This is a genomic window from Collinsella aerofaciens, assembly GCF_028209625.1.
Classification (GTDB): domain Bacteria; phylum Actinomycetota; class Coriobacteriia; order Coriobacteriales; family Coriobacteriaceae; genus Collinsella; species Collinsella aerofaciens_AM.
Genome location: NZ_JAQLDU010000009.1, coordinates 57,672 through 109,880, shown reverse-complemented (window position 1 = coordinate 109,880; position 52,209 = coordinate 57,672). Strand labels below are relative to the sequence as shown.

Here is a 52,209-nt window from a genome sequence, read left to right as displayed (position 1 = left end):
CGGAGGAATTCCGGAATCAGTCCCTATGTGCGGCGTAGGCCGCTTATTAGCCCGTCCAAGAATTGGGGCGCAGTTCATAGCTCATCGATGGCGGGATTCTCTATACTGAGTCACATATGACGGTATCGCACCAAAGGAGAACACCGTGACCACGTCGCAGATATCCCTGCTCGCGCTCATCTTGGTTGGGGGCATCGGCATCCTGCTTATCGGAGTGAGCGCGCTCATGAAGGCCGCCGCCCGCAAGAAAGCCAAGGCCTGTACCGCCGTGACCATGGGGACGGTCATCGACCATCGCTTTATGGGTGAAGGCAGAATGAATCCCGTTTTGGAATACACCGTCGACGGCACGCAATACCGCGCGAAAAAACAATTCCGTGGCATAAAGACCAAAAGCTTGTCGGGACTCCCCATCCGCACGCAAGCCACCGCCCACGAAGACGCCAAGGGCTGGCTGCACGTGCAGACAGGCCCCATCGCCCGCCTAGGCACCCTCGCGGAGCAGCTTTGGCCCCTCGGTAGCCAAATGACCGTGTACTACAACCCCAGCAACCCAGACAAAAGCTATGTCGAACGCCCCATCGTGGGCAACTTTGCCACACTGATGTTTAACATCGCAGGCTTCTTGCTCATCGCGATGAGCATCTTGCTCTATGTTCTTATCCAGCGCTAGCTCAAACTGATGCGCCCCGCGCCCCATGCGCCGCAACGACCGTTACGACACCAAGGATCAGCCATGGCAACACTTTCCGAACAAGAACGTAAGCGCATCCAGCGATACTGCATCTGTCCCAAGGTTGCCGGCGCGGCGCTTGCCATGGCATTCGTGCTGCCCTTATTGATTATTCCTTTCGAAATGATCGACGACATCGTCTTCCATCACGAAGGCTTCCAAGAGACGGGCATGATGACCGCCTTGGTGCTCACCGCCATCGAGCTCGTCATATTCTGCTACTGTGCCCTCGCGCCGCGTTTTGGCATGCGCGGCAAGCAGTGGAAGGAAATGCAGAACCGGCTCGCCATCGAGCAGAGCGAGAAAGACCGCTCGGCACAAATCGCAGGCGTTGTTGGCACGCAGGCCGCCGCACGCCTGCTCAAGAACAGCGACAACGAGACCGCACGCAACCTGGGCGGCGCGGCAGAAGTCGCCGCTGCCGTAGGCGCCGTCGCCACCGCGGCAGACGTGCTTGCCGAAAGCTTCGCCAACGCAAGGGCCATGGCAGAGGCCTGTGGCGTGCCTGTCCCCCGTGCAAAGAAGTGGGTCGTCGCGCTTGTGGCGCTGCCCCTCGCGATCGTGTGCGGCGCCTATATCCCGCAGCTGGCGCAGGGAAACATCGAGATGCAGGAGAACGCCGCGGCCGCGGCCGAGCAAATTGCCATCGCCCGCAAGACGCTAGGACCCGCATGCGAGTACGTGTCCGCCGATGACCCTTACGAGCGATATCAAGATTACGGATATCACGTCCGCGGCTACCTTCACGACGGCGACTCCGATACCCAGAAGACCTATACGTACCTGGATTTCGACAACAAGGGAACGCTCAAGGAAGTGAGTTACATAGCAGAGATCGACCCCGACGCGAGCCTTGAGGACAACCTCGCCCGCATCGAGCTCGACTTGGACGAACTTTCCTCTGTCGTCCAAACCGTAGACGTCAAGACCGTGAGTCCCGAGCTCCTAGCACCGCAAAAGCTCCCCGAAGAGTTTAGGCAGGCTTTTTTGAACGGTTCGCTCTACGAGAGAATCTCCATCAGGACGAGTGACAACCCCATCAAAACGTACTATTCGTTTGACACGGATCCCGAGGATGAATTTGACGAGTACACCCATCCAAGCATCCGTATCACATTGATGGGCAAAACGAGCTAGCCACCCAATGTGACAAAGGGACTGTCCCTTTGTCACATTATTCGGAGCGTAGGGCTTCCACAGGGTCTTTCTTGGATGCGCTGCGAGCCGGCAGCAGGCCGGCAACGACCGTCAGCAGCACCGAAATTACAATGAGCATCAGCGCGTCTTGAACGGGCAGGCTCATCAGGTTGGGCACCTGCTTGGCCGCAAGCGCCCAGGCATTAACCGGAAAGCTCACGGCCACCACGACGACAATGGCAAAGACGCCGGCAATGAGGCCTTCGATAAAGGTCTCGGCATTAAATACGTTGGCCACGTTGCGCTTTGACGCGCCGATCGCGCGCAGGATGCCAATCTCCTTTTTGCGCTCCAGCACGCTGATGTAGGTGATGATGCCGATCATGATGGAGCTCACCACCAAACTGATACTCACGAATGCGATGAGCACCAAGCTGATAGTATTCACGATGTCGGTCACCGAGCCCATGATGATGCCCATGTAGTCGGTATACGAGATTGCCTGCTCATCGTGGCCAGCAGCTTTGACCTGCTTGTTGTACGCATCGATGTAATCGAGCACGCGCTCCTTGGCCTCAAAGTCGCGCGGGAAAATCTTGACCGAAATGGGGTCCGCCTCGTCCGCATAGCCCAACGTGGTCAGATTGTTGTCGTAGGTGAGCTTCGACGCCTTGGCATAGCTCATCATGAGCGAGCTCAGATCCTCGGCGTCCATGTTGAAGTGGATGGCACGAGCAAAGGCGCCCGCATCCACGCGCATGGCGCTCGCCAGGTTGGCAAAACTCGAAGACATCTGCGTCGCCATTTGGTCCATGAACCCTGCCGCACCCGCCTTGAGCTGGGTTGATACCGTCGTCGCAATCTGCTCGCTGACCGCCTTCATCACCTGATCCATAGACTGCTGCAAATACGGAGCCAGCTGCTTTTGCACATAGTCGCCCATCACCTGCTGCAGACGCTCGGCCAAGGCATCGCCGCCCAACGCCTTGAGCTGAGCCAGGCATTGCTGGGCTGCGGCATCATTCTCAAGATACGCCGAGAATGCGGCAGCAAGCTTTGACGCGTCCTTAAGATCTTCGGGCGACAGCGCCTTAAACTGATCAGACTGCAGAAAGCCCTCAAACAGCTGGTTGGCAAGCGTTCCTACCTGCTGCATCTGCTCGGGCGTGAGTTCCAGACCGTCAAAGATGCCCGAGAAATCTGGGGCCGGCGCTTTGGCCATGATGTCGCTGAAGTCGATGTCCTTCCCAACGCCCGAAAGGTCAAGGTCCAGCCCGGACAAGTCGATACCAGAAAGGTCTATACCGCCGGCCGCACCCGAGAGCGCCGACGTATCGAACGAGAACGCACTCTTCAGCGCCGCTTCGTCCACACCGAACATGCTGCCCAAATCCACGCCCTGTTTGGCCTCGCCTTGCAGTTCATCGAAAGACTTGCCCGTAAAGACATCCGTCTCGGGGTGGGCAAGCTGCTCCTGCACGATTTGCGAATCGGCAGCACGCTCCATAAGCTGGCGAGTCAGCGCATGCGTATAGGCAATGCCCGGGGACAATGCGCTCGCGTTTGCCGCCTCGTTGGGTCGCACCACGCCCACAATGCGCACGTCAATACCGTCGGCAACCTTGGCTTTCATAAAGTCGGCGTCGCCAGACATGTCAGTCCACATGCCGGTCTCTTCGTTTTTGCGATAGGCATCGGCCGGCGACAACACCTTAAACGTCGTGGACAGTGCATCGTCGTAGGTAAAGTCGCTGCCGGTCTTGGGCGTCTTGACCTTGCCGTCGGCCGTCATGGCACTGTTAACCAGGTCGTTGAGCTCATCGATATCCAGCGCGCCGATGCTGTAGAGCGTGTAGTCGCCCACCGTTCCGCGGCTCGAAAGCACCATCACGGCCTCGTTGGCGGACGTAGGCCAATGGCCGGCAACGACATCGTACTGGCTGTCGAGCAGGCTCTGGTCGTCAATCATCTCGTTAAAGACCGACGTTCCCATGGAATCCATGCTCACCGTTGCCGCCGAGCTCGCGCCTCCGCTCATGGCCTCGGTCATAGCGTTGGGAACAAGGCGAACGGGCTTCTCGTCGCCCTTACTCGAACGATAGACAACCGGCGTCACGCCGTAACCATACTGAATAGCGTTGACCTCTTTGTCGATACCGTTGCCGCCGTCGTCAAGCCATGCCTTAAAGCTCGTCATATCGTTAGATTTAACACTTGCGAACATGTCCTTTACGGCCGTGACCACAGGGATCTTATCGGTCCCCTGAGCCTTGCCGCCGGTAGCGCCATCGGACGAGTCCTCGCCCTTGGACGCCTCCTCATCCGTGCCCCCCTGTCCGCCCATCATAGACGACAGGTCGTAATCTTGTTTGGAAATCGTAAGCGGGTAGCTTGAGAGCGTGTCCTCCTCGACCTTTTTGATGTAGCCGTTTACGCCGTTGGAGAGCGCCAGAATCGCCGCGATGCCAATAATGCCAATCGAACCTGCAAAGGCAGTCATGGCCGTACGGCCCTTCTTGGTCATGAGGTTTCGGGCAGAAAGCCCCAGCGCCGTCATAAAGCTCATCGAGGTTTTGCGCGTGGGTTTTGCCTCGCGATGTGCGACCGTGGCCACATCAAAGGGGTCGGAATCGTCGGTGACCTTGCCGTCCGCCAGGCTGACGATGCGCGTGGCGTACTGGTACGCCAGCTCGGGATTGTGCGTGACCATGATGACCAGACGATCGCGCGCAACGTCCTTGAGCAAATCCATAACCTGCACGGACGTCGTTGAATCCAAGGCGCCGGTCGGCTCGTCAGCCAGCACAATCTCGGGGTCGTTGATCAAGGCGCGGGCAATGGCCACGCGCTGCATCTGCCCGCCCGAAAGCTGGTTCGGGCGTTTGTCAACGTGCTCGCCCAGACCAACCGTCTCGAGCGCCTTACGCGCACGCTGGCGGCGCTCGGCATGTCCCACGCCCGTGAGCGTAAGCGCCAGCTCCACGTTTTCCAAAATGCTCTGGTGCGGAATGAGGTTGTAGCTCTGAAACACAAAGCCAATGCGATTGTTTCTGTAGGCATCCCAATCGCGGTCGCTGAAATCCTTGGTCGAGATGCCATCGATCAGCAGGTCGCCGGAATCGAAATGGTCGAGTCCACCAATGACGTTGAGCATCGTAGTTTTACCCGAACCCGAGGGACCCAGGATGGCTACAAACTCGTTATCGCGAAAAGACAGGCTTACGCTGTCGAGCGCTACCTGCGTAAACGACTGCGTAACGTACCTTTTGCAAATAACTCTGAGATCCAGCATGGACGGCAACCTCTCTCGCGCGGGCGCGCTCGCCCGCTCCCCCGCCGTTCACGTTCGGCGCGTTTGTCCTACTCTATCCTCATTTTTGGCCGATACCAGTGAGGAATGTAACGAACCGCGCCAAAAAACGAACGGGACAGCACGCCGCATGGCGCACCATCCCGCATATAACATCCCCGATGCGACAAAGAGGCTGTCACTTTGTCACATTCCAATGCGCGCTACTTTTCGAGCCCGCACGGCATAACGTTAGCGCTGCCGCGGCGAGCCTCAGTCACGGCTGCAAAGAAGCGATAGCCGCCCGAGAAGTTAAAGCACTCAAAGCCATGCTGCGCCAAAATGCGGCAAGCAATGTAGCTGCGAATGCCGCTCTGGCAAATCACGTAGACCGGCTTGGCCCGGTCGAGCTCGCTCAGGCGATTGCGCAGATCATCGACGGGAATGTTTACGAAACCATCGATATGCCCGCGCTCATACTCCCCTTCCGTACGAACATCGAGCAGCTGCACGCTGCCATCGCGTGGCAAGTTGGGCTCATCCTCCCAATGCCACTGCGCCAGTATGCCGCGATTGAGGTTCTCGATCATAAAGCCCGCCATATTGACGGGATCCTTCGCCGATGAATACGGCGGCGCGTATGCTAGGTCCAAATCCTTAAGCCTATCGCCGCGCATGCCTGCCTGGATGGCAGTCGCCAGAACGTCGATACGCTTGTCCACACCATCGATGCCCACGATTTGCGCACCCAGCAGGCGCAATCCCTGCTTCTCGAAGACAACCTTCATGGTCATGGGCGTTGCACCCGGATAATAACCCGCATGCGAACCGGGCGACAGGACCACGCTGTCGCAGTCAATTCCCGCCGCGTGTGCCGCCTTTTCGGATAGTCCCGTGCTTGCCGCCGTCAAGTCGAATACCTTGATAACCGATGAGCCCAACGATCCGAGGTAGCAGCTGTCCATGCCGGCTATGACATCGGCGACGACACGCCCCTGCTTGTTGGCGGGGCCGGCGAGCGAAATGACCGCGTCCTCGCCGGTCACCTGATGCGTGACCTGCACGGCATCGCCCACGGCATACACGTCGGCAGCAGAGGTCTCCATGCGGTCGTTGACCACAATAGCCCCCTTGATGCCCAGTTCGAGCCCCGCCTCTTGCGCCAGATGGCTCTCAGGTGCCACGCCAATGGCAAGCAGCACCATATCGGCTCCGATAGGGTCATCGCCCGCAACATGGGTGACAACGCGGCCATCAACTTCCTCAAAACCTGTCACATCGGCCTTGAGGCGCAGATCGATACCGTGCTCACGCACCTCGGTATGCAAAAGGGTCGCCATGTCGTAATCCAGGTTGTTCATAAGCTGGACGGGACGCTGCAGAAGGGTCACCTGGAGCCCCAGCTCGCACAGATTCTCCGCCGTCTCGACGCCAATGAAGCCGCCGCCGATCACGACGGCACTGCTCGGTCGCCGCTCTCGAACATAGCTGTGAATACGCAGCGTGTCCTCAACGGTGCGTAGGCTAAAGATTTTATCCGAGTCGATGCCCGGCAACGCAGGGCGGATCGGCTTTGCACCCGGCGACAGGATGAGCTTGTCATACGTCTCGACAAATTCCTCGCCCGTCAGCATATTGCGAACCTCGACCGTATGCGAATCGGGATGGATGGCAAACACCTCGTGACTCGTCTTGACCGCAATGCGAAAGCGATCCCAAAAGCCCTTGGGAGACTGCAGCGTCAATGCGCTCTCTTCTTCTATCACGCCGCCAATGTAGTACGGAAGCCCACAATTGGCATACGATACAAAACCCGTGCGCTCAAAGATGACAATTTGGGCCTGCTCGTCGAGTCTGCGCAAACGTGCCGCCGCCGATGCGCCGCCCGCGACGCCTCCAACGATAACCACCTTCATAGCTAACGCACCACCTTTCCCGTGTAGCCGCTTATGCCGCCGATATTCTTGACACTGCCATACCCAGAACGCTTAAGAAAACTCACAGCTTGGTTGCTTCGCGCACCGCTCGGGCAATGCACGAAAAGCTGCGTGCCCTTTCGACGTATACCCATGATGCTACCCCGAAGCAGAAAAAAGAGTCGCTGTTTCCAGCGACTCCCCTTCAGTTGTCTGTCCCACGGACTTACTGTTCGCTCTTCGCGAGTGCCTGATCGATCAGTTTGTTGAGCGCCTCGCGCTGCTCAGCGGAGTTGATGCCGCCCATGATCGGCTCTCCCACAATGTTACCGTTCTGGTCGATCACGTAGGTGGTCGGGAACGAGTACAGGTTGGAGGTGAACTTTCCGGCCTCGCTGTCCGACTTAAACCAGATGTTCTTATACGTCACGCCCTTCTTGGAAAGCACGTCCTTGGCATCGGCCACCTCGTCTTTGTTGCCATCGAGCGTAAAGGAATTAACGCCCACGACCTGGCCGCCCTTCTCGGCAAGCTCCTTGTTGAGCTTCTCCAGATCGCCCAGCTCTCCCACGCACGGCTTGCAGGTGGTAAACCAGAAGTTCATGACGGTGACCTTGTTCTTGGAGAACAGCTCGTCGCTGTTTACATCGTTGCCGTCCAAGTCCTTGCCCTTAAAGCTGGGGAACTTCGTCTCCCCGCTCTCGCCGTTAGTCATGCCTGCGGTCGAGGCATCGACGCTCTCCCCCTCGCCGGGCGTGCTGCCGCATCCGGGGAACTCCTTCTCCAGCGCCATGAGCTTGTCCTCGATCTCCTTGACCTGCTGCGCGCCGGCCTTAAGCGTCTTAAGCTCGTCAGCCGCAAACTGATCCTTGGCGCCCTCGATGGTATCGAGCAAGAAGTCACCGTAGTTCTTGCCGTCCTCAATCATGGGAGTGTCTTTGTTGGCCGCAAGGAACACCTTTTCCCATAGGGCGTTATCGCTCGCAAAGATCTCGTTTTCCTTTTGCAGCAGCTGCTGGTACAGCTCGGCCGCCTCCTCGGCACTCGACGGCTTTTGCGCTATGAGCTCGGCAATCTGCGCATCGCCGCTCGTAGCACCCTTCGCGTCGCCCTTGGGGGCAGAGCACGCCGCGAGAGTCAGCGCCAGCACGGGCAGCATCAACAGAGCTGCAATTTTTGACAGTTTCATGGTTCCTCCGTTTATATCGAAACTTATATAGGTACCTATTTGTTTTCGCAGGCTTGCGTGGACTGCGCGGGTTTGTCGCCCGTCACACCCAGCCCATAGCGAAAGCTAATAGCATCGACGGGGCACGCGCCCACGCATTTGCCGCAACGAATGCACTCGGCATGGTCGGGCGTACGCGTAACGTCCACGTCCATTTGACACACCTTGGCGCACTTGCCGCACGAGACGCATTTGCACTGGTCAACCTGGATCCCCAGCAAAGACACCTTGTTCATGAGCGCATAAAATGCGCCGAGGGGGCAAATCCATTTGCAGAAGGGGCGATAGAACAGCACGCTCAGCACCGCAACCACAATGAGGATCGCGAGCTTCCAGGAAAAGAGCTTTCCCAGCGCGGAGCGGATTCCCACGTTCATGATGGACAGCGGAATCGCGCCCTCGAGCACACCTTGCGGGCAGATGTACTTGCAAAAGAACGGGTCGCCCATACCCACATCGTTAACCACCAAGACGGGCAGCAGCACCACGGCAAACAGCAGCACGGCATACTTGATGTACGTGAGCGGCTTGAGCTTTTTCGTGGAGAGCTTTTTGCTGGGAATCTTATGCAAAAGCTCTTGTAGCCATCCAAACGGGCACAAAAAGCCGCATACAAAACGTCCCAGCAGCACGCCGATCAGAATGAGCGTTCCGGTGACGTAATACGAGAAGCTAAACTTAGACGAGCCCACCACCGACTGAAACGACCCGATGGGGCACGCACCCGAGGCCGCTGGACACGAGTAGCAGTTGAGGCCCGGCACGCAGACGGCTTTGCCCGCTCCCTGGTAGATGCCGCCCTTGGCAAAGTTAGGCAGGTGAATATTGGTCGCAAGCGTCGCCGCCGCCTGAATCAATCCACGAAATCGCGCTAAAAGATGCGATGCAGTGTTTTTTCTTTTATCCAATTCCGATACACTCCAAGCACAGCCTGATTGCCTTGGCCAGCACGGCATCTGCCTCGCCGCGCATAATTCCAAAGCCAACCATGGCTACCCCAACGATCAGCAAAGCCACCTGCGCCACAGGCTTAATCGCTTTGAACAATCTGACCACTCCTTTCGTTTCGCGACCCATTGGACCATACCGACTATAAAATCCGTGTTAAGCGTGAATGATTATGCAAGGAGAACGTTATGCGCATCTTGGTCATCGAGGACGAGCGGGCGCTGTGCGATGCGATCGCACGCAGCCTGCGCAACTTGGCCTATAGCGTCGACTGCTGCTACGACGGGCAGCAGGCCCTCGATCTGCTCGATGTCGAGACCTTTGATCTTGTCGTGCTCGACCTCAATCTCCCCCATGTCGACGGCATGACCGTGCTCAGGCAACTCAGGACAGCTGATTGTGAGACCAAGGTGCTTGTGCTCTCGGCACGTGGCGAGGTCTCCGACAAGGTAGCGGGGCTCGATGCGGGCGCCAACGACTACCTCACCAAGCCGTTTCATCTTGACGAGCTTGCGGCAAGGATTCGCAGCCTTACCCTCAGACGCTTTACACAAAGCGACGTTGTTCTAACCTGTGGATCGCTGAGCTTTGACACCAAGGCGCGCCTCGCCACAGTGGGCGACGAGATCCTGTCCCTCACGCGCAAGGAGACCGGCATCTTGGAATACCTGATGCTTAACCAGGGGCGGCCGGTGAGCCAGGAGGAGCTCATCGACCACGTATGGGACAGCAGCGTCAACAGCTTTAGCAACGCGACCCGCGTGCACATCTCGTCGCTGCGCAAAAAGCTGCGCGGCGCGTTGGGGCACGACCCCATCCGCAACCGAATCGGCGAAGGCTACGTTATGGAGGATGGCAAATGAAGCGGTTGTCGCTGCAGTGGCGCATCACGTTGATGACGGCACTGCTGATATGTTCGACCTGCGTACTTATGAATTGCCTGGTTGGCTACTCCGGCATGCGCTACATGGACTCGATTGGTGCAGAAGCGTCGGCGCACAGCAAGGTGGAGGCGGCCTCGCCCAGCTCATTTGACCCGACAAACAAAGAGCTCGACGACGCGCTGACCATCGTCGTGAACGACGCCCAAGAATCGTTTGGCGCGACGAGCTGGTATATAACTGCGGCGGTGACGCTGCTCGGCGGCGTGCTGGCCTACTTTGTAAGCGGACATGCGCTGCGGCCGTTGCGCTTCTTTGCGACGCAAGTCGAGAGCGTGCGGCCCGACAACCTCGCCGACACAAAAATCAGCGAGGACGTGCCCTCTGAACTCAGGCGCTGCAGCGCGTCGTTTAACGACATGATTGCCCGCCTTGACGAGGGATTTTCCGCACAAAGACAGTTTACGGGCAATGCGGCGCACGAGCTGCGCACGCCACTTGCGCTCATGCAGGCCCAGGTCGAGCTGTTTTGCGCCGAGCACCCCGACGTCGACGCCGATACAGCGAGCCTGCTCGGGCTGCTGCAGGAGCAGACCGAGCGAATGACGCACATGACAAAGACCCTGCTCGAGATGAGCGAGCTGCGCAGTGTCCCTTGCAACGATGTGATTGACCTAGCGCCGATGATCGAAGAAGTGCTCACGGACCTGGCACCCCTTGCCGAGCAAAAAGACATCACGCTTACAAGTGAGGGCGACGCGCAAACGATCGGCAGCGACACGCTGATCTATCGGTTGCTGTTCAACTTGACCGAAAACGCCATACGCTATAGCGCGCCCAACTCGACCGTGCAAATCAACGCCTGCGCCGAAGGCGACCGCGTGCTGCTACGCGTGCGCGACCAGGGGCCGGGCATTCCCGAGCAATACCAGACGAGCATCTTTCAGCCCTTCTATCGCGTCGACAAATCGCGCAGCAGGGCATACGGCGGCGTGGGGCTGGGGCTTGCGCTGGTCTGGGAGATCGCCGCACTTCACGGCGGCTCCATCGAGGTCGAAAAGAGCTCGGAGCGCGGAACGACCATGCTCGTGACTCTTCCCACTCGCGCACTCGGCTCATTAAAATAACGAACGGGATGGCACGCCGCGTGGCGTACCATCCCGCACATAATATCGAGGATGTGACAAAGGGACTGTCCCTTTGTCACATCTGCTAGTTCTCGTCGCCTACCAGCTGAGTTAGCTTACTCCCACTCGACCGTGCCGACGGGCTTCGGCGTGAGGTCGTAGCACACTCGGCAGATGCCGGGAACCTCGGCGGTGACGCGAGCGGTAATACGCTTGAGCAGCGCCCAGTCGAGCTCGGGCACCTCGGCGGTCATGACGTCAACGGTGTTGATGCAGCGGATGATGCAGGGCCAGTCGTAGGCGCGCTTACCCTCGCGCACGCCGGTGGCGCGGAAGTCGGGCACGACGGCAAAATACTGCCAGATGGTCAGACCTGCCTTGTCGATCTCCTCGCGCACGATGGCGTCGGCTTCGCGCAGCGCCTCAAGACGGTCGCGGGTGATGGCGCCAAGGCAGCGGACGCCCAGGCCAGGACCGGGGAACGGCTGACGCTCAACCATGTTCTCGGGCAGGCCGAGCTCGCGGCCCACGACGCGCACCTCGTCCTTGTACAGCAGCTTGACGGGCTCGCAGAGCTCAAACTGCAGGTCATCGGGCAGGCCGCCCACGTTGTGGTGAGCCTTCACGCCATCCTGGGACTCCAGGATGTCGGGATAGATGGTGCCCTGGGCGAGGAAGCTAACCTCGTCGCCAACCTTGCGGGCCTCCTCCTCGAACACGCGAATGAACTCGGCGCCGATAATCTTACGCTTGGCCTCGGGCTCCTCGACGTCCACGAGCTTATCCAGGAAGCGATCAGTCGCGTCAACATAGACCAGGTTGGCGTCCATCTGGTTCTTGAAGACGTCGACGACCTGCTCGCTCTCGCCCTTGCGCATCAGGCCGTGGTTCACGTGCACGCAGATGAGTTGCTTGCCGATGGCCTTGATGAGCAAGGCCGCGACAACCGAGCTGTCAACGCCGCCCGAAAGGGCCAGCAGGACCTTCTTGTCGCCGATCTGCTCGCGGATTGCAGCGACCTGCTCTTCGATGAACGCCTGGGCAAGTTCGGGAGTGGTGATACGCACCATGTCGTCGGGACGCTTGTTGGGATCCATGCAGAGCTCCTTTTCGGTTCGATGGGAATGCGTTACACGTATGCAAACGCACCGTCACATGACCTCATTATATGCAGAACGAGATGCGTTTCCCATCGCTGCGACAGAGCTTTTTACAGGGGTGGTATTTTTTCCTAATGTCGAGGTCAGCTAGGCTTCGGTAGCCACCTTGGGAGCATCGCCAATAGACTCTTCCTTTATACGTTCGGCACAATCGTAGGCGATACCCACAAATTCAAGTCCCGAGCAACAGGAGTACAATTGCTGCTATTGTTGCCAGCTGTTGGGAGATGGAAGATGGACTGCGATGGCTACCCATGCGTTCCCATGCCGTTGATGTGCACTGCCTTTGTGCCGGGGCAGATGGACGCTGCGGTTGCAGGCATTTCCGACCCCGATTCGCGCGCCATTGCCACGGCAGAAGCGCTGTACTTTCGCGGACAGGCCACCCTTGCTGCCAAGACGGCGCGCCCCTATCTTGACGCCACCGATCCCGCACTGCGCTATTCCGCATGCTTTATCTGCGGATACGCCAGTCTGTCGCTCAACCGTATCGCCGACGCCCGCCGGTGCCTTGCGGGCATCCTCGATACGCCAACTGACGAGGAATCGCCCGCCGTCCACGCCACGCATATCCTGTTCGCCTCGGCCGCGAGCGTCCTGCTGCACTTGCCTTCCCCGTATTCTGCCGAAGAGTTTTATCCGCTTGCGGCGCATCTGCCCGAAGGCCTGCGCTTGTTCGCCAGCTACGTGATGGCGCATGCCCTGTACCTGCGCGGCGAATATGGCCGCAGTCTGGGCATGGCGGAAAACGCCCTAATTATGAAACAGGGAAGCTATCCCATCTCGGAACTGTTCCTGCACCTGGCAGCTTCCATGGCATACATGAGTCTCAAAGACGTCGACGCCGCAAAAGCGCATTTTGGCGCCGCTTGGGACATTGCGCGCCCCGACGGCCTCATCGAGCTCATCGGCGAGCACCACGGCCTTTTACAGGGGCTCATCGAGGCGTGCCTAAAAACGCAATACCCTGACGATTTCGCGCGCATCATCGAGATCACGTACCGCTTCAGCTACGGCTGGCGGCGCATCCACAACCCCGATTCGGGCGAGGACGTGGCCGACGATCTAACGACCACGGAATTCACCATGGCCATGCTCGCCTGTCGTGGGTGGACCAACGCCGAAATCGCACGCCATATGGGAGTATCGCCGGGCACCGTCAAAAACCGCCTATCCGGCGTATACGCAAAGCTTGGCATCGGCACACGCGCCGAGCTGGTCGCGCATATGTTGCGTTAGCGACCGGGCTGCCAAGCGCATCGAACGCGTTCCGGAACCCGGCGCTTCGCTCGATCAATTTGGACATTTTGGCCATCGAACGGCACTACCGCCACGAAGCGTCTTCTCGCAAAATTGGATTATTTCCACCGATATTTGCGGGATGGGAGCCCAAGATGCTTGATCGCCGTTCGTTACTTGTTGCTGGAGCGTCCTCGCTGGCGAGCATCATGTTGCCTCGCGTGCCGGGAAGCGAAAATGCCTTCCTGCTGCCGTTCGCGCCCACCGCGGCCTATGCCGACGAAGAAGATCCCTTCAAGGTGCTCGTTCTCTCGCGCACCATGTTTGGTGTAGTCGTGGTCGACGTCGCCAACAAGAATACGCCCATCGCAGGTGCCCAGGTCACGCTCACATCGCGCTATGCCGTAGGCAAGCAGCTCACCGCCACGACCGATGACGAAGGCACGGCCATCTTTGAGGTCGCCCCTCTTTCGGAAGGCTACGTGGACGAGGCAACGCTCCTTGACGCGTACGACTTTAACGGCGGCATCTCCATTAGCATGGCGGGCTACCGTGATGTCGAGATTCCCCTTGCGCGTATCCAGGGCGGCACCGCCATAACCACGCCCACGCGTCCGCTTTCCGACGGCGAGCCGTACTTCCGCCAGCTCACATTCGACGAATGGGACATCCAGTACGCTGAAGCCACGTTCATGGCATTGCCGAAGGACGACACGGCAAACGAGCAGCCCGATACGCACGCATTTACCGTGCAGGCTCATCTGCCGCAGGGCGGGCAGGCAACATTGCATATCAATAAAGTGATGCCCGCTGCGGGCAGCTCAACCGAAACCGTCACGCAGATTGGTCAGATCAAGGCCAGCGCATCGGGCGCGGATAATCTGGCGACGTTCACACTCGAAGACAAGTTTCTCGACGCGGCATCGGGCCTTCTGGAGGAAGGGTGCAAGCTGCGCTTTGTCCCCGACTATCAGGGCAAAACCTACACGCTCTCATCCCCCATGGCCGTTGTCACCGCGCCGGCCGCAAAGGCGGAATCGGGCTCGACCACTATCGTCCCCACTACCATGGACCAAGAGGTCACTCCGTTTGATTTCCCCGCGGCGTTTCCCGGCATCGGCGGCAATAAGTTCACGTGCTGGATACCCACATTTCCGATCCTCTTCGATTTCTCGTTTGCTGGATACGTGCTGTTTGGCGGAGGATACAAACCAGCCAGCTATATGAACGATTCGGGCAATCCGGATCCGGAGTACTGGAAGAAGTCACCGCGCGAGTCGGGCGCCAAGCAGGCAAACCGCTACCTCGACGAAATGGAGGGGAAGTGGAATCAGTACAAAAGTATGAGTGCCGGTTCGGGCACCGATCCAAGAAACACCAAGCTCCTTCGCCACCATTGCACGCCGCTGTTCACGATGGATATCGCCACACAGCTGTACGGCTCGCTCGCCTACGATTGGGTGGGCAAAACCTGGGGTAACAACAACGACCCCGCATACGGCAATATTAAGGCCCTCTTCCAGGTAAGAACTGACCTCAATTGGACCGAGCAGTTTACCCTAGGACCGGTGCCATTTTTCCTAAACGTCAACCCTTGGGTGCTGGCGAAGCTGGCGCTCGCTGTGGGTGCCCACACGCACGGCAGCGGCGCGGCGTTTTTCAAGAACATTTCGCTCGACTATTCAAACACGTCGGGCTCGTTCACCATCCAGATCGGGCTTGCCGTCACCTTTGGCGCCGGCGTTGCAGGCGTCGCTTCGTCTGCCGTGCGCGGCGCCGCATCCCTCACGCTGTTCATTGGGTACGAGAAGGCAGATGGACACCAGCTTCCGCGGCTGCGCGTAGGTGCAGACGTCGATGTCGATGTGATACTCCAGTTCGTAATGTTCAAGTGGACCACCAAGGCTTGGTCGGGGTCGTGGCCCACACTCATCGATTCGTGGAATATGTCGGTGAACAATGGCGACCAGTATGTGCTCCAACGCTCTGAGCTGGCATTGGGTGGAGATACGCCTTATACGCTGGATGCCTGCTTCGGCTCGGCCGGCAACGCCGAGGCAGGTGGTGTGCCGCAGTTTATCGCATCGGCCACCATCGTCACCAACGCCGAGCTGCTCGCACGCGCCGAGGTTAAGGCCACTGCCGTAAACGCCGCGCCTGTCGTGCGCGATTGGGATCAAGCGGTCACGCGCATTGAGCTCGAGACGAACGCGGAGAGCGACGACACGGGACAGGTCGAACATTTCGTCCACGCGCTGATGGAGAACGACGAAAATGCCGCGCCGATGTATGAGTACACCTACATCGGTCAGTCAACGAACGCCGTTGCGGACCCGAACGCCAATTCTGCCGGCGTGTCGGAGGACGAGCGTGGCGGCATAAAACCCTCGAGCGACAACGTGCTGTTTTCCGGCGTGCTCAGCGAAGCCCACATGAAGCTAACGATGATTGCCGGCGTAGAATGCCTGTTCCGTATCGCCTCGGTGCGCTACGGCGACAATGGCCGCTCGCGCCTGGTGGTGCACACAAAGGCAAACGGCACGTGGTCCGCTCCCACGCCCGTGGACTTTCCCCTTGGGTTTGGCGAGGGCGACGTGGAGCGCGACGGCATATTCGATTACGACTTCGACGTGGTGGAATATACGGACGGAAGAGGAAACCAGGACGCCTACGTGCTGCTGGTCTCGGGCGAGCGCCCCGCCGGCGACAACACCCTTTTCGATACGGCAAGCACAGCCGGCATACTGTCTGTTGTGCGCCTGCGCATAAGTAATGGCGAGATCCGCGTGGTGTCGCATACGTCATGGCGCAGCATCTCGCGCGGCCGCCTGCAAGAGGATGGCTACCATTGCCTGCAGTGCCCGCGCATCACGGTAGGCAAGACGCTGGTCGACGGACGCCTGTCGGGTGCCTACCTCCACCGCCGCGGAACCACCGCAGAGAAGGCGCTCGGCAGCGAGGCCGAGGTTGCGCTGGAATGCTTTACCCTGTGGTCGGATGATTTGGGCGACAGCCTGACGTTCCGCCAAGTTCTTCGCTTTCCGCAAGCACCGTCGAGTATCGAGCTGAGCGAGCCCGAGAATATCAACGGCAAAATGGTGGTGCCCGTTGCGTACGAGACCGCAGACGGTTGCGGCTGCGCATCGTACGCCGTGATCGGCCAGTCCATTGCGGGCTGGGGCGTTATGCCACCAGACGCCACGGTGCCCCATGCGGTGCCGTGGCCACAACATTCGGGCTTTTTGGCCACCGTCAACGAGCAGCTGCAGCATATTACTTGGACGCGAGGCGCATCGGCATTTGCAACGCAGCCCGTGGGTGCCGCAGGCTGTGGCCCGGCATCGTTTAGCGTAAGCAACAACGGCAGGTGCGCGCTCTATGTAGAGAACACCGATGGCAAGGTGGGGCAAACCTACGACGAAGAAGGCAACCCGGTAGCAGTAATGGGCAAGCACTTCCGCATCTTCGCCAGCACCTTGGCAGGCGATCTGTTCACGGAGCCGTTCGTGATGTGCGAGCTGGACCATCCCGTCGATCAGATAACGACATTTTTGACGTCGGGAGGCATGCTCTCCGCGCTCGCCACGCACATTGTGAGCGCGGAGAAGAGCGAGGCAGAGCTGCACGGCATCGAAGTGCCTCTGGTGGCGTGTGCCACTCCGACGGGCGCGGTCGCTACCTCGGGCGCGGTGGTGCCCGGAGCGGCAGGCGAATCCTTCATGGTCACGGTGCGAAACGACGGCAACACTTTGCTGACTGCCGGCACAATCGATCTGTACCGAGAGGGCTCCAGCCAGCCGTTCTCCAGCGCATCCATCGGATTCGGAGCGAACGCACGCATGGCTTCGATCTACGATCCAGAGCTTGCCGAAGACGCTTCGGCCAACGACATGGCACACGTAAAGTACGCGCTCGAGACGCTGGGCGCACGTTTTGCAACGCACCCGCTGGTAGCCGACAACGGCAACGCCGTGCTGGCACCGGGTTGCACGGCACAGTTCCGCATGAGCTTCGCCATCCCCGAGAGCTGGAGCGACGAAGTGGGCAAACGCGTCACGCTGTATGCGAAGGCGCGTAATCTGGTGGCGCTCGATCCCGTAACGCTCGAGGAGATCCGACCGGGCGCAAACTCGGCACTGAGTGCCGTTCTGCACGAGCTTCATGTGCCCGACGCGGCATGCGAACGCTCAGAAGTTCAGGTCGGCGTATGCGACAGCGCGGATACGACAGGACTTCACGACGCCCCGATGACGGTAGACGGCGATGGTGGCTCGAGTGGAGGTGGTTCCGACGGAAGCAGCTCCGGTGGCGGCAGTGGCTCTGGCAGCGGCAAGGATCACGGCAATAACAAGCGCTCCAGAAAAGCGGGCGCGCTCGCCGGCACGGGCGACAGCAACGTCCCCCTAACCGCAGCCGCAGCAGCACTCGCCGCAGCTGGTGCCGGCCTTGTCGCCTACAGCGTCCGCCGCACGGCGCTCGAAAAAGACACCGCCAATGAGGTCAATTCGGATAGGCCTCGCTAGCTCCTAGTTACTTTTGTGTGAGACGCCGACTCGGCTCATCGAACATTAAAATGGGCTGGTTCTGGATACCCAGAGCCGGCCCATTACACATTAGATGTGGCCAGCGGAATCGAGCTCGGCTTTCTCGCCCCGCATTCCACCGAGGACAGTGGGGCACTATCGTTTAAGGGCTTCCTTATTGCTCGATGGTCTTCTTGACAACTGCGGGGACGCCTGCCGCCACCACATTATCCGGAAGGTCTTCCGTCACGACGCTGCCCGCGGCAATAACGCAACCGCTGCCGATGGTAACTCCCTGCAGCACTGACACGTTCGCGCCAAACCAGCAGTTATCGCCGACAACGATGGGCAGAGCCTTCTCGAGACCCAAGTTGCGGTCCTTTGCCTTTAGGGGGTGCGAAGCGGTGTAGAAGCCGCAAAACGGCCCGATAAACACGTTGCCACCAAAGGTGATAGAGCCGCCGTCCATAAAGTAGCAGCCATGGTTTACAAAGCAGCCCTCACCAAAGCTCGTCTTGCTCCCGTAGTCAAAGTAGGCAGGCGAAAGGACCGTCAGCCCTTGCGGAAGATCGGTATCGAGCAAGGATTTCAAAGCGTCAAGCTGCGCGTCGCTTCCGGGTTTTGCCATATTAAAGTCATAGCAGAGCGCCTCCGCCTTTGCGCGTTGCGCCAGGAGCTCCTCGTCAAAGTTGGCATCATGCCACTCCCCGCGCTCCATCTTCTCTTTCTCAGTCATTGCGCCCCCTCAAACAACATGCAGTCTTGATGCGGCAATTCTACCAGCCGATAAGCCACGGTTTTAACACGAGCACCACGCCGCGCAGGGAATGACCGCAGAAGCTAAAGGTCACCGACTCCGAACGCGCGTTCGATGGAATTCGTGTTAGTTGGAATCGTCCGAGGCCTGGGCTATGCTACCTTGACTATCTATATGACTACAACGCAGCAAAGGAGCATCGAGAGAGCGAGCATGGCAAAAAACACCGCAAACTATGGTAACGACAGTATTCGTCAGCTCAAGGACGAGGAGCGCGTACGCCTGCGCCCCGCCGTTATCTTTGGCTCGGACGGACTCGACGGCTGCGCGCATGCCGCCTTCGAGATCCTGTCCAACGCCGTTGACGAGGCGCGCCAGGGCTACGGCAAGCTCATCACCCTTACCGCCTTTCGCGATGGTTCCATTCAGGTAGAGGACAACGGCCGCGGCTGCCCGCTCGACTGGAACCCCTCCGAGAAGCGCTTTAACTGGGAGCTCGTCTTTTGCGAGCTCTACGCAGGTGGCAAATACAACAACAACCAGGGCGGCGACTACGACTTCTCGCTCGGTACCAATGGCCTGGGCTCGTGCGCGACCCAGTACGCATCCGAGTACATGGACGTCACGGTTTGGCGCGACGGCAACAAGTACTCCCTGCACTTTAAGAAAGGCAAGGTCGTTGGCGCCAAAAAGAAAGCGCTTGAGATCGAGCCCAGCGACGAGGACCGCACCGGCACCACCATCAAGTGGCGCCCCGATCTTGAGGTCTTTACCTCGATCAGCATTCCCCACGACTGGTATCGCGAGACCATGCGCCGCCAGGCCGTGGTCAACGCCAACGTGACCTTCCGCCTGCGCATTGAGGGCGACGATGGCGAGTTTTCCGAAGAGGATTTTTGCTATCCCAAGGGCATCGAGGACTACGTGCTCGAGAAGGTCGGTACCGACTACCTTACCGAGCCCTTCTTTATCGAGGCTGACCGTCGCGGTCGCGACCGCGAGGACCTGCCCGATTACAACGTCAAGATCACCGCGTGCATGTGCTTCTCGCGCACCTTCATGATGCAGGAGTACTACCACAACTCGTCATGGCTCGAGAACGGCGGTTCGCCCGAAAAGGCCGCCCGTAGTGCTCTGACCAGCGCCATCGATGCCTACATCAAGCAACAGGGCAAGTACAACAAAAACGAGAGCGGCATTAAGTGGCAGGACGTCCAGGACTGTCTGGTGCTGGTGACCAACTGCTTCTCCACCCAGACGTCCTACGAAAACCAGACTAAGAAGGCCATCAATAACCGCTTTATCCAGCAGGCGATGACGGCATTCTTTAAGGAGCGCCTCTCGACCTATCTGATCGAGAACAAAGACGCCGCCAACAAGATCATGGAGCAGGTGCTCATCAACAAGCGCTCGCGCGAGAACGCCGAGAAGACGCGCCAGAGCATCAAGACCAATCTGCAGCAGAAGACCGACATGGCCAACCGCGTGCAGAAGTTCATCGACTGCCGCTCCAAGGACAAGAGCCGTCGCGAGATCTACATCGTAGAGGGCGACTCGGCAGCAGGCGCCATCCGCACCTCGCGCGATGCCGAGTTCCAGGGTGTTATGCCCGTCCGAGGCAAGATCCTCAACTGTCTGAAAGAGGACTACCCGCGCATCTTTAAGTCCGACATCATCATGGACCTCATGCGCGTGCTGGGCTGCGGTGTGGAGATCAAGGACAAGCGCATCAAGAACCTTGGCGCCTTTGACCTGGACAACCTCAACTGGAACAAGGTCATCATCTGTACGGACGCCGACGTCGACGGTTATCACATCCGCACGCTTGTGCTAACCATGCTCTATCGCCTGGTGCCCACGCTTATCGACGAGGGCTACGTGTATATCGCCGAGTCGCCGCTCTACGAGATCAACTGCAAAGAGAAGACCTACTTTGCCTACACCGAGCTCGAGAAGAACGGCATCCTCAAGGAGATTGGCGACCAGAAGTGCTCGATCAACCGCTCCAAGGGTCTTGGTGAGAACGATCCGGACATGATGTGGCTCACCACCATGAACCCCGAGACGCGCCGCCTGATCAAGGTAGAACCCGAGGACGTCACCAAGATGGAGACCATGTTCAACCTGTTGCTGGGCAACGACGAGACGGGCCGCAAGCGTCACATCTCCGAGCACGGCAAGGAATACCTGGACCAGCTGGACCTGCAGTAGCAGCAAATCGATAACGACGGCCCATAAGAAGTTCAAGAGGAAATCGTGGCAAAGAAGAAGACGAAGAACCAGCCCAAGAAAAAGCAGGTCAACGCCGAGAACGTCATCGGCCTGCACTCCGAGGTCACCGACCAGCCGATTACGCAGACGCTCGAGGTCAACTACATGCCCTACGCTATGAGCGTCAACGTCTCGCGTGCATTCCCCGAGATCGACGGCTTTAAGCCCTCGCACCGCAAGCTGCTCTACACCATGTACAAGATGGGTCTGCTCAAGGGCGAGCGCCAGAAGAGCGCCAACATCGTGGGCCAGACCATGAAGCTCAACCCGCACGGCGATGCCGCGATCTACGAGACGATGGTGCGCCTGGCCACCGGCAACGAGGCGCTGCTCGCCCCCTTCGTGGAGTCGAAGGGTAACTTTGGCAAGTACTATTCGGGCGACCTGAGCTACGCCGCCTCGCGTTATACCGAAGCCAAGCTCTCCCCCATCAGCGCCGAGATCTTCAAAGACATCGACAAGGACCCGGTCGACTTCGTCGACAGCTACGACGGTGCCATGAAGGAGCCGCGCCTGCTGCCCACCACGTTCCCCAACATCCTCGTCTCGGCCAACAAGGGCATCGGCGTCGCCATGGCGTCTGACATCTGCGGCTTTAACCTCAACGAGGTCTGCACCGCCACCATGCACTACCTGCAGGATCCCGACTGCGACCTGCTCGAGTACATGCCCATGCCCGATTTCTCCACCGGCGGCGAGATCATCTACCGCCGCGAGGAGATGGAAAAGATTATCGAGACCGGCCTTGGCAGCTTCCAAATCCGCTCCCGCTGGCGCTGGATTCCCGAAGAGCGCATCATCGAGGTCTACGAGATCCCCTACACCACCAAGACCGATGTCATCATCGAACGCATCGTCAAGCTCTCCAAGGAGGGCAAGGTCAAGGAGATCGCCGACATCCGCGACGAGACCGACCTTTCGGGTCTGCGCATCGCCATCGACCTTAAGCGCGGCGTCGACCCCGACAAGCTCATGGCCAAGCTCTATCGCTCGACCACGCTGCAGGATTCGTTCTCGTGCAACTTCAACGTGCTCGTCGACGGCTATCCCCGTGTTATGGGCGTGCGCCAGATTCTGCACGAGTGGGTCAAGTGGCGTATTGCGTCCACGCGTCGCCGCATTAACTTTGACCTGGGCAAAAAGTCCGAGCGCCTGCACCTGCTGCACGGCCTTGAGGCAATTCTGCTCGACATCGACAAGGCCATCGCCATCATCCGCGGCACTAAGCTCGAGGCAGAGGTTGTACCCAACCTTATGAAGGGTTTCGACATCGACGAGACCCAGGCCGAGTTTGTCGCCGAGCTTAAGCTCCGCAACATCAACGAGGAGTACATCCTCAACCGCACCAAGGACATCGCCAAGCTCGAGGGCGAGATTGCCGAGCTTGAGGAGATCCTCTCCAGCGAGGAGAACATCAAGAAGGTCATCAGCGACGAGCTAGCAGCGGTCAACAAGAAGTACGTGATGCCGCGCCGCACGGGCAGGATCGAGCCCCATGAGGTTATCGAGGTAAGCTTGGAGCCCGAGGTCGAGGAGTACCCGGTCACCATCATGCTCTCGCGCGATGGCTACCTAAAGAAGATGACGGACCGCGTGCTCAAGAAGGCGACCACGCTCAAGTACAAGGACGGCGACAAACCCTTTATCGAGTTCCCGTCCTCCAACACCCACGAGCTGCTGGTCTTTACCAACAAGAGCCAGGTGTACAAGTGCAAGGTCGCGGCGTTTGAGGACACCAAGTCGGCCCAGCTGGGCTCGTACCTTCCGACCGATCTTGAGATGGAACCCGACGAGAGCGTCATCTGGGTCATCGACCCCGAGGACTACAAGGCCGACGTGCTGTTCGTCTTTGAGAACGGCCGCGTGGTGCGTGTCGCGCTTTCTGGATACGCTACCAAGACCAACCGCAAGCGCCTTAAGAACGCCATCTACGGCGGCAGCAAGCTGCTGTATGCGCAGGTGCTCAAGGAGGACCGCGACCTCGCGCTGGTCTCGAGCGACTACCGCCTGATGAACTTCAACACGTCGCTGCTCAAGACCAAGACGACCACCAACACGCAGGGCGTCCAGGCCTTTACGGCCAAGAAGGGCCGCTCGGTCACCACCGTCGGCACGACCGAGGAAATCCTTGGCGCCGGCGTCTCGGCCGAGAAGTTCACCGCGCAGAGCCTGCCCTCCGCCGGCGCCCTCATGAAGGAAAATGACATGCCGAGTTTGTTTGACTAAAACAACGGCGACTAAACCGTCATGGTTTTACAAAGCAGCGGGGCCCGGAGCGCAGTAAACGCTGCGCCCCGGGCCCCATGCATTACACCAGCATCATCCCTATAGACAAAATGCCGCATAAAGCGGAACAGACATAAGCCCATCATTCATTCCAAAGGGCTTAGTCGATAGCCTGATAAGGCGCACGCCCGGATGGGTCTTTTTAAGTGAGGACAGACTTCGAGATCTTGTGTTCTCCCCCGCCTTGACTTCAATCGCAGACAAGCATCCCTGCTTCTCTACTACAAAGTCGATTTCCGCACGATTATCTCGCGCCCAATAATGCAGTGGATAACCCATGGCTGAAAGCTGTTGGGCAACGTAGTTTTCGGTAAGTGCACCCATGAATGTGCCGCCGATACCGGCAAGAATATCGGCGCGTTGAGCACCGGCCTTGGAGACCAGCAGCCCTGTATCCGCCTGATAGATTTTAAAAGCAGAAGGGTTAACGAAGGCCTCTAAGGGGCTTTCGATCTGCCCGACTAGGCTGCAGCGCGCCACCGTACCCGACAATACAAGCCAATCGAGAGCATCTCCAAAGAGAGACGCATTGCCCCCCGCTCGCACTACCTTGTATTGAAATTTACGATTCTCTTTGGCAAGCTGCTGTGGAATGGAATCGAAGCACGCACGCGTCTTTGCACTCAAGCGTTCATCAGCATATTTATTGGTGTCGGCGGAATATCCGTCGAGAATAATCCGATGCTTTTCGGCCACATCAATGATTGACTGATCATCGATGTACGTTTGGACCGCCTCGGGCATTCCGCCAACAACAAGATACTGTCGATAGAGCCCAAGCGCCTTTTCATGAAGGCTTGGCGCAAGAGGACCCATTATCTCGAATGATGAGCGTATCTCGTCGACCAGCTGATCGTGCCCCATCGCCCAGAGAAACTCCTCGAAATCGAGTGGAGCCATCTCAATCAAGTCGGTCTTTCCGACGGGGAACGAATACGACTGATGGTTAATGGCAACCCCAAGAAGCGACCCGGCAGCCGCAACGTAATACTCGGGAGCATCTTCGCAAAAGTATTTAAGGGAAGTGAGCGCTTCCTCGCATGCCTGGATCTCGTCAATGAACAGTAAGGTTTTGCCAGGCACGATACGCTGTCCCGTACGAGCCTCGATCGCACGTACGATCGAATGAGGGTCAAGACCGCCCGAAAAATCCGCTCGCGCCGACCGGTCGTTCTCAAGATTAACGTAGACAACCGATTCGAAAAGATCCTGGGCGTACGTTCTGAGCAAATAGGTCTTGCCACACTGGCGCACGCCTTTGACCAGCAAAGGTTTTCTATCAGCTCTGTCTCGCCATTCCCTAAGGAGCTCGTCTGCCTTGCGACGCATACGTAACCTTCCCTCATGAACTTCTATTTGACAATATTTTAACGCGGATTAATTTGTTTTCAGTTATTTTTCTGCGTTTAAAAATTGTTCTATACGGCACTTGAGGGAATTCGCCCCTATCTCTCGGTAAGGACAGCAAGCATTTCCACCAACGCTGATTGCCATGCGTTCTTCTTGTCCTTAGGCAAGCTTGCGAGCGAGCTCTCGCACCTCTTTCAACTTGGGCGAGGATGCCATGCTGTCGCGCTCGGTCATACCGCTGATGGTGACAATGCCCTGGTCCTCCCACTTGCAGTACGCGCAGGTTGACTTGTACATAGCGATCGCCGCATCATAGACACCCTCGCTGTGGCTATCGAGTAAAAGGGCCGTCTTGGTGAACGGGAATCCCGTGGCACCGAAGGCGTACAGGCGGTCGATGGCGGTCTTTTCCTGCGCAGTGATATCAAACCAGTAGATAGGCGAAGCGAAGACAACCATGTCGGTGTCTTTCAGCGACTCAATCACGTTGGCCATGTCATCCTTCTGCACGCAGACGCCCTCATGGGCGAAGCAGTACTGGCATCCCAAGCAGCCGGCGATCTTCTTGCTGGCAACGCGGATGACCTCGACCGTATGGCCGCCCTCACGCGCGGTCTCGGCAAACGCCTCGACCATGGTATCGGTATTAGCGCCCTTACGCGGGCTGCCGCTCAATACAACGATATTCATAGGATTCCCTCTCCCTCATGCTGCAGGCGCGCAGCATGCTTTCTTGTAACCAAAACGAATGGTGTTAATCAATCGCCAGCAGGCCATATCTCTTGTTCAAGTTCCCTAAAGAAGCTCAAGACGATTGCGATTGCCTTATACAACATCGAAAACCAAAGAGGGGCCATAGCAACGTCGCCTGCCTGAAATGGCACGCTGTCAAGATCAACTACGGGGATCGTGACGAGCCGATACCGCCCGCATGCCCCCTTCGGAATAGGCGCTGAGCAGCTCCTGAGCGTGGGCAAACTCGGGCCCTCGCCTCCAACCGAGCAGGCGGTTGACCGCGAGATTTCCCTGGACGTTGTGGACGAAGAGCAGATAGGCGTCCTCGCGCGAAAGCCCAGTCTCCTCCATGATCGAGGGAACCATCTGCTCGGCGCCGCGCTCGACGACGCGCTGTGCCACCCGAGCGTACGCGTCGTCATCCGAGTAGAGCAGATAATAGTCATCGTTTGCCGGCGGACGCTGGCAGAGGGCACCCGCCTCCGTTCCCTCGAGCGGCGGCACCGCCGCCAAGGCCTCGTCGATAAGCGCGTCGAGCAGGGCGAACTTGTCCTCGTAGTGCAGATAGAACGTGCCACGGTTAATATCGGCACGGCGGCAGATATCCGCTACCGTCATCTTCGCGAAGCCGACCTCGGCCAGCAGCGCGAAGAACGCCTCCCGTATGACCGAGAGTGTATAGCGTCGGCGACGATCGATCTTCCCCGCTTCCATTACCCCTCCAATTGCAACGCTCGACAATGCCCGGCAAACGCTCGTTTATCGACAGCAGGCCGAAGCTGTTCATTGCTCTTAAGCAAATCGACATGGATACTTTTTATAGACACGTGTTTATAATAGCTGAAAGAAGGTATCCAGTGACCCTGTACGAGCAGCTCGTTATCGAGCTCACCAACCGATCGTTTTCCCTTCATGCCGCCTACCGCAGCGGCAGCACGCCCTATGAGCTGAGTGACCGCGAGCCCGAGCCCTACGACCAGCAAATCGAGGACTTCGCCCGTATGATCGAAGAAGCCGATTGCGTGCTGGTGGGCGGGGCCTCCGGGCTCTCCGCGGCGGGCGGCGGCGACTTCTATTACGAGGACAACGCAACCTATCGCAGGCATTTCGGCAAATTCGCCGAGCGCTACGGTTTCAAGGGCGCTTTCGAGGGGTCGTTCTACCGCTGGCCCACCGCCGAGGCGCGCTGGGGATACCTCGCCACCTTCCTCGACACCACGCTCAACGCCCCGCTGCGCAAGCCCTACAGGAACCTCGACGCCATTCTCGCCGAGAAGGATTTCTTCGTGCTCACCACCAACCAGGACACGCAGTTTGTGAAGCTCTATCCCTGGGAGAAAGTGGCAGAGATCCAAGGCGACCACCGCTTCTTTCAGTGCTCCCACTGTTGCACCGACGAGGTGTGGAACGCGGTCGAGCCGGTCTCCCACATGGTAGAGGCCATGGGAGACGGTCTGGAGGTTCCGACAGAGCTCGTGCCGCGCTGCCCGCACTGCGGGGCAGAGGCGTTCCCCTGGGTTCGCGGCTACGGCAACTTCCTGCAGGGCGAACTCTACGAGGAGCAGTACCGCAAGGTGTCCGACTGGCTCGACGCGCACGCACGGCAGAGGATCCTCTTCCTCGAGCTGGGTGTGGGCCGCATGACGCCCGCGTTTATCCAGGAGCCGTTCTGGGCCCTCACGGCGCAGTTACCGCAGGCCAGCTACATCGCCGTAAACAACAAGACGCAGTTTCTCCCCCGCGCGATCGAGGATCGGGGGCTCGCCGTTCGCGCCGACATCGCCGACGTGCTTGCCGACGTGCGCAAGACGCTGGGGAGGTAGCGCATGGAGACGGCGAAAGCAGTTCGCATAGGCAGGGCGCTAGCCGAAGCGGATCTTGTCATCATCGGCGCTAGCAACGGACTCGACATGGCGGAGGGGCTCAACCTTTTCTGCGCCGATGCTCATTTCCAAGAGGCGTACGGGGACCTCGCCCAGGCAGACGGCATCGGCTGCATACTGCAGGGGCTCGCTTCCCCGGATGCCAGCGTGCGACGCCGATGGGCCGAGCGGTTCCATCAAAAGGAGTATCTCGAATATGAGCCCGGCTCGCTCATGAACGGGCTGCGGCGTCTTACGGAGCACGCCGACACCTTCGTGGTCACATGCAACATCGATGGGCACTTCGCGCGCGCCGGGTTCGACGAGGAGCGCGTGCTCGAGACTGAGGGGAGCACGCGCACGTCGGTTGACGAGCGGCGCCTCGCCCATCCAGACACCCTCGCCATGACCCAGCTCGACGAGCTCGCGCGTCTTGTGCAAGCCCATCGCAACGGCAGGGTCGCCATCCTCGAACTTGGCGTGGGACTGCACAACGGCGTCATAAAGCGCATGCTCGCCCAGATCGCGAACGCCTGCGAGCACGCCACCTACATCGTGTTCAACTACGGCCAGGCCATGGCGCCCGACGCTTCGTGCGAGACGATTCTCGTTGACGGCGATATGGCCCCGGCTTTCGAGGAGATCGCCCGATGCCACCCCTAGAAAGAGAAGCGCGTAGGCTTCGAAGCCTTATCGACGATGCCGACGCCATCATCGTCGGCATCGGCTCGGGCATGTCGAGCGCCGCCGGGTTCAATCATTACAACCGCGCGGGCATGGCGCGCGCAGGAATGGCGGACTGGCAGCAAGCCTTTGGCTTCAAGAGCCTTTTCGACGGCTTCTACCACCTCTACCCCAGCCTCGAGCAGCAATGGGCATACTATGCGCGATACATCGACTTCATGCTGCGCGAGCTGGCCTCGCAGCCCTATCTCGACCTACGGTCCCTCATCGGCCATAAGGACTACTTCATCCTGAGCACCAATGTGGACACCCAAGTCGAGAAGACGTTTCCCACCGAGAGGATCTGCAACTATCAGGGAAGCTTCGCGCACCTTCAGTGCAAGCAGCCATGCTGCGACGAGCTCTTCGACGCGAGCCCCTACGTCGAGCGCATGCTCGCGGGCATGGCGGGGTTCGAGGTCCTCAGCGAGGATATCCCCCGATGCCCGCATTGCGGCTGGCAGCTTGTGCCGTGGGTGCGCGATGACACGTTTCTGCAGGGTGCGGCCTGGCGCGAGAGCCTCGGACGATACGAGCGCTTCGTGCGCGAGCGCAGCGATCGCCGCGTGCTGTTGCTGGAGCTCGGCGTGGGCGAGATGACCCCCGGCATCATCACGCTCCCGTTCTGGAGCATGACCGCGAAGCTGCCGGATGCGCACCTTTTGAGCGTAAACATCTCGGGCGGCTCGGCTCCGCTGCAGCTTGGAAGCAAGGCAGGGGCGATCCAGGCCGATTTGGGCGCCCTGCTCTCGGCGGCGCGGACGGCGAAGGTATTTAAGCCTCCTTGTTAGTCTCTTTGAGATATTCCCCATCGCCCACGGGCTCTAACCACTCGTTGGAGGCCTCCTCGCCCGGAACCTCCAGCGCGAGATGGGAGAACCAGCTCTCGGGCGCGGCTCCGTGCCAATGTTTCACACCCGGGGCGATGTTGACCACATCGCCAGGGCGCAGCTCCTGTGCCGGTTTACCCCATTCCTGGTAGAACCCTCGACCAGCCACGCAGATGAGAATCTGTCCGCCGCCGTTTTTGGCGTGGTGCACGTGCCAGTTGTTGCGGCAGCCGGGCTCGAACGTCACGTTGTAGACGCCAACCTGCTCGGTTGATAGAGGCGCGAGATAGCTTTGCCCGATAAAGTACTTCGCGAATGCGTCGTTAGGGGCACCGATGGGAAAGGCCATCTCGTTTTGGTGCTCGGCTTTTGCATCAGCGGCATCGTCATCCGCCCAGACCTCCTTTGCCATGCGGAAGGCCGCCCATGCCTTGGGCCACCCCGCGTAAAACGCGGCGTGGGTAAGGATTTCCGCTATCTCCGCCCTGGTTACACCGTTATTCTTTGCGGACATCAGATGGTATTGGAACGAGGAATCCGTCAGTCCCTGTGCCATCAGGGCCACCACCGTCACCACGCTGCGGTCTCGAAGGGAAAGCCCGTCTTCTCGACTCCACACCTCGCCGAACAGCACGTCATCATTGAGCTGTGCGAATTTGGGGGCAAAGTCCCCCAGGGCATCCCTGCCTGCCGTCTGTTTAATTGCCATAATTTACTTCCTCCTGTCGATGGTATTAGGTGCAAATCTGCTTTCGCGCGCCAATCGGCCCAGCTAGATTCGCATACCCATTCGTCGCGCCTGCTCCAGTGCGGAATGCCCGGCGATTACGGACACCTCTTGCACCTCCGATTTGCATTGACGAGAATAAAGGTAGTACCTAAACCTGACTTTAGGTCAAGGAATGAATTCGACATTGTTTCGGAGGAGCCATGTACACAATCGGACAGGTGGCGGAAATGTTCGGTTTGCCCGCTTCAACGCTGCGATATTACGACAAGCAGGGATTGTTCCCGGGATTGGAGCGGGCGTCCGGCATTCGCCGATTTGGCGACAAGGAACTCGAGGCGCTTCGAGTCATCGAATGCCTAAAGAAGGCGGGGATGGAGATCAGGGATATCCGGCTGTTCATGGAATGGTGCGCAGAGGGCCCATCAACATACCCCCAGCGAAAGGCTATGTTCGAGGAGCGGAAGGCCCACATGGAATCGGAGATCGCGAACATGAACCGTGCGCTCGATATGCTGAAGTTCAAATGCTGGTACTACGAGCAGCTGAATCAAGGCGACAACGAGGCTGAGCTGAAGGCACTGATTCCAGACGGTTTGCCGGCAGAGATTAAAGAGGCCTACGAGAACGCGCACGCTCGATAGTGGCGCCCGATGCTCAAGGGGCTTCGGCGAGGAGTCTTGTTCGGGGTAGGAGTGCAAAAAGAAAGCCTCCGAACCAAAAGGTCCGAAGGCGGTCATTCCTGCAATTTCGCAAACTGTCCGAGTAGCGGAAAGAACGGCGGCTATCACGCTATTCGTCCTCTTCGGGGATGTCGATGCGCTCGAGCTTGAAGATTACCGGGCGCGTACCATCGTTGCAGCAGCAGATCATCTCGTTCTCCCGCTCCATCCATCCCCGCATAATCGATCCGCCCTGCAGGCCCGTGTAGATGTAGCGCGAGACGGCATCCCACGCCTCGGAGCAGTGAGGGCGCCTTGGGCCGCCGGCGACGGTGTCGGGGTCGGCGTCGGTTCTCGTCAGCGTGCCGAGGCCGCCTTGCCAGAAATGGTCCTTGTCGCCGTCGCGCTCGAACAGGAACTCGTCGCCCACGTTGTAGCACGGGCACGCTCCCGCCTGCTTGTCCGCGCAGTAGCGCTCCTGCAGCTCGGGGAACAGTTTCTTATCGATTACCGTCATTTTCACCTGGTGCTTCACGGTGGCTCCGCCTTTCTCTTAAATTGTGAAGTAGTATGCTTGATGCCGGTCGAAGATACGAGTACACATCTTAAAGATAGGTACATTACTGAAGTAGAGCGTAAAGGAGACCACATGGCAGGGGCAAAAGAGGGGGTTGTGTTCGCGCGCAACGGCATCGAGAACACTGGCTTTGCGTACGCGTTCTCCCTGATAGAAGGCAAGTACAAGCTGCCAGTTCTGTTCTGCCTGTACCTGGACGGCACGACGCGCTACAACGAGCTCAAACGCAAGCTTGCGCCTGCTACTTACAAGTCGCTCACCTCTGCGCTGAGGGGTCTGGTCGCCGATGGTCTTGTCAAGCGCGTTGAGTACCCCCAGGTACCACCGAAGGTGGAGTACAGCTTGACCGAGCGCGGCCTGTCGCTCATGCCAGTGCTTGATGAGCTCTGTCTTTGGGGCGAGGCCCATCGCGATGACCGGGTTCCTCCGTCGGACTGGTAGACGAAAGGGACGATGAGGCACAAGTCTTTATGTGCGCGCCCCTGAAAAACAATGAAGCCGATAAGGCGATGCACCTTCCAGCCCGCAATTGCGGGAGCCTGGACCGCGCGACGTCGCCCGTTTCGCTAAATCAACTTTATGGGATGGCGGATCACGGTCTTGAGCTTCTCCGGCGCGCACTTGCGCGGGTCGGAGAGGTAAATTTCGTGGTGCAGACGGGCTTCGGAGAAGTCGGGGGCGTAGCCCTGTTCCGCTGCAAATGTGCGCATGGCGTCTACGGTCGCCGGCTCGCCGTCATAAGGCCCGGTATGCACGCACTGAACGCAAAGGCCCTCGTCGACCCTCAGCAGCTCGACCGCCGAGAAGTCCAACTTCTTTTTGGCGGCAGCTTCCGAGACGGCCCAGTCGAAGTCCTCGCGAGTGACGAAATCGGGCAGGCGGATGCATGAGATGAAGTTGAAGTCGTCCTTCCGCGCATAATCGATCTCGCCATCGGTGCGGTCTTGCCACCAGAAGCCCTCGAGCGGAGGCACGACGAAGTCGAAATAGTCTTCGATCTCTCGCGGGCCCTTCTTCGACATCTTGATGGTATAGGCGACGCCGTAGAGCAGCGGCAACGCGTTCTGGTACTCGCCGCCTTCGGCATTGGGATTGCCCTTGCCCCGCACGGCGATGTAGCTCATAGGTGGAACGGTTACAACGCTCGGCTTGCCGGACGGCCTGTGGAGCTCTCTGAACTCCTTCTTGAAATCGTATGCCATCGCAACAGCCCTCCCTGAGCTTGGGTTTCCGCCGATATCGGCTCAAATACAGCAACGGGCTCATCTTTGGAAGAAACCTCCCGTTGGCAGGCATTGTAACATAGAATCGAACGCCTGTTCTATTCCCATGCGATGGCCTCTGCCGACTTGGACGTGATGTCGTAGCACACCGAAGACGCTGATGGTGATGGCTATGCACGGGTACGGGCGCGCCGCCGCACTTCACAGCTTGTTTCTCACGTATTTGGGGTGCACACGCGGCGTTCAGAAATGCGGAGCGACTCCGCATGGCTCGAGACTGAGCCGAGGCACCCTACTTCTCGCCCTCCAGCAGCCCCACGATACGGTCGATGTCGACGGCGAAGCGGGGCCTTCCCTCGCGCTCGCAGCGGTCGAGGTACGCCTGGCACTCGGAGACAATGCGCTTGGTGTTGCCGTCGATGATGCGCTGGAGCGTCTCGTAGTAGGCCGAGCCCTCGGTCCTGAAGCGGCGCTGGTAGGACTTGGTTATGGGGAACATCTTGATGTAGTGGATGCCGTGGCGACAGCCGGGGCTCGTCGTGGGGCGGGGTGGCAACGCAAAGTACTGGTCTTTGGGCACGTTGGGGGCGATGTTGGAATGCAGCGGCACGGCGAAGTCCCTGCGCTTCCCGCGGAAACGCAGCCTCACCACCACGATGCAGGGGAGATTGTGCTTAAGCATGAGCTCGCGGTCGCCCTCGACGAGGTCAAAGAAGTCCTGGGAGATGGATACGACCTTCACCGGTTGCGCCTCTTCATACGAAGTGGGGCCCGCATCGCTGCAGGCCCCTACAGGTGGGCGATATTCTACGCCTTGCGGCACCCCGTCGCCCACGGAGGTTAAACGTACACGTAAGCCGTACTCTGAAAGCCGCGGCTTCCGGCAAGTAGTTTATGCCACGAAAGGTCGCTTTCAACGCGCATAGCTCGCAAAATAACACTCGCTGGGCCGTCACCCCTGGCCGTTACCCTCCAATCTTCATTGGAGTCAGCAGGTCAATTCATATAGTTATGGGGGGTATCCTAAAGGAAATCAAATTTACACCTCCATAACTAAGGAATTTACTATTCCCACTCAGTGACTAATCCAGTCCGAATGTTGTCGATGCGTGTCGCGTCGTACCGCCTAAGGGCTGATTCGTGCGCAATTTGGGCGAATCAGGCCCTTGATTCGCGATTTCAGGAATGACTCGATTGATTCGCAAAACCGCAGGTCGCTCCTTTAATCACTCCCTGGTTTCCGCCGGGGTTCGTAGCGGGCGGCGTGAAAAGGGGTGATTCAAAGGGTCGGAGAGATGCGTCTTAGCCAAGAAAAGAAGGTTAGCCTCATCTTACTGCATGATTCGTGTGTTATAGTTAGATAGCTCTAACTGTTTGGGGGCGACAGCCATGCACGAACGCGAGGGTTTCTGGGACAAGAATGCCAGTCGGTATGACCGTTTCATGCGAAACGACCGGGCGGCGTATGAGAAGATGTATGAGCTGATCAGGCCGGTGGTGAAAGCAAAAACCGTACTGGAAGTGGCCACCGGCACGGGACTTATCGCAAAGAGCATCGTGAATGCGGCGGCGCATATCGAGGCTACGGACGCTTCTGCAAAGATGATCCTTGAAGCAAAGCGGGACAATCAATCCGCAAAGCTGCACTTTTCCGTGCAGGATATGTTCCGCCTGCCCTATGCGCAGAAGTCCTTCGAAGTGGTGATCGCGTCCAACGCGCTTCACATAGTGCCGCATCCGGAAAAGGCCCTGCAAGAAATCAGGCGGGTACTGAAGGACGACGGCGTGCTCATCGCGCCAACCTTCACCCACGCGGGGAACTCGGTTTCCGGCAAGGCAAAAGCCTTTTTCATGAGTATGGCGGGATTCCCCCTCCACAGCAGGTGGACAAGCGAGGAATACCTGCGTTTCCTGCGTCAAAACGGCTGGGCGGTGCAGAAAAGCGCGGTGCTGAAGGCCTCGTTCCCATTGACCTATGCGGAATGCACGAAATCGGAGGGGCCAGATGTCGTTCTTTGAAAACACCCGCAAGCCCGTGGGCCTCGGCGGAAAACTTATGGTTGCCATGATGAATCTGGGCCACAGCCCTGTGGCGCGGTGGGGACTTCGATTTCTACGACTTGCGCCAAATGCCAAGGTGCTGGATTGCGGCTGCGGCGGCGGGGCGAACATAAAACGGCTGCTGAAAAAATGCCCGCATGGCGTCGTCAAGGGCGTCGACTATTCGCCCGTCAGCGTGGAGAAGACTAGAAAGCTCAACCGAATTGCAATTCAGGAGGGGCGTTGCGCCGTTCTGCAAGGCAGTGTGGCGGATATGGTGTTTGAGGATAGCTACTTCGATGCCGCCACGGCCTTTGAGACCGTCTATTTTTGGCCTGATTTGCCCCGATGCTTCCGTGAGGTCTGGCGGACGCTGAAGCCAGGCGGGACAATTCTTATCTGCAACGAGAGCAATGGCGATACGGACAAGGACGAGAGGTGGACGCAGATCATCGGCGGCATGACCATCTACAAGGACATTGAATTAGAGGCATGTCTGGAGCAGGCGGGTTTTCACGAGGTGCAGATACACAAAAAGAAAAAGTGGCTCTGCGTCACGGCGCGGAAGTAGGGGCATCAAGCACGGGTATTTTTGCATCCATCCTGCACATGGCGATAGGCATGACGGTCATAGCGGCTATGCTGGCGGCAATTATGACAGTTTTTATTCACTGAGGAAGAAACCTATGAAATGTAAAATTGAGAAAAACACCGTGCAGGAGACGCTGATCCTCCCGCTGTATTCCCGGAAGCTGTGTACGGAGTTGTACCCGACCCTTTACAAGGATGAAACAGCGGTTCGTCTGCTCGGCCAGATCGACTACGACTTTTCAGAGGCAGAGAAAAACTCCCGCAGCCTGATGCAGCGCTTTGGTGCGCTGGAGGTGGCCACACGGCAGAGTGATCTTGCTTTCGAGGTGCGGGATTACCTGAAAGGCCACCCCAATGCGGCGGTGGTCAATCTGGGCTGCGGGCTGGACAACACCGGCAGAACCTGCGACAACGGTAGATGCAAGATCTATAATCTGGACTTCCCGGATGTGATTGCCTTGCGGCAGCAGCTACTGCCCGCCGGGGATCGAGAACAAAATATCCCCTGCGACCTGAAAGACACCGCATGGTTTAGCAAAATCGATGCCTCCCGCGGGGCGGTGTTCTTTGCCTCCGGGGTGTTCTATTACTTTCTGACCCAGCAGGTCCGGGAACTGGTGCGGGGGATGGCGGACGCTTTCCCCGGCAGTGTGCTGGTCTTTGATGCTGCCAATCGGACGGCGGTAAAGATGATCGCAAAAACATGGCTTAAGACTGCAAAAATCAAGGATGTGGGGGCATATTTTGCGGTTTCGGATGCCGCCAAGGAAATCGGCACGTGGGACAGCCGTCTGCAGGTCACAAGTCGCGGCTATATGCTGGGCTACAACGATTTGAGAGACTCTTCTGTCAGCTGCTTTTTCCGGTTTCTCGCAAGGGTCGGTGACAACGGGATGAAAATGCAAATCGTGAAAATAAGATTTTGAGAGGCGAAAACGAAGCGCATTCACTTTGACGTCGAAGAAGACGGCTTTTACGGCGCATATTGGGCGTGCAAGGACACGCATACAGCAGCGGGCACGGATTCAATTGAAACCGTGCCCGCTATCTGATGCTAGATTATATTATCGAACGTCTGTTCTATTCCAACTCAATAGTAAAAAAGCTCTCTCCAGTTTGTTCCAGTTTGCCGCAGTTTGTCTTGGTTTGCCCTAATGCGGCTCAGTCTCAAAAATGCCCGCGAATCCATGGGGTCATATCTGGGTCACGGTTTTTCGGGTCATCCGGGTCGTTTTCCTGGGTCACGCTAGGTCACGGCAAACTGCGAGCAGCAACTTATGGGCACATGGACATTATATTCCAAGGGAGGGCAAGGTAGAGAAGCCTCTACAGTGGCTACGACGGATCCTCGATCTTCGACTTGTACAGCTCAATCAGAAGCTCCGAGCAGTCAATGCCCGCTGCCTCAAAAACGATCTTCAGCGTTTCGATTTTCACATAAGTTGAGCTTCCGGGATTGAAATAGATTCCCTCGCCAACTTTGAAGCAATAGTCGCTTTCCTTCCTTGAGAAATACCTTCCCGGGAAATCCGACCCCTCAGGGACGAACTTATGGAAGACGACTGGATCGAGCTCGTAAACCATGGAAAGCACGCCGCAGATCATGTCAACCCAGGTCTTCGCCGTGAAGCGGGAGCCCATGAAGCTGTATGCGGCGATCTGTCTGCCGGTAAACGAGAAGTCGTCGTCGAGGGCATGCTCCTCGTAGGCGTCGTTGCCCCACTCGAAGTTGGACTCGATGGATGGCCAAAGCTCAAGAAACCTCTTCTTCATGAGCTCATTGCGGGCCTCCAGCTGCTTCTCGCCCCAGGCCTCCTGCTCGCAGACGAAGTGGTTAATCCTGAAGCCAGACTGCTTGAAGCCGTTCTCCATGTCTCGCTTCTCGACAAAGCGCCTATTGCTGTATTTTGAGTTGTATGCGGTAAGCGTCAGATTTGCCATGCTGTTCAGCCACCTTGCGTGGATTTTTGCGAAGTCGTCGCCCAAATCCTGCTGCCAGCTTGTCGAAAGCGTCTGAGGCATGATGTGCTCGATGCTGAAAGACTCATCGCGAAGGTTGCCGACGACGTTGACCCTCTCCAGGCTGTCTCCGTTTTCAAGTCGATCGAAGAGGTAGTACTTGTAACCTCCAATCCTGTAGAAGTCCCTCTCTTCAAACGCCTGCATAAACTCGGCGTCATCTGGGAAATGTCCGCTGCCCTCCTTGGAGAGGAGAACCTTGTTCAATACGTCAGGATATGAACCGCCATCTTTGACACCTCTCAGGACCTCGCTGTGCAGGGTCTCGAAGACCTTGTTGAGCGCATTGGTGGGGACCTTGCAGACCCAGCGCCTGAAAAGGTAGGTCTCGACGGATTTGAGCGCCTCAATCACCTGCTGGTCGCTGATTTCTCCACAGCGTCTGTATTCGAATAGATTCAGGGTGAACGGGTTCATGACGCTCATGTCCAGCAGAATAAGTCGCCTCAAAACAACATCAAGCCCATGGTTTCCGGAATCAGCAGCGTTAATCGCCTTGTAGTGCTTTGAGTACTTAAGAAGCTCCTCAAGTAGAGCTTTCGTATCGAATGCCTCCGCTTTTACATAGTCTTTAAACACGGAATAGACTTTCTTGATTGCGGGGGTCTTCCTGCGGACGGCAGCAAGCCAATCACGAGCAAAGGAGCTTACGTCGTAGCCGGTGTTCTTTTCGATCTCGTTCCAGTATTTCTCGTAGTATTCCTCCTGCATTTGGGCGTCGAGGCCCATAAGGATGAAGTTGCGAATCTTGTCGCCCTCGTTGAGGTCGAGGCCAGTCGAGTTGAGACTTTCGAAGATGCGCTGGGCGTCATCTTCCTTGTCGAGCTTGATGTCGATGATCATCAGGCGCTCGATGGCCTCGCGCAGCTGGTCGGCCGTAAGCTTTGTCTTGTCGATTCGGCCGCAGAAATAGATGTAATTCTGGGTTACGTTGGAGTCCTGGATGAATTTCTCTGCGTCGGCGGAGTAGATTGCTTCAAAGGCGGCCTGATCGTCCTTGATGAGCTTCAGCTTCAGTTTTCGCTCGGACTTATGCCATTTGTCGATGAGGTATTCCTCGTTGATCATGTCGGCCAGATTGTCGTCCTCAGAAGAGATGGCACCTTCCCTGAGCTTGCTCACGAGGGCAAGCAGGAGAAGGTATGACGTGGTGATCCTCTGTTGGCCATCGATGACGATGCGTGTGTCGGGGCCATCTGCCTTGGAGACGATGCTTCCAAAGAAATGACTCTCCACGCCTTCGGAAATGACATCCTCGAGGTCGTCGAACAATTGCTTGCAGTTTTCGATCCTCCAGTCGTAGTTGCGCTGATAGACGGGGATTACAAATCGAGTTTTCGTGCCTTCGAGCAAGTTAAGAAGGTATCGTTCTTCGCCTTTCATCTGTTACTCCTAGATAATCTTTGCTAAACGCGGGAGCGAGTTAAATCCCCAGCTTCTTCTAATGAGAACTTGATAGGAATGCTGGTATTTAGAATTGTTTCTGTCTTTGCACCAAATCATGTAGACCAAGGCCTCGAGGAGCTCGTGCCTTGCACTCACCCTGTCTTCGTCGGAAGGGATCTTTCCCTCCTCGAACTTTATATACGACCCCCATGTTGCATCCATGAACTCCATCGCCGCTTCGCTCTTAGAGAACGCATGGTAAAGAGGCTCTATTTCAAATTTCTGAACCACGGAGGCAAACGCGTCGGCGTCAAATAATTTCAAGGCGAGCATAATCGGGACCAGACCGGCATCGGCAAACGCTCGAACCCAGTCGCCTTCAAATCCATCGCGGTTTTCCAATACTAAAGGGCGAACTCTGAAAAGCTCAGTCAGATACCTGTTGGCGTCCCTCATCGTCATTCCGTATGCTTCTGCAAGCTCATACGCAATTACGTCAAAGCGGTTGGAGGTTTTTATGAAGCCGTTCGCTTCTAGCTGCTTAAAGCTATCGACTTTTCTTAGGGGGGATAGTCAGATCGTAGAAACGCGACAAGTAACGTCGGCCGTCAAAACCTTGCCCATACGTGCCTTCAACAACATGTGATAGCTGATTGGCGTTGACCGAATATACGATGACTACCCGATCATCTGCAAACAGATTCTTCAACTGCTCGAGCACCTTCATTGCAAAAGAAGGACGGCAACGGTCGAGCTCATCGACAATGAGAAGCAATGTGTTGGCTTTTTCGGGGAGAGCTACATCCACCAGGTTTGAAACAGAGGACCTTAGCGTTTCTCTGTCGCGATAAGCCTGGATTAAATCTCTGCCCGAAAAAGCGTCTCTTAAAGAGCTGGCTCCGCCATGCCCGAAGACCCCCAATATGGCGTCGAGTGTTCCGGCAATCTTTTCACCAGCTTCGGTGTCGCTGCGAAAAGAGGCGCATGCATCGCCTTGGAGGGCTATAGATGCTGCAATCGAAGGCAGCGGATCATCCCAATGGTCATTTTCCCAGGCGTTGTAGTATACGGGCAAGAAGCTGTTCAGCTCCGTATAGGGTGCAAGCTCGCAATTGTTACCAAGCAATCCGTCGAGGTCTCCGTGAGACTCAAGAAAAGGATTAACCTCTTCAAGGATACAGGCCACCTGTCTAACGAAGAATGTCTTCCCGCTTCCCCAATCAGCGTCTACGAACAGGGAAAACCCGCCTTCGATGGATTTGAGTATCCCGGCAAACTCGGCGAGATCCCCATTCCTCCCGAGGGCGTCGTTGTGCAGCAGCTTAACAAGGGTGTCGCGTGTAGGTGCTGAATCGATTCTTCGCATGTTACTTACCCTAATCCCACTCAATAGTTAGAAACTATCTCCAGTTCGTTCCAGTTTGCCTCAGTTTGTCCCACTTGCATCCAGCCTCAATAATTGCCGCGAATCCAGACCTCGAAGGGTATCCTCTGCTCCCCCACGGCCTGCTTGAGGAACATGTTGATCGCCTGGGTGGTGCTGATGCCGAGCTCCGAGAAGAGCTTCGCAGCGTCGTCCCTCGTCTGCCTCTCCATGCGTACGGTGACGTTAACTGTCTCCATGCGGACCTCCTTGCCTCGTGTGTGCGCAATACGGCGATTGTACGCGCGGCAGGCGGCATGTTCCTGGAATCCGTCATGGTGTGACGGATATCCGTCACGTGGCGACTGGAATATGCCGTGATCCGCTCCCATATACAAAGATAGCACCCATGATGCAGCGCGCCATGGGTGCTATCTAGGTTGTCGTGCACGTATATTGCACATATTTTAACTATTCCCACTCGATCGTCGCGGGCGGCTTGGACGTAATGTCATAACACACGCGGTTGGCGCCGGGAACCTCGGCCACGATGCGGCCGGAAATGCGGGCCAGCACGTCGTAGGGCAGCTTGGCCCAATCGGCGGTCATGGCGTCACTGGACTCGACGGCGCGCAGGATGATCGGGCGCTGATAGGTGCGCTCGTCGCCCATAACGCCGACGGACTTGATGTCGGGCAGGACCGCAAAGTACTGCCAGCAGCTGTGCTCGGAGTTGCGCTCGCCGGTCTGCTCAAACAGGCGCTGGTTGTAGGCGTCGAGCTCCTCGCGCACGATAGCGTCGGCATTCTTGAGAATCTCGAGCTTCTCCTTGTCGACCGCACCGATGATGCGGATGGCCAAACCCGGGCCCGGGAAGGGCTGGCGGAACACGATGTGACCCGGCAGGCCCAGCGCCAGACCAAGCGCGCGGACCTCGTCCTTAAAGAAGTGGTCGAGCGGCTCAATGAGGTCGAAGTGCACGCCCTCGGGGAACGGGATCAGGTTGTGGTGGCTCTTGATGGTGGCCGTCTTGCCGCCCGTCTTGCGAGCGCCGGACTCGATGATGTCGGGGTAGATGGTGCCCTGAGCCAGGTACTTGACCGGCTTGCCATCGGTCTCGAGCTGCTGCGCCACGGCGAAGAACTCTTTCCAGAACTGCGTACCGATGATGCGGCGCTTCTCCTCGGGTTCGGTCACGCCGGCCAGAAGCTCGGCATAACGGTCCTCGGCGTGGACGTGGATAAAGTCGACGTCAAACTGCTTGGTGAAGACCTCCTCCACCTGCTCGGGCTCGCCCTTGCGCAGCAGGCCGTGGTTGATGAACACGCAGGTCATCTGCTTGCCCACGGCGCGGGCGCCCAGCGCAGCCACGACGGAGGAGTCGACGCCGCCGGACAGGGCCAGAATCACGCGGTCGTCGCCGACCTTCTCGCGAAACTCGGCCGTCATGGTCTCGACCAGGTTGTCCATGCTCCAGTTGGGCTCCAGGCCGCAGATCTCAAACAGGAAGTTGCTCAGCAGCTGCTGACCGTACTCGGAATGCTTGACCTCGGGGTGGAACTGCGTGGTGAAGATTTTGCGCTCGACGCACTCCATGGCGGCAACCGGGCACACGTCGGTGCTGGCGGTAACGGTAAAGCCCTCGGGCACCTCGGACACGGCGTCGCGGTGGCTCATCCACACGGTCTGCTCCATGGGCGTGGAGTTAAAGAGCTTGGCGCCGGCAGTGCGCGTAATAGTGGCGCGGCCGTACTCGCCCACCTCGGAGTGACCGACCTTGCCGCCGAGCGTCACGGCCGTGATCTGATGGCCGTAGCAAAAGCCCAGGACGGGAAGGCCCAGGTCAAAGATGGCGGGGTCGATGGACGGAGCGTCCTCGGCATACACAGAAGCCGGGCCGCCGGAAAGGATGAGCGCAGAGGCGTTCATCTCGCGAATCTCGTCGGCCGAGATGTCGCAGGGGACAATCTCGGAATACACGTTGAGGTCGCGGACGCGACGGGCAATGAGCTGACCGTACTGCGCACCAAAGTCGAGTACGAGGACCTTTGCGGAAGCCTTTTGATCCATGGTTTCCCCTCCTGTTGGCGGGGAGCCGGTGCCCACCCGCGTGAATGAACGAAAATAACTTTCATAGTGTACACGTTATATGGGGTTTCTCGTCCCTCGCAGCCATCAGCGCACGGCAAACGCACGACCTGGGCCCTTATTTGACGGCAATTGAAGTGTTACTAAACGTTACAGATGATGTATTACGTTTGAACATTGGACGCCCTGTGCCACAATACTGCCGAACGACTCCGCCTCTGCGGCGGCAAATACGATAGGAATACCAGCATGAAGCGCATCCTTCTCATCGCCACGGGCGGCACCATCGCATCGACCGAGGACGGCAACGGCCTCTCCCCCGCCCTGACCGGTGAGGAGCTCGCCCAGAGCGTCCCCGAGATCTCGGGCCTCTGCGAGCTCGACGTCGTGCAGCCCATGAACATCGACAGCACCAATATGCGTCCGAGCGACTGGATGCGTATCCGCGACGTCATCGTCGAGGGTTATGCCGACCACGACGGCTTCGTGATTCTGCACGGCACCGACACCATGAGCTACACCGCGGCGGCGCTTTCCTATCTGATTCAGGACAGCCCCAAGCCCATCGTACTCACCGGCTCGCAAAAGCCCATGGGCAATCCCTTTACCGACGCCAAGCTCAACCTGTACCAGAGCCTGCTTTATGCGCTCGACGAGCACTCGCACGACGTCTCGATCGTGTTTGGCGGCGTAGCCATTGCCGGCACGCGCGCCCGCAAACAGCGCACCATGAGCTTTAACGCGTTCATTAGCGTCAACTATCCGCCTATCGCCTATATCCGCAACGACCGCATCGTGCGCAACGGGCTTCACGGCACGCATCAGGGCGAAAACCCGGTGCGTTTCTACGACAGCATCGACCCGCGCGTATTTGTCCTTAAGCTAACGCCTGGCGTGAACCCGGGTATCCTGGACGCCCTTGCCGACAGCTACGATGCTGTAATCCTGGAGACCTTTGGCATTGGCGGTATCCCCGAGTTTGGCGAGTCGGGCGAGTCGTTCCAAGAGGCGATTTTCCGCTGGGTCGATTCGGGCCGCACCGTCGTTATGACCACGCAGGTCCCCGAAGAGGGCCTTGACCTGGGTGTTTATGAGGTCGGCCGTGCCTACGCCGATCATCCGGGCATTTTGCGCGGCGACGACATGACCACCGAGACGCTCGTGGCCAAGACCATGTGGGCGCTCGGCCAGTCACGCGATGCCGCCGAGATCCAGCGCCTGTTCTACAGCCAAGTCAACCACGACCGCATCCCGATGGCGTAATCCCTAAGGCAGCTCCACTTATCGCAGCCTTAAACGACAGGTGGTCCCCCTCGGGCCGTGCAAAAATCGGAGTATTCTGCAATTTCTCCTCCGGAGGCATAGAATCGGCCGATTATTAGACGAACTTTTAGGACGAAGGGTCCGTCTAGTAAATATTTATTCCTCATTTTTATTTAGAGTGTGGATTATCTACTGTCAAAAAGGCAAAGCCAGCCGCTCGAGCTACCATCTACGGCCGAACTGGTGCTGAATACTCGCGATTTTGCACATCGCAACCAGGGGGACCCGCCCAAAGAGCGTCAAATACAGCGGGGGAACGCCCTATTCGATCCCCTCGAGAAGCTCTGACACCGTCATGCCGAGTGCGGGCGCGATCTTAAATAGAACCTTGAGCGTGAAATTTGCCGTCCCATCTTCGATTCGGTCGAGGTAGGGTCGGCTGATTCCTGTCGCCACACAAAAATCGACCTTGGAGATACCAAGGTCCCTGCGCGTCTGCTCGACTCGCTTGCCAAGAATCTGTTTCGCACGTTCGTCCATGCAGCCGAGTTTGAAATGGAGCTGAACAAAAACGTAAACTATAGTTTACGTTTAAACGAATACACAGGAGTTTTCTATGTCGGGTTCTTCGGTCCGCATGTACCGAGCCATGCTTCGCACAAACAGCGCACCGCCCAAGCTCGTCGTCGTTGAAGCCGAATGCCTTTCGCCCGATGAGCGCACAGCATTTGCATTGCTATCAAGTCGCGTCGCCGCCGTTCTGGTCCCTTGCCCGGCGCAAGGTGAACTTGCCATCCAATGCCAAGCGCACAGCTGCTCGCTCAATCAGGCTGCCGTAATCGCAACCAGCCAACGTGGTCTGCCCCTTCTCCTGGAAGCCGGTATCGCACTCGCCCTTCGCGGCGCCGGATACGAAAACGAGGCCGCCGCCGACATGGTCTTTAAACCACGATCGAGCGGCGGCCTCGCAGCAGCCCTTGAATATGCGTGCAGGCTCGTTGCCTAAAAGGACAGGCTAGAAACCAAAGCCAAAGCCCGTTCCGGTAATCGCCGAGTACATAAAGTAAACGTTGACCACGTTGAGGAACACACCTGTGATGCAACCGTTACGCAGGTAGCGCTCACACACGATGCGCGCCATGGCGGCGGAGTCATCATTGTTTTTAGCCTGGCGTCCTGCCGTAAAGTACGTCGCCACGCTCAGCAGCAGGTTGAGCACCGGCAGTGCCAGCAACTCGTAACTCTTGCCCCAGCGCGTCACCTCGCCGGCGGCATTAAACTTTGTTGCCAACTCGGGACCAATGTTGGGGATAACACACGCTGCGACCACCAGCGGAATCACCGCAAGTACGAGCAGTGCAATACCCATGTAGCCGGCTTTTTTACCATATTTAAACATGCGCGTCATCCTTACACGTTAAAGCGGAAGTGCACGACGTCGCCATCGGCCATGACATAGTCCTTGCCCTCAATACGCAGCTTGCCGGCGGCCTTGGCGCCCTGCTCACCGCCGAGCTCGATGTAGTCGTCATAGCCAATGACCTCGGCCTTAATAAAGCCGCGCTCAAAGTCGGTGTGGATGACGCCGGCGGCCTGCGGGGCGGTCGCGCCCTGACGAACCGTCCAGGCCTTGACCTCCATCTCGCCGGCCGTAAAGAACGACTGCAGGCCAAGCAGCTTATAGGCCGCCTGTGCGAGCACGTCCAGGCCGGGCTGCTCCAAGCCCAAGCTCTCCAGGTAGTCGGCGGCGTCCTCGGGATCGAGCTCGGAAAGCTCGGCCTCGATCTTGGCGCAGATGGGCAGCGGCTTAACACCATCGATGGGCGCCAGATCGTCGTTGAGCATATCCTCGTCCACGTTGGCCACATACAGGATGGGCTTCATAGTGAGCAGGAACAGGCCCTTGGCAGCGGCGCGCTCCTCGTCGGTCATCTCCATGGACGCGGCGCGCTTGCCCTCGTTGAGCCAGGCAAGCAGACGCTTGGCGACCTCGAACTTGGGCATGAGCTCCTTGTCGCGCTTGGCCTCCTTCTCGAGCTTGGGCAGCTGCTTCTCGAGCGTGCCCATGTCGGCCAGGATGAGCTCGGTCATGATGGTATCGGCGTCACCGGCGGGATCGACGAACTCGCCCGTGCGGCCCACCTCACGCATGACGTTGGGGTCTTTAAAGTAGCGCACGACCTCGTAGATGGCGTCGGTCTCGCGAATGTTGGCCAGGAACTGATTGCCCAGGCCCTCGCCCTCGTTGGCACCCTTCACCAGGCCAGCGATGTCGACGAACTCGACCGTCGCCGGCACGATGCGACCCGGGTTAACGATGTCGGCGAGCTTTTGCAGGCGGCTATCGGGCACATCGACGATACCCACGTTGGGGTCGATCGTGGCGAACGGGTAGTTGGCGGCAAGGCCGGTCTTTTTGGTAAGCGCGGTGAACAGCGTCGACTTGCCCACGTTGGGCAGGCCCACGATACCGATGGAAAGGGACACGACAGCTCCTTTTGGTACAGGTACTTCAAACTGCATAAGTATAGCGCCGCCGCAGCATCTGGGCTAACCCGGACGCCACGGCGGCACGAATGAAGCAGAGATAGGGGTCGCTGACTAGTCCGCGAGTTTCTCCACCTGATCGAGCATCTTGTCGAGCTTGGCCTTCGCCTCAGCCTTGACCTTCTGGGCTTCTTCGTGGGCCTTAGCCTTCTGGGCGGCCTTTTCCTCGGCCTCGGGATCGACGACGACCAGGTTGGATGCATCATGTTCAACCAACTTAAGCGCATGCTCGGGGCACACCTTGACGCAGGCTCCGCAGCCTAGGCAATACGTGGACTCCAGTGCAAAGCGGCCGCTTCCCACCAGGTCACAGGCAAACGTGGGGCACACGTTGACGCACTCGCCGCACGACGTGCACTTGTCAAAATCGCATTCCGGCGTGCTCACCTGCATGTTCTGGGCAAGCTCGGGGTGGTTTTGCAACGTCGAGAGCACCAGTTGGCGCCCGTGCGTGAGCAAACGGCGACGCTTGGCCGACGTGGTACCGCACATGGTGTTGAGCGTACGCTCAAGCTGCGTGATCTGGTGACGGTGGGCCTTCAACTTCTGCGTCACCGAGGCCAGCGCCGCCGTTGCCGGATTGAGCTTGGTCACCGTCAGGCCCGTGGTGCGGGCAATCTTATCCATGTACTCCTTGCGCTCGTACTCGCGGCGCTTATGACATTTGAGGCTCTTGGGGTCGACCTCCAGGCCCATGCCCGTACCGGCCCACTCCTCGGCGGTGGCGATGGCCTCGCCCAGAATATCCTCGCCACCGGTGTTGCGGCACTTATCGCACACGCCCAACGGCAGGTACACGCTCACGTTGGGATAGTCGGCCAGCACCGAGAACCAGGTCTCGGCCGTAATATCGCCCACGCAGGCGACGACGACCTCGTTTTCGCGCGGCATGCGCTTGAGGGCGCGCGTGCAAGTGACGTAGGCGGTCTCGTGGCTCGTAGCTGCAGAGACAATGTCGTCGTAAAGGTTTTTGGGCGCCAGGCGCGGCGAGATGATCGCCTCGGTCGGACAGGCAGCGGCGCACAGGCCGCACTTGCGACAGGAGTCGAGGATCTCGATGGCGTCTTCCTCGACCTCGATAGCGTTGACCGGGCACACATCCATGCACGCGGTGCAGCCGCTCTTTTCGTTTTTGCAGGTCAGGCACGGAATGGTGTTGCCGCGCGGACGCTCCTTGTAGTCGGCAGGATTCCACTGCGGCGCCGACGGATCGAGTGCGTCGGTCACACCGCCAAGCGGGTTTTTAAGAAAGTCGAAACCCTTGCTGATTTCGATAATGTCATCAAACAGATCGTGTTCCTGCGCCATGCGCGGCCCCTCCCTGAGCAGTGCAAACAAGCAAGAGATAATGATACGCCATCGGCCCGTGCCTCGAGCAAATTACACGCGGAGCACCTTTGGGACAAATAGCCTATGGCCTATCGCCGCCTCGATTGCACAAGGTCAATCAAGCGCCAAACTATGCCTCGCACATGAGCTGCACGAGCTTTTGTTTGGTCACCTTGGCCTGCTCGTTGGCCATATTACGCTCGTTTCTAAAGGCCGCATTTGCAACACTCTGCAGGTCGGCATCGGAAATCTCGCCAAGGCCCAGATCCTCGAGCGTCGTCGGCAGGCCGACGCGCTGGCAAAACTCGAGCACCTGTTCAAGCTCGGGAGCACGCTCCAAACGAAGCTGAACCACCAGGCCAAATGCCACGGCCTCACCATGCATGGCCTTGCACTCGGGCAGAATCGTCAGGCCGTTGGCGATCGCATGCGCCAGCGCCAAACCGCCACTCTCAAAGCCAACGCCCGAAAGCAGAATATTGCACTCGATCAGACGCTCAACCGCTGGCGATGTACGCCCCTTTTTGAGATCGCGCTTGGCAGCGACGCCGCACTCCATAAGTGTGTCATAGCAGGCACGAGCCGCGACCAGGGCCAAGTGCCCCGGCGCGCCACCGTGCTCGTTGGCGCCGTGCGCCGCGGCACACGAACGCGCCTCGAAGTACGTTGCCAGCGCATCGCCCATACCAGCGACCGTCATACGCAGTGGGGCCGCTGCGACCACGTTGGTATCGACCACGACCAGATCTGGATTCTTCTCGAGCATCAGGTAGCGGTCGAACGACCCATCCTCGTGATACAGCACCGAAATCGCACTGCACGGACCGTCCATCGAAGCCGCCGTGGGGCATACGCACAACGGCAACTCGGCATAAAACGCTACTGCCTTGGCGATATCGAGCATCTTGCCGCCGCCAATGCCCACCACCATGTCGCAATACTCAGCCTGGGCTTCCTTAGCCATTTCGGCAACAGCCTCTTCCGTACACGGACCGTTGTAAATCTTAAAGAACGGCTCGCTTAGATCTTCATCCAGAAATCCATCGACGATCTGCCTGCACAGCCGATCCTCGGTGCCCTGGTCAAATAAGACATAGGCAGCGCAGCCCAACCATGACAAATACCTGCCCTGACGCGAAAGTTCGCCCGGCCCCTGAACATACCGACCGGGACCGCCGTAAACCATAGGAAGCGCCATACGAGAATCCGCCCTTCATCAAACAACGATTGGTGCAAAGTAACCTGCCCCCTTTGCACCAACTTGGTGCGATGGGGTCAGGTTGGTTTGCACCATAGCAAAAAGGGGCAAAGCCGTCTGCTGGCTTTGCCCCTTCCTTAGCTTGATTTACTCATCCATAAGGTAGTAGTGACCCAGCGCGTCGGCACCCAGGATGGCGTTTGCGACCATCTCGGGCGTCACCTCAAACGGCATGTTGCACATGGTGTCATCGGGCGCGCAGGCGGCCTCGGCAACAATCATGGCCTGCTCGCGCGTAAGCTCGGCAACGCCAAGTTCCTTCATCGTGACCGGCAGGCCCAGCTCAATGCAGAAGCCCAAGACTTCCTCGAGTTTCTCAGTCGGAGCATCCTCGAGTACCAGCTGAACGATGGTGCCAAAGGCGACCTTCTCGCCGTGATACATGCCGTGGCACTCGGGCAGCATCGTCAGGCCATTGTGGATGGCATGAGCAGCAGCAAGGCCCGAGCTCTCAAAGCCAATGCCCGAAAGCAGCGTATTGGCCTCGATGATATGCTCGACGGCAGGCGTGAGCGCACCCTTCTCCAGCGCGACCTTGGCCTTGACGCCATCGGCCATAAGCGTCTCGTAGCAGAGCTTGGCAAGCGCCAGACCGGCCATGCCGCCTTTGCCACCAGCGCAGGTGCCACCGTCGGCATCGTGCGTCGCCTGGGCCTCAAAGTAGGTTGCGAGCGCATCGCCCATACCTGCCACCGTCAGGCGTACCGGGCTCGCCGCGATAACCGTCGTATCCATAAGAACGATATTGGGGTTCGCCTTAAGGAACAGGTACTTATCGAACTGGCCGTCATCGGTATAGAGCACGGAGAGCGCCGAGCACGGGGCATCGGTCGAAGCGATGGTGGGGCAAATGATGACCGGGGACTCCAGGTAGTAGGCGACGGCCTTGGCGGTGTCGAGGATCTTGCCGCCACCGACGCCGACGATGATGTCGCAGCCGTTGTCGCGCGCGAGCGCAACCAGGCGATCGACCTCGCTCTTGGAGCACTCGCCGTTAAAGTCCTCAAACAGCAGCTCGGCCTTAGCCTCGGCAAAACCACCCTCGATCTTGGCACCGACGCGCTTCTTGCCCGAAGGCGTCACGATGACGAGGGCCTTAGCGCCGAGCGGCTCGACATAGGAGCCGAGCTTGGCGAGCTCGTCCGGACCCTGGATGTACTTGCTGGGGCTATTGAAAATTGCAGCCATAACTATCCCATTCTCTAAAAGAAAAAAGAAAGGGGCTCCGTACGGATACGTGCGGAGCCCCTCGTTACGATAACAAGAGTCGATTAGAAATCGATGTCGGTGTCGTAGTAGCAGGCCTTGAGGATCTTCTCGAAGTCGGCAGCCTTGGTCTCACGCGGGTTCTCGGGCGTGCAGGCGTCGGTCTCGGCGTTCGCAGCGATCTCGGGCAGCTTGGCGAGGAACTCATCCTCGGAAACCATCTGCGGGTTCTCGGCGTCGACCTTCACGCCACCATTCGCGTAATCCTTGATGGACTGCGGAATGTTGAGCTGGTCATTGAGGTCGCGAATCTTCTGGACGAGCGCAGCGATGAGCTCCTCGTTGGTCTCGCCGGGAAGGTGCAGGATCTCCTTGGCCACGTAAGCGTAACGCTCAGCAGCACGCGGGTCCTTGGAGTTCCACTGGATAACCTTGCCCAGGTACATGGCGTTAGCGGCACCGTGGATGATGTGGCCGTTCTCGAAGGCAGCACCGGTCTTGTGAGCCATGGAGTGAACGATGCCGAGCAGGCCCGAGGAGAAGGCGATACCGGCGATGCACTGAGCCTCGTGCATGTGCTGACGGGCCTCATGGTCGCCAGCATAGGACTTGGGCAGCCACTCGACGATCTCGCGGATGCCGTGCAGGGCGTTGGCGTCGGTGAACATAGAGGCGCAGGTGGAAACGTAGGCCTCCATGCAGTGGGTCAGAGCATCCATGCCGGTGTGAGCGCACAGCTTGGCGGGCATGGTGTAGGTGAGCTCGGGGTCGACGATGGCGACATCAGGGGTGATGTTGAAGTCGGCCAGCGGGTACTTGATGCCCTTGGCGTAGTCGGTAATGACGGAGAACGCGGTAACCTCGGTAGCGGTGCCGGAGGTAGAGGAGATGGCGCAGAAATGAGCCTTCTGACGCAGCTCCGGGAAGCTGAACGGCTGGATGATGTTATCGAAGGACTCCTCGGGATACTCGTAGAAGACCCACATGGCCTTAGCGGCATCGATGGGCGAGCCGCCACCGATGGCGATAATCCAGTCGGGCTCGAACTCGCGCATGGCCTCGGCGCCCTTCATGACCGTCTCGATGGACGGGTCGGACTCGACGCCCTCGAACAGCTTGACCTCGAAACCGCCTTCCTTAAGGTCGTTCTCGACGTCCTGCAGGAACCCGCCGCGGCGCATAGAGCTGCCGCCAGAAACGATGATGGCCTTCTTGCCCTTGAGGTTCTTCACCTCGTGGCGAGCGCCCTCACCAAAGTACAGATCGCGAGGATTGGTAAAACGTCCCATACTGTGCCTCCTAAACAAGCCCCTCTTAGACTTGCGTATATAACGGAGCACCCAATTGGCTCCGTTAGGACCGGTTTGCGCGTTGCCGGCGATGACAATGCGCGATGTCTAAACGTCTCAACGCTCAGACAAACACTATTTTACCGTTCTGGTTGGTCAGTTATTCACCTAAAGCCGCCAATGATGAAACGTTTTTTCTATCCCTGAAGACCCTTGTGCGGCATTCATACTCCCAAGCTGGGCAAACGTTTTATCAAGGTTGACTACATATCCTGGGCAGGACTGTGCCCCTCCAAAATATGCACCGTTCGCCGCCAAAAATCGACCGTTTGCGGCACCGTGATACCACTCGGTCGTCCAAGGTGCCGACATTTGTGCGACATCCGTCTTCGTGGTGCAAAGGTGCAAGTCCAAGTGCGACACCCCCGGTGTGCCACATGCGGGTAAACTAGAACCTTATATAGAGACATTTGAACCCTAACCGCAGCAAAGGAGGCCCCATGGCATTCGATCCCATTCAAGAGGATTGCCATCGCCTCGTTCTTGAGGCCTTGCGCCGCGACAATATCCCGCTCACCGATGGCACCGCCGTAGAGCGTCTGATGGAACAATTCACCCGCAACCCCGCACCGCTCATCGTGCATGATCGCGACCGCGCCGGACATCTGATTGCCAAGGTGGTCGAGGCTGTCGACTACCGCATTCCCTTTATCCCCGACGATGCCCAAGCCGAGCAGGAAGAGGCCGCTGCCGAGAACATGCTTCGCGAGGCCGCCGCGCTCGATCCGACCAACTGGGATGCCCAGCGCATGCTGACGGCCCTCACCGCCGACTCCAACGAGGAATACGTACAGTACCTGGTATCCAAGCGCGATGAAGTCGAGCATGACCTGGCGTTCAAGATCGCCTCGGCGCAGGACCCCTATGAGCGCGAGGCCGCGGGCGACCTTATGCGCCGCCCCTACCTGCGCTGGCTTGCCGCCCTTGCATCGCGCGCCCTCATTAGCGGACGCTATCGCATGTCGCTCGAAGCTGCAAACCGCAGCCTCGACTTTGCCCCCAACGATCCGGCCGGCGTCCGCCACACCGCGATGCTCGCCATGGCGAAGCTCGAATACCCTGCCGAGGAGCTCAAGCGCTTTCGCTCTGCCCACTCCGTCCCCTATCTCGCCAACACGCCGCTGCGTCGTCGTCCCAAGGACGCGGAGCGCGACTTGGACCCGTGGACGCTCATCGCACTGATGAGCGCAGCCTGGCGCGAGCTGGACTACGAGGGTGCCGAGCACTACTTGCGCATCCTTGCACGCTCGTGCCCGCACGCGGCCGAGGCACTCTACTTCCAAACCGAGTTTCCCGATGGCGTCTATGCCCGCGTCAACGTGGGTGTGGGCTCTACCGACGAGCTTGTCCTTGCGCTGTCCGAGGCGACGCCGGTACTGCAGGAGGGCTTGGGCGCCCCCGACAACGCCAGCTTCGCCGCCTGGGTCGCCACCAACGATATCGTGCGTTCCCAGATCGACGAGCGCATCCTGCGGGCGGCCGAGCAGGGCCTGCCGTTTAAGGGAGGAGACCTCTAATGGATCCGAGCGTCTACATCCCCGCCTACCTGGAGCGCGCCTACGTTGCGTCGCACCCCGAACTCACCG

46 protein-coding genes (1 of these 46 cut by a window edge) are annotated in these 52,209 nt (G+C 58.4%); 20 read left to right on the top strand and 26 right to left on the bottom strand.

Annotated elements, in window-relative coordinates:
- The first annotated feature begins 145 nt into the window (after positions 1-145).
- Together PMW70_RS05950 and PMW70_RS05945 are read left to right on the top strand one after the other, a co-directional pair.
- The gene (locus PMW70_RS05950) at positions 146-673 is read left to right on the top strand and encodes a DUF3592 domain-containing protein (RefSeq protein ID WP_271744164.1); all 528 of its coding nucleotides are present in this window, start codon (positions 146-148) and stop codon (positions 671-673) included.
- Between the two features lie 63 nt (positions 674-736).
- Positions 737-1,870 (top strand): hypothetical protein, encoded by a 1,134-nt coding sequence (locus PMW70_RS05945; protein ID WP_271744162.1) that lies wholly within the window; start codon positions 737-739, stop codon positions 1,868-1,870.
- Positions 1,871-1,907: 37 nt separating this feature from the next.
- Here the strand turns inward: PMW70_RS05945 and PMW70_RS05940 are convergent, their stop codons facing one another.
- The 5 genes from PMW70_RS05940 to PMW70_RS05920 all read right to left on the bottom strand — a co-directional run bounded on the left by PMW70_RS05940 (position 1,908) and on the right by PMW70_RS05920 (position 9,350).
- Positions 1,908-5,162 (bottom strand): ABC transporter ATP-binding protein/permease, encoded by a 3,255-nt coding sequence (locus PMW70_RS05940; RefSeq protein WP_117716805.1) that lies wholly within the window; start codon positions 5,160-5,162, stop codon positions 1,908-1,910.
- 221 nt (positions 5,163-5,383) lie between these two features.
- Positions 5,384-7,075: an FAD-dependent oxidoreductase gene (locus PMW70_RS05935; protein ID WP_117583290.1), complete on the bottom strand. Its 1,692-nt coding sequence runs from the start codon at positions 7,073-7,075 to the stop codon at positions 5,384-5,386.
- Between the two features lie 226 nt (positions 7,076-7,301).
- On the bottom strand, positions 7,302-8,264 hold the full coding sequence (locus tag PMW70_RS05930; protein WP_117583291.1) for a redoxin domain-containing protein: 963 nt from the start codon (positions 8,262-8,264) through the stop codon (positions 7,302-7,304).
- Positions 8,265-8,299: 35 nt separating this feature from the next.
- Entirely contained in the window at positions 8,300-9,160 is an 861-nt protein-coding gene (locus tag PMW70_RS05925; RefSeq protein ID WP_233509043.1) for a 4Fe-4S binding protein, read from the bottom strand.
- Between the two features lie 43 nt (positions 9,161-9,203).
- Entirely contained in the window at positions 9,204-9,350 is a 147-nt protein-coding gene (locus tag PMW70_RS05920) for a CD1871A family CXXC motif-containing protein (protein ID WP_197032826.1), read from the bottom strand.
- Between the two features lie 89 nt (positions 9,351-9,439).
- Between PMW70_RS05920 and PMW70_RS05915 the strand changes: the two genes are divergently transcribed.
- Both PMW70_RS05915 and PMW70_RS05910 read left to right on the top strand, forming a co-directional pair.
- Positions 9,440-10,114, top strand: a complete 675-nt coding sequence (locus tag PMW70_RS05915; protein WP_055252402.1) for a response regulator transcription factor — start codon at positions 9,440-9,442, stop codon at positions 10,112-10,114.
- Positions 10,111-11,259: a HAMP domain-containing sensor histidine kinase gene (locus PMW70_RS05910; protein WP_055252403.1), complete on the top strand. Its 1,149-nt coding sequence runs from the start codon at positions 10,111-10,113 to the stop codon at positions 11,257-11,259. The genes PMW70_RS05915 and PMW70_RS05910 overlap by 4 nt, the downstream gene beginning before the upstream one ends.
- A gap of 116 nt (positions 11,260-11,375) precedes the next feature.
- Here the strand turns inward: PMW70_RS05910 and guaA (PMW70_RS05905) are convergent, their stop codons facing one another.
- Positions 11,376-12,356 (bottom strand): glutamine-hydrolyzing GMP synthase, encoded by a 981-nt coding sequence (guaA, locus tag PMW70_RS05905; RefSeq protein ID WP_082435590.1) that lies wholly within the window; start codon positions 12,354-12,356, stop codon positions 11,376-11,378.
- A 297-nt stretch (positions 12,357-12,653) separates the two neighbouring features.
- Here guaA (PMW70_RS05905) and PMW70_RS05900 point away from each other — a divergent pair, with 297 nt between their 5' ends.
- Both PMW70_RS05900 and PMW70_RS05895 read left to right on the top strand, forming a co-directional pair.
- Positions 12,654-13,658 (top strand): helix-turn-helix domain-containing protein, encoded by a 1,005-nt coding sequence (locus PMW70_RS05900; protein WP_055252404.1) that lies wholly within the window; start codon positions 12,654-12,656, stop codon positions 13,656-13,658.
- 155 nt (positions 13,659-13,813) lie between these two features.
- Entirely contained in the window at positions 13,814-18,181 is a 4,368-nt protein-coding gene (locus tag PMW70_RS05895; RefSeq protein ID WP_271744159.1) for a hypothetical protein, read from the top strand.
- 175 nt (positions 18,182-18,356) lie between these two features.
- On the opposite strand, the gene PMW70_RS05890 is transcribed toward PMW70_RS05895, so the two are convergent.
- Positions 18,357-18,917: a sugar O-acetyltransferase gene (locus PMW70_RS05890; RefSeq protein WP_118376733.1), complete on the bottom strand. Its 561-nt coding sequence runs from the start codon at positions 18,915-18,917 to the stop codon at positions 18,357-18,359.
- 234 nt (positions 18,918-19,151) lie between these two features.
- On the opposite strand from PMW70_RS05890, the gene PMW70_RS05885 reads away from it, so the two are divergent.
- Positions 19,152-21,149: a DNA gyrase/topoisomerase IV subunit B gene (locus PMW70_RS05885; protein ID WP_055252409.1), complete on the top strand. Its 1,998-nt coding sequence runs from the start codon at positions 19,152-19,154 to the stop codon at positions 21,147-21,149.
- 45 nt (positions 21,150-21,194) lie between these two features.
- Complete coding sequence (locus PMW70_RS05880; RefSeq protein ID WP_195534980.1) at positions 21,195-23,435, top strand: DNA gyrase subunit A; 2,241 nt, start codon at positions 21,195-21,197, stop codon at positions 23,433-23,435.
- A 99-nt stretch (positions 23,436-23,534) separates the two neighbouring features.
- Here PMW70_RS05880 and PMW70_RS05875 read toward each other — a convergent pair whose 3' ends face one another.
- From PMW70_RS05875 to PMW70_RS05865, 3 genes are all read right to left on the bottom strand, one after another.
- Entirely contained in the window at positions 23,535-24,824 is a 1,290-nt protein-coding gene (locus PMW70_RS05875) for an ATP-binding protein (RefSeq protein ID WP_055252411.1), read from the bottom strand.
- Between the two features lie 180 nt (positions 24,825-25,004).
- On the bottom strand, positions 25,005-25,535 hold the full coding sequence (locus PMW70_RS05870) for a flavodoxin family protein (RefSeq protein ID WP_055252412.1): 531 nt from the start codon (positions 25,533-25,535) through the stop codon (positions 25,005-25,007).
- 204 nt (positions 25,536-25,739) lie between these two features.
- A complete protein-coding gene (locus PMW70_RS05865) occupies positions 25,740-26,294 on the bottom strand; it encodes a TetR/AcrR family transcriptional regulator (RefSeq protein WP_117583297.1) in 555 nt (184 codons plus the stop codon).
- A 26-nt stretch (positions 26,295-26,320) separates the two neighbouring features.
- Here PMW70_RS05865 and PMW70_RS05860 point away from each other — a divergent pair, with 26 nt between their 5' ends.
- The 3 genes from PMW70_RS05860 to PMW70_RS05850 are packed head-to-tail and all read left to right on the top strand — an operon-like array spanning position 26,321 to position 28,956.
- Positions 26,321-27,403, top strand: coding sequence for an SIR2 family NAD-dependent protein deacylase (locus PMW70_RS05860; protein ID WP_271744154.1), 1,083 nt, complete (start codon positions 26,321-26,323; stop codon positions 27,401-27,403).
- A 3-nt stretch (positions 27,404-27,406) separates the two neighbouring features.
- A complete protein-coding gene (locus tag PMW70_RS05855) occupies positions 27,407-28,105 on the top strand; it encodes an SIR2 family NAD-dependent protein deacylase (protein ID WP_118094906.1) in 699 nt (232 codons plus the stop codon).
- Complete coding sequence (locus tag PMW70_RS05850; protein WP_271744152.1) at positions 28,093-28,956, top strand: SIR2 family NAD-dependent protein deacylase; 864 nt, start codon at positions 28,093-28,095, stop codon at positions 28,954-28,956. Before PMW70_RS05855 ends, PMW70_RS05850 begins: the two co-directional genes overlap by 13 nt.
- Here PMW70_RS05850 and PMW70_RS05845 read toward each other — a convergent pair.
- Positions 28,940-29,704, bottom strand: a complete 765-nt coding sequence (locus tag PMW70_RS05845; protein WP_271744150.1) for a carboxymuconolactone decarboxylase family protein — start codon at positions 29,702-29,704, stop codon at positions 28,940-28,942. The genes PMW70_RS05850 and PMW70_RS05845 overlap by 17 nt on opposite strands.
- 221 nt (positions 29,705-29,925) lie before the next feature.
- On the opposite strand from PMW70_RS05845, the gene PMW70_RS05840 reads away from it, so the two are divergent.
- Positions 29,926-30,366, top strand: a complete 441-nt coding sequence (locus PMW70_RS05840; protein WP_117757395.1) for a MerR family transcriptional regulator — start codon at positions 29,926-29,928, stop codon at positions 30,364-30,366.
- 148 nt (positions 30,367-30,514) lie between these two features.
- On the opposite strand, the gene PMW70_RS05835 is transcribed toward PMW70_RS05840, so the two are convergent.
- Complete coding sequence (locus PMW70_RS05835; protein WP_271744149.1) at positions 30,515-30,919, bottom strand: TIGR04076 family protein; 405 nt, start codon at positions 30,917-30,919, stop codon at positions 30,515-30,517.
- A gap of 114 nt (positions 30,920-31,033) precedes the next feature.
- Here PMW70_RS05835 and PMW70_RS05830 point away from each other — a divergent pair, with 114 nt between their 5' ends.
- Positions 31,034-31,402, top strand: a complete 369-nt coding sequence (locus tag PMW70_RS05830; RefSeq protein ID WP_117757397.1) for a winged helix-turn-helix transcriptional regulator — start codon at positions 31,034-31,036, stop codon at positions 31,400-31,402.
- 125 nt (positions 31,403-31,527) lie between these two features.
- Here PMW70_RS05830 and PMW70_RS05825 read toward each other — a convergent pair whose 3' ends face one another.
- The gene (locus PMW70_RS05825) at positions 31,528-32,163 is read right to left on the bottom strand and encodes a GyrI-like domain-containing protein (RefSeq protein WP_271744147.1); all 636 of its coding nucleotides are present in this window, start codon (positions 32,161-32,163) and stop codon (positions 31,528-31,530) included.
- 313 nt (positions 32,164-32,476) lie between these two features.
- Positions 32,477-32,926 carry a hypothetical protein gene (locus PMW70_RS05820; RefSeq protein WP_271744146.1) on the bottom strand — a complete coding sequence of 150 codons (450 nt, stop codon included), beginning with the start codon at positions 32,924-32,926 and terminating at the stop codon, positions 32,477-32,479.
- 647 nt (positions 32,927-33,573) lie between these two features.
- Between PMW70_RS05820 and PMW70_RS05815 the strand changes: the two genes are divergently transcribed.
- From PMW70_RS05815 to PMW70_RS05805, 3 genes are all read left to right on the top strand, one after another.
- Positions 33,574-34,203 carry a class I SAM-dependent methyltransferase gene (locus PMW70_RS05815; protein ID WP_271744144.1) on the top strand — a complete coding sequence of 210 codons (630 nt, stop codon included), beginning with the start codon at positions 33,574-33,576 and terminating at the stop codon, positions 34,201-34,203.
- Positions 34,190-34,795, top strand: coding sequence for a class I SAM-dependent methyltransferase (locus PMW70_RS05810; protein ID WP_271744143.1), 606 nt, complete (start codon positions 34,190-34,192; stop codon positions 34,793-34,795). The genes PMW70_RS05815 and PMW70_RS05810 overlap by 14 nt, the downstream gene beginning before the upstream one ends.
- Positions 34,796-34,910: 115 nt before the next feature.
- On the top strand, positions 34,911-35,741 hold the full coding sequence (locus PMW70_RS05805) for a class I SAM-dependent methyltransferase (protein ID WP_271744142.1): 831 nt from the start codon (positions 34,911-34,913) through the stop codon (positions 35,739-35,741).
- A 409-nt stretch (positions 35,742-36,150) separates the two neighbouring features.
- On the opposite strand, the gene PMW70_RS05800 is transcribed toward PMW70_RS05805, so the two are convergent.
- The 5 genes from PMW70_RS05800 to guaA (PMW70_RS05780) all read right to left on the bottom strand — a co-directional run bounded on the left by PMW70_RS05800 (position 36,151) and on the right by guaA (PMW70_RS05780) (position 41,653).
- Positions 36,151-38,217 (bottom strand): DUF262 domain-containing protein, encoded by a 2,067-nt coding sequence (locus PMW70_RS05800; RefSeq protein ID WP_271744140.1) that lies wholly within the window; start codon positions 38,215-38,217, stop codon positions 36,151-36,153.
- Between the two features lie 9 nt (positions 38,218-38,226).
- Positions 38,227-38,682 carry a hypothetical protein gene (locus tag PMW70_RS05795; protein WP_271744138.1) on the bottom strand — a complete coding sequence of 152 codons (456 nt, stop codon included), beginning with the start codon at positions 38,680-38,682 and terminating at the stop codon, positions 38,227-38,229.
- An 85-nt stretch (positions 38,683-38,767) separates the two neighbouring features.
- Positions 38,768-39,586 (bottom strand): KAP family P-loop NTPase fold protein, encoded by an 819-nt coding sequence (locus PMW70_RS05790; protein WP_271744137.1) that lies wholly within the window; start codon positions 39,584-39,586, stop codon positions 38,768-38,770.
- Positions 39,587-39,672: 86 nt separating this feature from the next.
- On the bottom strand, positions 39,673-39,843 hold the full coding sequence (locus PMW70_RS05785; protein ID WP_271744136.1) for a type II toxin-antitoxin system RelB/DinJ family antitoxin: 171 nt from the start codon (positions 39,841-39,843) through the stop codon (positions 39,673-39,675).
- A 211-nt stretch (positions 39,844-40,054) separates the two neighbouring features.
- Positions 40,055-41,653, bottom strand: a complete 1,599-nt coding sequence (guaA, locus tag PMW70_RS05780) for a glutamine-hydrolyzing GMP synthase (protein WP_035136929.1) — start codon at positions 41,651-41,653, stop codon at positions 40,055-40,057.
- Positions 41,654-41,920: 267 nt separating this feature from the next.
- Between guaA (PMW70_RS05780) and PMW70_RS05775 the strand changes: the two genes are divergently transcribed.
- Complete coding sequence (locus PMW70_RS05775; RefSeq protein WP_055309953.1) at positions 41,921-42,934, top strand: asparaginase; 1,014 nt, start codon at positions 41,921-41,923, stop codon at positions 42,932-42,934.
- A 321-nt stretch (positions 42,935-43,255) separates the two neighbouring features.
- On the opposite strand, the gene PMW70_RS05770 is transcribed toward PMW70_RS05775, so the two are convergent.
- Positions 43,256-43,474, bottom strand: a complete 219-nt coding sequence (locus tag PMW70_RS05770) for a helix-turn-helix domain-containing protein (RefSeq protein WP_055251052.1) — start codon at positions 43,472-43,474, stop codon at positions 43,256-43,258.
- Positions 43,475-43,550: 76 nt separating this feature from the next.
- Here PMW70_RS05770 and PMW70_RS05765 point away from each other — a divergent pair, with 76 nt between their 5' ends.
- Complete coding sequence (locus tag PMW70_RS05765) at positions 43,551-43,940, top strand: hypothetical protein (RefSeq protein WP_118080962.1); 390 nt, start codon at positions 43,551-43,553, stop codon at positions 43,938-43,940.
- Positions 43,941-43,949: 9 nt separating this feature from the next.
- On the opposite strand, the gene PMW70_RS05760 is transcribed toward PMW70_RS05765, so the two are convergent.
- The 6 genes from PMW70_RS05760 to PMW70_RS05735 form a co-directional block, all read right to left on the bottom strand.
- Positions 43,950-44,303 (bottom strand): DUF1648 domain-containing protein, encoded by a 354-nt coding sequence (locus PMW70_RS05760; RefSeq protein ID WP_271744134.1) that lies wholly within the window; start codon positions 44,301-44,303, stop codon positions 43,950-43,952.
- 41 nt (positions 44,304-44,344) lie between these two features.
- The gene (ychF, locus tag PMW70_RS05755) at positions 44,345-45,421 is read right to left on the bottom strand and encodes a redox-regulated ATPase YchF (protein ID WP_271744133.1); all 1,077 of its coding nucleotides are present in this window, start codon (positions 45,419-45,421) and stop codon (positions 44,345-44,347) included.
- Positions 45,422-45,535: 114 nt separating this feature from the next.
- Entirely contained in the window at positions 45,536-46,789 is a 1,254-nt protein-coding gene (locus PMW70_RS05750; RefSeq protein WP_271744132.1) for a 4Fe-4S binding protein, read from the bottom strand.
- 151 nt (positions 46,790-46,940) lie between these two features.
- Positions 46,941-48,008 (bottom strand): glycerol dehydrogenase, encoded by a 1,068-nt coding sequence (locus tag PMW70_RS05745; protein ID WP_271744131.1) that lies wholly within the window; start codon positions 48,006-48,008, stop codon positions 46,941-46,943.
- A 147-nt stretch (positions 48,009-48,155) separates the two neighbouring features.
- The gene (locus PMW70_RS05740) at positions 48,156-49,256 is read right to left on the bottom strand and encodes a glycerol dehydrogenase (RefSeq protein WP_117635909.1); all 1,101 of its coding nucleotides are present in this window, start codon (positions 49,254-49,256) and stop codon (positions 48,156-48,158) included.
- A gap of 83 nt (positions 49,257-49,339) precedes the next feature.
- On the bottom strand, positions 49,340-50,563 hold the full coding sequence (locus PMW70_RS05735) for an iron-containing alcohol dehydrogenase (protein ID WP_271744130.1): 1,224 nt from the start codon (positions 50,561-50,563) through the stop codon (positions 49,340-49,342).
- A 500-nt stretch (positions 50,564-51,063) separates the two neighbouring features.
- Here PMW70_RS05735 and PMW70_RS05730 point away from each other — a divergent pair, with 500 nt between their 5' ends.
- Together PMW70_RS05730 and PMW70_RS05725 are read left to right on the top strand one after the other, a co-directional pair.
- Positions 51,064-52,140, top strand: coding sequence for a hypothetical protein (locus PMW70_RS05730; protein WP_089572774.1), 1,077 nt, complete (start codon positions 51,064-51,066; stop codon positions 52,138-52,140).
- A protein-coding gene (locus tag PMW70_RS05725; RefSeq protein ID WP_271744129.1) for a hypothetical protein crosses the window boundary here: on the top strand, positions 52,140-52,209 show its beginning. The gene runs 974 nt beyond the window's last position; 70 of the gene's 1,044 nt are visible here — the first part of the coding sequence; the start codon lies at positions 52,140-52,142; its stop codon lies beyond the right edge, outside the window. Before PMW70_RS05730 ends, PMW70_RS05725 begins: the two co-directional genes overlap by 1 nt.

Coding starts and splice junctions, on each gene's coding strand:
- PMW70_RS05945 (WP_271744162.1), top strand. CDS start 737: ATGGCAACACTTTCCGAACAAGAACGTAAGCGCATCCAGCGATACTGC.
- PMW70_RS05940 (WP_117716805.1), bottom strand. CDS start 5,162: ATGCTGGATCTCAGAGTTATTTGCAAAAGGTACGTTACGCAGTCGTTT.
- PMW70_RS05935 (WP_117583290.1), bottom strand. CDS start 7,075: ATGAAGGTGGTTATCGTTGGAGGCGTCGCGGGCGGCGCATCGGCGGCG.
- PMW70_RS05930 (WP_117583291.1), bottom strand. CDS start 8,264: ATGAAACTGTCAAAAATTGCAGCTCTGTTGATGCTGCCCGTGCTGGCG.
- PMW70_RS05915 (WP_055252402.1), top strand. CDS start 9,440: ATGCGCATCTTGGTCATCGAGGACGAGCGGGCGCTGTGCGATGCGATC.
- PMW70_RS05910 (WP_055252403.1), top strand. CDS start 10,111: ATGAAGCGGTTGTCGCTGCAGTGGCGCATCACGTTGATGACGGCACTG.
- guaA (WP_082435590.1), bottom strand. CDS start 12,356: ATGGATCCCAACAAGCGTCCCGACGACATGGTGCGTATCACCACTCCC.
- PMW70_RS05900 (WP_055252404.1), top strand. CDS start 12,654: ATGGACTGCGATGGCTACCCATGCGTTCCCATGCCGTTGATGTGCACT.
- PMW70_RS05895 (WP_271744159.1), top strand. CDS start 13,814: ATGCTTGATCGCCGTTCGTTACTTGTTGCTGGAGCGTCCTCGCTGGCG.
- PMW70_RS05890 (WP_118376733.1), bottom strand. CDS start 18,917: ATGACTGAGAAAGAGAAGATGGAGCGCGGGGAGTGGCATGATGCCAAC.
- PMW70_RS05885 (WP_055252409.1), top strand. CDS start 19,152: ATGGCAAAAAACACCGCAAACTATGGTAACGACAGTATTCGTCAGCTC.
- PMW70_RS05875 (WP_055252411.1), bottom strand. CDS start 24,824: ATGCGTCGCAAGGCAGACGAGCTCCTTAGGGAATGGCGAGACAGAGCT.
- PMW70_RS05870 (WP_055252412.1), bottom strand. CDS start 25,535: ATGAATATCGTTGTATTGAGCGGCAGCCCGCGTAAGGGCGCTAATACC.
- PMW70_RS05865 (WP_117583297.1), bottom strand. CDS start 26,294: ATGGAAGCGGGGAAGATCGATCGTCGCCGACGCTATACACTCTCGGTC.
- PMW70_RS05860 (WP_271744154.1), top strand. CDS start 26,321: ATGCCCGGCAAACGCTCGTTTATCGACAGCAGGCCGAAGCTGTTCATT.
- PMW70_RS05855 (WP_118094906.1), top strand. CDS start 27,407: ATGGAGACGGCGAAAGCAGTTCGCATAGGCAGGGCGCTAGCCGAAGCG.
- PMW70_RS05850 (WP_271744152.1), top strand. CDS start 28,093: ATGCCACCCCTAGAAAGAGAAGCGCGTAGGCTTCGAAGCCTTATCGAC.
- PMW70_RS05845 (WP_271744150.1), bottom strand. CDS start 29,704: ATGGCAATTAAACAGACGGCAGGCAGGGATGCCCTGGGGGACTTTGCC.
- PMW70_RS05840 (WP_117757395.1), top strand. CDS start 29,926: ATGTACACAATCGGACAGGTGGCGGAAATGTTCGGTTTGCCCGCTTCA.
- PMW70_RS05830 (WP_117757397.1), top strand. CDS start 31,034: ATGGCAGGGGCAAAAGAGGGGGTTGTGTTCGCGCGCAACGGCATCGAG.
- PMW70_RS05825 (WP_271744147.1), bottom strand. CDS start 32,163: ATGGCATACGATTTCAAGAAGGAGTTCAGAGAGCTCCACAGGCCGTCC.
- PMW70_RS05815 (WP_271744144.1), top strand. CDS start 33,574: ATGCACGAACGCGAGGGTTTCTGGGACAAGAATGCCAGTCGGTATGAC.
- PMW70_RS05810 (WP_271744143.1), top strand. CDS start 34,190: ATGTCGTTCTTTGAAAACACCCGCAAGCCCGTGGGCCTCGGCGGAAAA.
- PMW70_RS05805 (WP_271744142.1), top strand. CDS start 34,911: ATGAAATGTAAAATTGAGAAAAACACCGTGCAGGAGACGCTGATCCTC.
- PMW70_RS05800 (WP_271744140.1), bottom strand. CDS start 38,217: ATGAAAGGCGAAGAACGATACCTTCTTAACTTGCTCGAAGGCACGAAA.
- PMW70_RS05795 (WP_271744138.1), bottom strand. CDS start 38,682: ATGACGATGAGGGACGCCAACAGGTATCTGACTGAGCTTTTCAGAGTT.
- PMW70_RS05790 (WP_271744137.1), bottom strand. CDS start 39,586: ATGCGAAGAATCGATTCAGCACCTACACGCGACACCCTTGTTAAGCTG.
- PMW70_RS05785 (WP_271744136.1), bottom strand. CDS start 39,843: ATGGAGACAGTTAACGTCACCGTACGCATGGAGAGGCAGACGAGGGAC.
- guaA (WP_035136929.1), bottom strand. CDS start 41,653: ATGGATCAAAAGGCTTCCGCAAAGGTCCTCGTACTCGACTTTGGTGCG.
- PMW70_RS05775 (WP_055309953.1), top strand. CDS start 41,921: ATGAAGCGCATCCTTCTCATCGCCACGGGCGGCACCATCGCATCGACC.
- PMW70_RS05770 (WP_055251052.1), bottom strand. CDS start 43,474: ATGGACGAACGTGCGAAACAGATTCTTGGCAAGCGAGTCGAGCAGACG.
- PMW70_RS05765 (WP_118080962.1), top strand. CDS start 43,551: ATGTCGGGTTCTTCGGTCCGCATGTACCGAGCCATGCTTCGCACAAAC.
- PMW70_RS05760 (WP_271744134.1), bottom strand. CDS start 44,303: ATGGGTATTGCACTGCTCGTACTTGCGGTGATTCCGCTGGTGGTCGCA.
- PMW70_RS05750 (WP_271744132.1), bottom strand. CDS start 46,789: ATGGCGCAGGAACACGATCTGTTTGATGACATTATCGAAATCAGCAAG.
- PMW70_RS05745 (WP_271744131.1), bottom strand. CDS start 48,008: ATGGCGCTTCCTATGGTTTACGGCGGTCCCGGTCGGTATGTTCAGGGG.
- PMW70_RS05740 (WP_117635909.1), bottom strand. CDS start 49,256: ATGGCTGCAATTTTCAATAGCCCCAGCAAGTACATCCAGGGTCCGGAC.
- PMW70_RS05735 (WP_271744130.1), bottom strand. CDS start 50,563: ATGGGACGTTTTACCAATCCTCGCGATCTGTACTTTGGTGAGGGCGCT.
- PMW70_RS05730 (WP_089572774.1), top strand. CDS start 51,064: ATGGCATTCGATCCCATTCAAGAGGATTGCCATCGCCTCGTTCTTGAG.